Origin of the sequence: Mucilaginibacter kameinonensis (genome assembly GCF_003675385.1) — a bacterium.
In the GTDB taxonomy this organism is placed as follows: domain Bacteria; phylum Bacteroidota; class Bacteroidia; order Sphingobacteriales; family Sphingobacteriaceae; genus Mucilaginibacter; species Mucilaginibacter kameinonensis.
In genome coordinates this window covers 865073-922743 of sequence record NZ_RCWZ01000002.1, presented here as the reverse complement: position 1 = coordinate 922743, position 57671 = coordinate 865073, and the positions used below count along the sequence as shown (strand labels likewise).

36 protein-coding genes (2 of these 36 running past the window's edge) are annotated in these 57671 nt (G+C 44.0%); 7 read left to right on the top strand and 29 right to left on the bottom strand.

The features are described 5' to 3' along the window. Positions 1–3113: the 5' portion of a glycosyl hydrolase gene (locus tag EAH55_RS10725; protein ID WP_244228153.1), read on the bottom strand. It extends 169 nt beyond the left edge of the window; the window shows 3113 of its 3282 coding nt (coding positions 1–3113); it begins with the start codon at positions 3111–3113; its stop codon lies off the left edge, out of view. 242 nt (positions 3114–3355) lie between these two features. Between EAH55_RS10725 and EAH55_RS10720 the strand changes: the two genes are divergently transcribed. After that, on the top strand, positions 3356–4600 hold the full coding sequence (locus EAH55_RS10720) for a Na+/H+ antiporter (protein ID WP_121809614.1): 1245 nt from the start codon (positions 3356–3358) through the stop codon (positions 4598–4600). A gap of 65 nt (positions 4601–4665) precedes the next feature. On the opposite strand, the gene EAH55_RS10715 is transcribed toward EAH55_RS10720, so the two are convergent. The 8 genes from EAH55_RS10715 to EAH55_RS30830 all read right to left on the bottom strand — a co-directional run bounded on the left by EAH55_RS10715 (position 4666) and on the right by EAH55_RS30830 (position 13062). Then, a complete protein-coding gene (locus EAH55_RS10715; RefSeq protein ID WP_121809613.1) occupies positions 4666–5862 on the bottom strand; it encodes a sensor histidine kinase in 1197 nt (398 codons plus the stop codon). A 336-nt stretch (positions 5863–6198) separates the two neighbouring features. Further along, on the bottom strand, positions 6199–8406 hold the full coding sequence (locus tag EAH55_RS10710; RefSeq protein ID WP_208644825.1) for an ATP-binding protein: 2208 nt from the start codon (positions 8404–8406) through the stop codon (positions 6199–6201). A 97-nt stretch (positions 8407–8503) separates the two neighbouring features. After that, complete coding sequence (locus tag EAH55_RS10705; RefSeq protein WP_121809611.1) at positions 8504–9199, bottom strand: LytR/AlgR family response regulator transcription factor; 696 nt, start codon at positions 9197–9199, stop codon at positions 8504–8506. 111 nt (positions 9200–9310) lie between these two features. After that, the gene (locus EAH55_RS10700) at positions 9311–9784 is read right to left on the bottom strand and encodes a Dps family protein (protein WP_112573863.1); all 474 of its coding nucleotides are present in this window, start codon (positions 9782–9784) and stop codon (positions 9311–9313) included. Between the two features lie 43 nt (positions 9785–9827). After that, positions 9828–10220 (bottom strand): YgaP family membrane protein, encoded by a 393-nt coding sequence (locus EAH55_RS10695; protein WP_121809610.1) that lies wholly within the window; start codon positions 10218–10220, stop codon positions 9828–9830. Between the two features lie 100 nt (positions 10221–10320). Further along, on the bottom strand, positions 10321–10770 hold the full coding sequence (locus EAH55_RS10690) for a GNAT family N-acetyltransferase (protein ID WP_121809609.1): 450 nt from the start codon (positions 10768–10770) through the stop codon (positions 10321–10323). A 349-nt stretch (positions 10771–11119) separates the two neighbouring features. After that, entirely contained in the window at positions 11120–12373 is a 1254-nt protein-coding gene (locus EAH55_RS10685; protein WP_121809608.1) for a PQQ-dependent sugar dehydrogenase, read from the bottom strand. A 290-nt stretch (positions 12374–12663) separates the two neighbouring features. Continuing rightward, on the bottom strand, positions 12664–13062 hold the full coding sequence (locus EAH55_RS30830; protein WP_162996822.1) for a hypothetical protein: 399 nt from the start codon (positions 13060–13062) through the stop codon (positions 12664–12666). Positions 13063–13227: 165 nt separating this feature from the next. Between EAH55_RS30830 and EAH55_RS10675 the strand changes: the two genes are divergently transcribed. Beyond that, a complete protein-coding gene (locus tag EAH55_RS10675) occupies positions 13228–13497 on the top strand; it encodes a CHC2 zinc finger domain-containing protein (RefSeq protein ID WP_112573868.1) in 270 nt (89 codons plus the stop codon). A 253-nt stretch (positions 13498–13750) separates the two neighbouring features. On the opposite strand, the gene EAH55_RS10670 is transcribed toward EAH55_RS10675, so the two are convergent. The 19 genes from EAH55_RS10670 to EAH55_RS10580 form a co-directional block, all read right to left on the bottom strand. Next, a complete protein-coding gene (locus tag EAH55_RS10670; RefSeq protein WP_208644824.1) occupies positions 13751–14506 on the bottom strand; it encodes a GDSL-type esterase/lipase family protein in 756 nt (251 codons plus the stop codon). Then, a complete protein-coding gene (locus EAH55_RS10665; protein WP_121810043.1) occupies positions 14503–16977 on the bottom strand; it encodes a glycoside hydrolase family 95 protein in 2475 nt (824 codons plus the stop codon). Before EAH55_RS10665 ends, EAH55_RS10670 begins: the two co-directional genes overlap by 4 nt. A gap of 156 nt (positions 16978–17133) precedes the next feature. Next, positions 17134–18534: an alpha-L-fucosidase gene (locus tag EAH55_RS10660; protein ID WP_121810042.1), complete on the bottom strand. Its 1401-nt coding sequence runs from the start codon at positions 18532–18534 to the stop codon at positions 17134–17136. A 249-nt stretch (positions 18535–18783) separates the two neighbouring features. Next, positions 18784–19686 (bottom strand): glycerophosphodiester phosphodiesterase, encoded by a 903-nt coding sequence (locus tag EAH55_RS10655; protein WP_121809606.1) that lies wholly within the window; start codon positions 19684–19686, stop codon positions 18784–18786. Then, positions 19676–21091: a calcineurin-like phosphoesterase C-terminal domain-containing protein gene (locus EAH55_RS10650; protein ID WP_121809605.1), complete on the bottom strand. Its 1416-nt coding sequence runs from the start codon at positions 21089–21091 to the stop codon at positions 19676–19678. The genes EAH55_RS10655 and EAH55_RS10650 overlap by 11 nt, the downstream gene beginning before the upstream one ends. Before the next feature lie 271 nt (positions 21092–21362). Beyond that, positions 21363–22865 (bottom strand): DUF5689 domain-containing protein, encoded by a 1503-nt coding sequence (locus EAH55_RS10645; RefSeq protein ID WP_121809604.1) that lies wholly within the window; start codon positions 22863–22865, stop codon positions 21363–21365. Between the two features lie 31 nt (positions 22866–22896). Continuing rightward, positions 22897–24387: a SusD/RagB family nutrient-binding outer membrane lipoprotein gene (locus EAH55_RS10640; protein WP_121809603.1), complete on the bottom strand. Its 1491-nt coding sequence runs from the start codon at positions 24385–24387 to the stop codon at positions 22897–22899. Positions 24388–24398: 11 nt separating this feature from the next. Then, positions 24399–27851 (bottom strand): SusC/RagA family TonB-linked outer membrane protein, encoded by a 3453-nt coding sequence (locus EAH55_RS10635; protein ID WP_121809602.1) that lies wholly within the window; start codon positions 27849–27851, stop codon positions 24399–24401. Between the two features lie 110 nt (positions 27852–27961). Then, on the bottom strand, positions 27962–28978 hold the full coding sequence (locus EAH55_RS10630; RefSeq protein ID WP_121809601.1) for a FecR family protein: 1017 nt from the start codon (positions 28976–28978) through the stop codon (positions 27962–27964). 80 nt (positions 28979–29058) lie between these two features. Then, positions 29059–29625, bottom strand: coding sequence for an RNA polymerase sigma factor (locus tag EAH55_RS10625; protein WP_121809600.1), 567 nt, complete (start codon positions 29623–29625; stop codon positions 29059–29061). Between the two features lie 228 nt (positions 29626–29853). Next, positions 29854–30168: an L-rhamnose mutarotase gene (rhaM, locus tag EAH55_RS10620; RefSeq protein WP_121809599.1), complete on the bottom strand. Its 315-nt coding sequence runs from the start codon at positions 30166–30168 to the stop codon at positions 29854–29856. Positions 30169–30178: 10 nt separating this feature from the next. Beyond that, on the bottom strand, positions 30179–32008 hold the full coding sequence (locus EAH55_RS10615; protein WP_121809598.1) for a glycoside hydrolase family 35 protein: 1830 nt from the start codon (positions 32006–32008) through the stop codon (positions 30179–30181). Between the two features lie 9 nt (positions 32009–32017). Continuing rightward, the gene (locus EAH55_RS10610; RefSeq protein ID WP_121810041.1) at positions 32018–33871 is read right to left on the bottom strand and encodes a glycoside hydrolase family 2 protein; all 1854 of its coding nucleotides are present in this window, start codon (positions 33869–33871) and stop codon (positions 32018–32020) included. A 1-nt stretch (position 33872) separates the two neighbouring features. After that, entirely contained in the window at positions 33873–34979 is a 1107-nt protein-coding gene (locus EAH55_RS10605; protein WP_121809597.1) for a glycoside hydrolase family 43 protein, read from the bottom strand. Between the two features lie 15 nt (positions 34980–34994). Beyond that, positions 34995–36230 carry a DUF2264 domain-containing protein gene (locus tag EAH55_RS10600; protein ID WP_121809596.1) on the bottom strand — a complete coding sequence of 412 codons (1236 nt, stop codon included), beginning with the start codon at positions 36228–36230 and terminating at the stop codon, positions 34995–34997. 52 nt (positions 36231–36282) lie between these two features. Beyond that, positions 36283–37599, bottom strand: a complete 1317-nt coding sequence (locus tag EAH55_RS10595) for a BNR repeat-containing protein (RefSeq protein WP_121809595.1) — start codon at positions 37597–37599, stop codon at positions 36283–36285. 55 nt (positions 37600–37654) lie between these two features. Next, the gene (locus tag EAH55_RS10590; RefSeq protein WP_121809594.1) at positions 37655–39277 is read right to left on the bottom strand and encodes a RagB/SusD family nutrient uptake outer membrane protein; all 1623 of its coding nucleotides are present in this window, start codon (positions 39275–39277) and stop codon (positions 37655–37657) included. Between the two features lie 19 nt (positions 39278–39296). Then, a complete protein-coding gene (locus tag EAH55_RS10585) occupies positions 39297–42281 on the bottom strand; it encodes a SusC/RagA family TonB-linked outer membrane protein (RefSeq protein WP_121809593.1) in 2985 nt (994 codons plus the stop codon). Between the two features lie 375 nt (positions 42282–42656). After that, positions 42657–46727, bottom strand: coding sequence for a hybrid sensor histidine kinase/response regulator transcription factor (locus tag EAH55_RS10580; RefSeq protein WP_162996821.1), 4071 nt, complete (start codon positions 46725–46727; stop codon positions 42657–42659). A 355-nt stretch (positions 46728–47082) separates the two neighbouring features. Here EAH55_RS10580 and EAH55_RS10575 point away from each other — a divergent pair, with 355 nt between their 5' ends. The 5 genes from EAH55_RS10575 (at position 47083) to EAH55_RS10555 (ending at position 57299) form a co-directional block, all read left to right on the top strand. Then, positions 47083–48975: a 7TM diverse intracellular signaling domain-containing protein gene (locus tag EAH55_RS10575; RefSeq protein ID WP_208644823.1), complete on the top strand. Its 1893-nt coding sequence runs from the start codon at positions 47083–47085 to the stop codon at positions 48973–48975. A gap of 824 nt (positions 48976–49799) precedes the next feature. Next, complete coding sequence (locus EAH55_RS10570; protein ID WP_121809591.1) at positions 49800–52967, top strand: SusC/RagA family TonB-linked outer membrane protein; 3168 nt, start codon at positions 49800–49802, stop codon at positions 52965–52967. Between the two features lie 17 nt (positions 52968–52984). After that, a complete protein-coding gene (locus EAH55_RS10565) occupies positions 52985–54859 on the top strand; it encodes a RagB/SusD family nutrient uptake outer membrane protein (protein WP_121809590.1) in 1875 nt (624 codons plus the stop codon). 164 nt (positions 54860–55023) lie between these two features. After that, a complete protein-coding gene (locus tag EAH55_RS10560) occupies positions 55024–56139 on the top strand; it encodes an SPFH domain-containing protein (RefSeq protein ID WP_121809589.1) in 1116 nt (371 codons plus the stop codon). A 32-nt stretch (positions 56140–56171) separates the two neighbouring features. Further along, positions 56172–57299 carry a zinc finger domain-containing protein gene (locus EAH55_RS10555; RefSeq protein WP_121809588.1) on the top strand — a complete coding sequence of 376 codons (1128 nt, stop codon included), beginning with the start codon at positions 56172–56174 and terminating at the stop codon, positions 57297–57299. A gap of 128 nt (positions 57300–57427) precedes the next feature. Here EAH55_RS10555 and EAH55_RS10550 read toward each other — a convergent pair whose 3' ends face one another. Continuing rightward, positions 57428–57671, bottom strand: the 3' end of a protein-coding gene (locus EAH55_RS10550; RefSeq protein ID WP_121809587.1) for a PepSY-associated TM helix domain-containing protein. 1001 nt of this gene lie beyond the right edge of the window; only the last 244 of its 1245 coding nucleotides appear in the window; the start codon falls outside the window, past its right edge — the gene reads right to left on this strand; it ends in the stop codon at positions 57428–57430.

Genomic DNA, 57671 nt, shown 5'->3' with positions numbered 1-57671 from the left:
GTGTTACTGCCTTGCTTCAGTGCTCTGGTTACATCAAGCTGATATGGGGCCGTCCAAACGCCACCAACCGCTATGCCGTTCACTTTTACTTTAGCCATGGCTTTTACCTGGCCCAGATCAAGCAGCAGATGTTTACCTTTTTCTATCTGGGCTATATTAAACGTGTTATGATAAACCGCCGGACCCGAATAGTATTTAATATCATCCTCCGGTCTTAGTGTCCAGTCTATTAATTTATCAAAAGTAACAGGATTTGCCGGTCCCCATCTTTTCGGATCAAAGGTAACCTGCCATGGAGTATTTATATCAACCCAAACCTGCTGATCGGGGAAGTTTTCGCCTTTAGCTAAATTGGCGGCGGCTGGTTTTCTGAAAATTACAAATGCGCTTTGATACGCTGCCAATTTTAAAGGCACCGTAGTAATAGCCCCCTCCTGTTTATACTCGGGCAGGTTACGGCTGCTGCCTGTTGTAGAATCCCAAAGTTCAGGTGCTTTTCCCTGCACCCGGAAAGCGGCATTAATGTCAATATCCTGGCCTGTTTGGTTGGATACAAAATACACATCACCATCATTCAGTTTCCGGTGGATAAATAAAGCCTGACCAACAGTATTAAACTTACAATCAGGGGCAACTTTTAGCAGATCAAGCGCCTGCTGTGTATCCATACCGTTAATTACTATCCCCTTACCATACTGATGTGTTTTTACCGAAACGCTATCGATATTGCCCCAAAGTACGGAAGCCATTTTCTTGATTTCAGCATCGGCCGCACCGTAGTTTTGCAAACTTGGTGAGCGCTCCGGTTTAGGGCCTAATATGGCTAACCCATCGTTAACCAGCTTGGTGATAGTTTTCAGCAATTCAGGTCGCATGGTTGAGAGTTTAGGTAATACTAAAAGCTTATAGCTCATGCCTCCTGGCAATACCAGTTTGCCGTTCACAACTTTTGCACGGCCATTCAACACCTCGGCATTAATATAATCGAATGAGTAACCCTGCGGCAATTCCGGATCACGTACACCGGTCATCTTTGGTGCATCTTCACCTATAAAATAAGCCACATCGGCCACATAATTGCCCTGCCTTAGCATATAATTACAGCGCTTGATATAGCTGGTAAACATATCCATATCGTAAAACCAGGTATTGTTGCGGTTAAACTCGTTACCAAACCAGGCATTAGCTCCGGGTACCCTGTCATCAGCAGGTTGCGTTACATACACATGTAGCAGCGTGTTATTGATCCCCTCGGTAAAAAAGCGGTCGCCGCGCTGCTTCATCAAAGCTGGGTAACGCGAAAACGGGCCTCCCGCGCAGGTAAATGATTCGGCAGAAACCTTGGTTTTACCATAAATATGTGCCGACGATGAAGCCGCCCGGTTCTCGATATTACCCAGATCGCCCTCGCTCCAAAACTCACCACCTATCTCATCCGATTGGCCACCGTACTGCAAAAACTCGCCGGGAAAGCCCCAGTGTCCATAATTTTCGAGCCAGGTTGTAAGCCCCTGTTTATGACTGGCATCCCTCAACCCACCAACGTAATCATAAGCTACCCTATCAGCAACAAAACGGCGCAGGTCCCATAAAAACCTGTCACTTTGATCCTGGCTGCCTACTACACTGCCGTTAAGTACCGGCAGGTAAGGCAAGGCATCGTAGCCATATTTAGCCTTAAAGTTTTTGAGCATATCGTCCGTCCAGTTTTGGCTGCCGGTTTCGTAGCTGTCTTCAACAGCAACTTTAAAGCTTTTGCGATCGGCCGCGGGAATACGCTTTATAATTTGACCTAGGAAAGCGTCAAAATGTGATGCGATATGCTTTTTGCTCATCTTATCAATCTCAAGCCCGCGACCTTCGGGCGGTGCGGGGGCGTTGGTAACCTGCGTTGGCGTCATTCCGGTACGCATGATGATCCAGTTGCCGACTGGTACTTCCCACTTCAGGGTACCATCAGCCTGCATATATTTTGAGATATCTATAACCTTTTGTGGGTCGATGACATATTGCTGATCATTAACCACCGGTTGAGGTTTCCACTGATATTCTTTCCAGTAGGGAAGCGGTGTCTGGAACATTTTCGCCAACGTCTTTTCGGCATAATTTTCTACGTTGGGCGATGCCGAAATTTTGAGCTCGGCTATATCGCTGCCCTGAGAGCCATTGCTGAACACTATCCTGAAGCTTTGACTTGTTGTTGCCGGAATAGATACCGCGGCAGGCGAAAAAGGGCTAAAACCCACATTTAAATTGGTATTGCTCCTGTCAACCACAAAATGCTTAATGGTTTGATAGCTACCTGCAGCGTCGCGGGCCTGGATATCGCCCTCAAACCTCAACTCTTTATGCGCGGGGTAAAAAACAAAACTACGCGCCGTATAAGGCGAGGCGGCATCAATAGTCACCGTAGGCTTTGGATCATTGGGAATGGTATACACCGTGTTTTCGTTACCATCCATCAGGTTATTGGCGCGCGCATCAACCGGTAAGGAACTGATAAATGAGCTTGCCATTTGTTCACCGTAGCCCACAGGTGCAGGAAAGGCGATCACCTTTACATCCTGAAATTGTTTTTGGGGCTGATCCAGCTTTTTATCAAGGCTCACAGGCCCTTTAACCGTTATGTTTGATGAAGTCAGGTACCTCATAGACTGCTCCGGCTTAACCCATGGGCCACCAGACTGGCTCCAACCCGGACCATTGAAAACACCGATATCTATTTTGAGTTTAGTAGCCGTTTTAAGCGCCGTATGCATAATATCCCACCATTCGTCCGAAAACATTTTCACCTTACCATAAGGGATTTCATCCAGGCCAACGTTACCGATAAAAGCCCGGTTAATGCCAACCTTTTTCATCGATTCAAGGTCTTTAACCACGCCTTCCTTTGATACATTCCCGGAAATCCAATACCAGTATACACTGGTTTGCACCGAATCGGGCGTGGTTTTAAAGCCACTGTAAAGTGGATCGGTTTTAGGTGATCTGGTTTGGGCGAAGCTTTGGGCTCCAAAACCAATTGCATTGACCGCAAGTAATGTTAAGATGGCCCTTTTGTAGACATTTTGCATCAGGTAGATATTTTGTTTTATAAAGCTTTGTACTTCCATACTGTTAAGCAGAATGGTTGAGTTTGTACCCGGAAAAGCTGTTAAGTTTATAATTAAACAATACTAAAGCTTTAGATATGATTTGGCATCCTGTACTATCTTGCCTTTAAAATATATCATGTTATCAATTCAAAATTTATGGCTGCGTTTTGAAGTACTTTGAAAAAAACAATTTCCCAAACTTTTCATTTATCTTGGCTATGGTACCTGAGTTAGACAATTCAATAAAAGCGTAGCTGCTTATGGAAAACTACACCATAGTTATACTTATCCTCGCTATCATGATCGGCTTATCGGCTATTGCCAATAATATAAAACTGCCCTATCCTATTTTACTCATTGTAGCGGGAATAGCCGTTGGTTTTATTCCGTCTATCCCCAATATTGAGCTTAATCCCGAAATTGTTTTCTTGATTTTTTTACCTCCCTTATTGTATGACGCGGCTTTTAACATCTCCTATCAAACATTTAAAACCAATATCAACACTATAGGTACGCTGGCTATTTCGTTGGTATTTATTACAGCCTCAGGCATTGCAGTGGTAGCGCATTTCATGATACCCGGCATGACCTGGCCGCTGGCTTTTGTATTGGGAGCTATTCTTTCGGCTACAGATGCTGTTGCTGCCATGAGTATCACCAAAGGGCTCGGAATATCGCACAACACCAACACCATTTTGGAGGGTGAAAGCCTGGTGAATGATGCCTCGGCCCTTGTTGCTTATCGTTTTGCCGTAGCCGCCGTAACAGGCGCCGCCTTTATATTCTGGAAGGCGACCTTGCAGTTTTTTATATTGATGGCCGGCGGCTTTGTGGTTGGACTGGTCATGGGAAAAATATTGGCATTCATCATTAAGCGGGTACATAAAAATGATATGGTGACAGTTAGCTTTTTGTTGCTGATGCCATTTGTAACCTACCTGGTTGCCGAGCACTTTCACGTATCGGGAGTTATAGCGGTAGTGGTTTTGGGACTGAGCATTGCCCGTTTCAGCGCTAAGGTTTTCCCCGAAAAATTGAAACAGCAGTCCAAATCAATCTGGGATATCATCATCTTTTTACTAAATGGATTGATCTTTATTTTCATTGGGCTGCAATTCCCTTTCGTGATTAAAAACATCCCAAAGGCACAGGTATGGCCTTATGTGGGTTACTCTTTCCTGATTACTGTTGTTGCCCTGGTACTACGAATGGTACGTGTTTTTCTTCAAAAAGTAAATCTGCAAAATGCCTTCAAAAAGGGGAAGCATAAAATAACGATAGACGCGTTGCTTGATTTTAAAAGCAGTTTGATCATTAGCTGGTCGGGTATGAGGGGAATTGTATCGCTGGCTATTGCCATTGGCTTACCGGTTACTTTGGCCGATGGTAGTCCATTCCCCGAGCGCAATGCCATTATATTTATCTCGGTTGTGGTAGTGTTGTTTACCCTGATTGGCCAGGGCCTGACTTTGCCATGGATTGTAAAACGGCTTACTGATGAATAGCAGAACTCCAGATTTACGAAGTTTTGGAAACTTCGTAAATCTTCCCCTCCCACGCAGCAAATGACCTACTTAACCGGCAACTTAAAATAAAACGCTGAGCCTTTGCCATATTCACTGTTCACCCCTACTTCTCCGCCATGGCTTTCAACAATCTCACGCGAGAGGTATAAGCCTAAGCCATACCCTTTTGCACCGCCAGTTTTTTCATGATGAATACGCGAATAGCGGCAAAACAGCAACTTTTGATCGGCTTCTTTTATTCCACGGCCCTTATCCTCTACGGTTACGATAGCCTCACCGCTAACCATTTGACAGCCCAGGGTAATTACACTCTTTACCGGCGAAAACTTAACCGCGTTGTTCGCATAATTTACCAGCACCTGTACCAGTTTATCATAATCGGCAGTAACCCAAATTTCCTTTGCCTCTTTTACCTTGAATTTCCGGTCGGGATAAAGCACCATCATATTTGCCGTTACATCCTCGAGCAGTTCGCTCAAATCAAAATGGCTTTTTTGCAAACTAAGCTTCTCATCCTGTACCTGCGACAGTGTTAAAAAGTTATTGATCATCTGGGTCATGCTCACGGTTTGCTGATCTGCCTTGAGCATTTTATCTTCCAACGATTTGTTGTTTTCCATCCGCGCAACGCGGGCGGTATTCTGGATATAAAGTTTAATGGTACTCAGTGGTGTTCGCAATTCATGATTTAGGAAAGCCATCAAGTCATTCTTACGCAATTCCTCTTGTTTTGCGGCAGTAATATCTGTTAATGTGCCCATCATTTTCATGGCCAGACCATCACTGCAATAAAGCTTTCCGGTTATTTTGAGCCAACGGGTGTAGCAACTATCGGCGGTGTTGATGTGCAATTCGGCTTCAAATTCCTGCTGCATGCGGCAGGCTGTTTTAGCAGTATCTAAAACATGTTTCTGGTTCCACTGCACCAGCTTTTGCATCAGCATACCCAAACCAAAAGTACTGCTGCCTTTCATGCCTAAAAAGCCGCTGGCAACCGGGCATAAATGAAACTTTTTGTTGTATATCCCATAACTCCACATGCCTATCCCGGCGGTAGCCAATACGTTGGTAATGGCCATTTCGCGGGTGTGTACCCGTTCTGATATATCAACCAAAAAGGCATATTGGTTTAATACCTGCCCCGGAAGAACCGGCTCAATAAAATTATCAGGATTGCCAAACGCGGCAATTTGCGGATTAGCATTAATTAATTGTTGTGGGGTTGCGGTTAATGTTGCCATGAGCTTAGGGTAACAATTTTTGTTATCATAAAACTAAGGCTACTTTAAAGGCTTTGGCTTCGGGATTCGTTGAACGGGCAAAAACTGTCGGTGAAGGGTTAACAAGTAGAGACGCATTACATGCGTCTCCCGGCTTACACTGGTCGAAGTTTAGCGATAGCGTAACTTCGTCCCAAAACAAGGCAAGCTTTCAGCTTGACCCTGTAAAAAGTATTATGTAACTGCTTTGCTTTTATCTGCTAATCATTAAACGCGGAAGCAGGATGCTTCCACTATTTTAGGACGAAGTTACGCTATCGCTAAACTTCGACCAGTATTAGAATTCAATAAAAGGCTTTAAACCAGCGTACTATAAAAGCGCTTGGCATCATCAATGGCATTAAGGCACACCGCGGTGATATCGTTGATCAGCCTTAAAGTTTCGGTATCAGCTACAGTCGCCTGCTCAAGCTCATCTAAATCGGCTTCTAAAGCGGGCAGCAAGCCCATAATGGCTACCGTGGTTTTCATATTGTGCGCGGTGCTTTTCAGGCCCGCAAAATCCTCGGTACTGAACATGTTTTTGAGCGTGCTTACATCAGCTAAGGTAAGTTCAATAAATTGCGACGTTACCAGTTTTTCATAGTCGATATTCCCTTTACTGATATCTTTCATATAATTGAGATCAATAAATGGATAATCGTATTCATTTATTGCCGTAGCCTGCTCCTGCCGCGATGCGCCGGGCACAAATTTTAAGATGAGCTTAAACAGATCATCATCATTTACAGGCTTGGCAATATATTCGTTCATACCGTGGCTCAGGCATTTTTCACGTTCACCGGCCATAGCGTGGGCTGTCATCGCAATAATCGGTACATCCAGTTTCAGCTCATTGCGAATGTGATAAGTTGCAGTATATCCATCCATCTTTGGCATCTGGATATCCATGAGTACCACATTATAAGTTTCTGATTGCAGTTTGCTGATCGCTTCTTCGCCGTTTGATACCACATCAAAGGCAGCATCCCACTGGGTAAGCATATGCTTCATCAAACTTTGGTTCATAATGTTATCATCAACCACCAGAATATTTAAGTCGTGGTTTACTTTTACTTCCGAACCTAACGCTTCTTCATCAATGTGCGCGGTAACCTGGTCGTCGGCAATAATGTACGGGATATAAAAATTAAACTCGGTGCCTCTTCCGGGCTCGCTTGAAACTTCTATTTCGCCAAGCTGTAAAACAACAAGGTCTTTAACTATCGAAAGACCAAGCCCCGTACCGCCATAACTACGTGTAATGGAATCTTCGGCCTGATTAAAGCGCTCAAATATGGAGGCCAGCTTATCTTTTTGAATTCCTATGCCATCATCGGTCACACGGATACCCAGCTTTATGGTTTTACCCGCTGTTTGTTTACTATAAACCTCGACCCTGATACAACCATGCTCGCTAAATTTCAGGGCATTACCAATAAGGTTTACCAATATCTGTGTTAAACGTGTAGCATCGCCAACAAGGGTATCAGGCACATCTGAAGCAATTTTGCTGCTAAAAGTGAGACCTTTTTCCCTGATGCGTTCGTTAAACAAAGTTTCGATAGAGTCTATCAAACCGCGCACACTGAATGGCGATTGCACTATCCGCATCATCCCTGCCTCAATCTTCGACAGATCGAGAATATCATTAATAATAGCCAGCAGGTTCTCACCGGCCTTTTGGATCGAACCTACAAACTCACCTGCGTCCGGATCAATTTTACGACGTTTTAGCAGATTGGTAAAACCCAGTATTGAATTAAGCGGCGTGCGGATCTCGTGGCTCATATTTGCCAGGAAGTTCTCTTTGATCAGCAATGCCTCCCGTGCGGTTTTTTCCGATTCGTTAAGCCTGCTAATGAGCCTGTTTTGCTGCCTGAACTGATTAACAATAAACCAGCATAGAGTTCCGCCGCTCAAAAACATGAAAATCATCAGCATATTGCCGTACATCCTGGCCCGGGCACTGTTATCAATAACGTCCACACTTAGCTCATCCATCATTTTTTGACGATTGTCGTAGATCTTATGCGTTACTTCAGTGATTTCATTGGAGATACGGCGTGCGCCCGGATTAGCTATAAAACTGGTATCGTTCATATTACCAGTTTTATAGTAGTGTTTCAGCAAGTCGTTTTTAATCCTGACTTTTTCATCAGCTAAAATATTCAACCTATCAAGGTACTGCCTAACCGTAGGATTATGGTTTCCTCCACGAAGCGAGTCCAGGTAATCTTTAACCGCTTTGATCTTGGCGTCAACCCCCTCAAGGTGCGATATATCATCGGTGGCTATGGCAGCCCTAATCCGGGCTTCAACGCCGAGCAAATCGCGGTCAACTTCACGCAGGTGGTTACTGGTATGCAGCTCGCGCAACAGGCTCTCGTTGCCCTTACGCATCGATTGCATATTTTGCGAAAAATTATATTGAATAACCAGCAACAAAATTGTACCTGCTACAAATGATGCCAGTATGAGGTAAGCAAACTTTTTATTAGCCATTACTGATGACGCTGAACGCATTGGTGATAAGTAAATATGCAGGTGTTAAATTTATTTTAATTGCAAAAATCGTTCAGCAAGGCAAAACTGTCGTTAAACTGCCAGCCTCTGTCGGCGGCTAAAAAACGTTCATTCGACTATTTAACGTCTTTCGGTAGGCGTCGGCCACGGGCAAAAATTTGCCGGCAATTACCAAACCACCATCCTGCAGGGTATCAATTTTATCCAGGGCAATAATGTATGAGCGGTGCACCCTGATAAACCTCGATGATGGCAGCTTTTCTTCGGCCGATTTTAGTGTACCGTGTATGGCATATTCTTTTTTGGGGGTATAAAACTTTACATAGTCGCCCATTGCCTCGGCATACAAAATATCGTCGAGCATAAGTTTACGGGTGATGTTTGAATCGCGTACGAAAATAAATTCGTCGTTCTTCACCTGCACTTCTTCCTTTCGGCCGTCCAATATTTCGCGGGCTTTATTTACGGCCTGCAAAAAACGGCCGGGAGTAACCGGCTTAACCAGGTAATCGGCTACGTTAAGTTCAAACGCTTCAACGGCGTATTCTTTTTTTGAAGTAGTAAAAATTACAACTATATCCTTGTTTTTAAGGTTGCGGGTGAGTTCCAAACCGTCCATTCCGGGCATTTCAATATCCAGAAAAAGTAAATCAACGTTTTGGCTTTGAAGATGATTATAAGCCTCCATGGCGGTACAATACTCGCAAATAATATCCAGGTCATTAACCTGGCCGGCCAGATGGCTCAATGTTGCGCGGGCAATGGGATTATCATCAACAATTAAACTGGTCATGAGCAGGCTTGAATAATATTGCTAAGATAATCAATTTACTTTTTGCTCATGGCCTTCCGTTTGCATCCGGAAAGCCAATTGAGCCAAAAGCGGTTATTTAATAGGGGGATTTTATCTAAAGTGCGACCTTAGCATCCAGGCCATGCCTTCGTGAGTTTCCATTAAGCCAGTAATAAAATCGCTGGTGCCTGCGTCATTGTACTTGCTAACAAAGGGATCGATATTACCGCGAATAAACTCAATAATACTTTCATGATCCTCAAGCAACTCTTTCAAAAAGCCCAGACTATCGTTTTTATGGTCAAGCTTTTCGGTTAAATGGGTAAGTTGTAATAACTGGGTTAAAGTAGCAGGTGCATAATGACCAATTTTACGGATACGCTCGGCAACGCTGTCCATGATCTCGTCAAGCTCGTTGTACTGTTGTTCAAAAAACACGTGCATTGAGTGAAAATCAGGGCCTTCAATGTTCCAATGCGCGTTACGGGTTTTGGTGTACAATAAAAATTCGTCAGCCAGTAATTTTGCTAACTGGTCTGAAACGGCCTGGCGGTCTGCTTCGTTAATTCCGATGTTTGCTTTCATGATATTGTGTTTTGTTGGGTTGATATATTTTCTGTTTTATAACTTACTCATATTTTGATGGATGAGTATAGTTACTAAACAGTCTTTTCACGGGACAATATAGGGTAAATGCTGTTACCTCAAGGTAAAATATTACCGGTGCTATGATAATCATGGCATGAGTATGATAATTCCAGTCAATTGCTGACAGTGCGGGCATGGTAAACACCAGCGCCCCTCGTATCACCGCCTCCGTAGTGCTCAGGTTTTCCGGAGCATCATCCGGAAAAAAGCGCTTCAGAAAATTATCCAGAACAGGTTTTGGCTGCTTAACAGTTTGCTGTACGGTGGCTTTCTTTAAATCGAGATCTACTTTAGTTCTCTTACTTTTTGCAAAGTCTCTTGGATCTGGCGGTAACTGCAATATTTTCATGGCATAGCTTTTAAAGTATGACATAAAATTAGCAGCAGGCTATTCAACACAGGTGCCAAATTCGTTGAACAGGCAAAATCCATCGTTAAAAGGCGTTTTTAAACAAAGCGTGTTTAAACCGCTATCAAGCCCTGATCATTTCTATATGGTCGATACCATCCTCGTCGTAAATCTCTCCCTCCATTTTAAAGCCCAGTTGCTCATAAAATTTAACGGCATAGTATTGGGCTCCTATCCGGATAGGCACATCACCATAAAGGTTTTTAGCTGCATCTATAGCCGCCTGTGTCAGTATTTTACCAACGCCTTTGCCGCGTACTTTTTTACTGCTTACTATACGCCCTATTGATGTTTCGGTATATGATTTACCTGCCGGAACAATACGGGCGTAGGCTACCAGTTCCTGCTCATCATCAAATAATAACAAGTGATGACAGGCATAATCCTTATCATCGGCGTCTAAAAACACACAATTTTGCTCAACCACAAATATCTCGCTCCGGAGTTTCAACAGCTGGTATAGTTCGGTAACTGTTAAATCATTGAAGGCTTTGCAAATTTGAGTATAGTTCATGATGCTTTGGTTTTATGGCAAGTGCGCAGGGTTTTGTTTATGGGTGCTAAAGTAAATATTTCTGATAATATGGGGAGTGATGTAGCTAAATGATCCCATTCAGAGTTCTGCATCAGGTATGAAGTAATGTCATCCTGAGTGGGAGAAAATAGAGATCTACGAAGGTCAAATGACATATCCACCGCGTCATTGCGAGGCACGAAGCAATCGCACGGAAGCATAGTTACTCTGTATAGTATGCGATTGCCGCGCTTCGCTCGCAATGACATGTTTTATAAAAAGTCAGTACTCATACAAAAGCCCAACCTGCTTTAAACAAGTTGGGCTTTTTTGAAAGCGCTTTATCCTTTTATTTGTTATAAGTGATCTTATAAATAGTTCCTTTAACATCATCGCTTACATAAAGCGAACCATCGGGGCCTTGCGCAAGCCCGCATGGACGGTGTTCGGCTTTTCCCGGAGATGTTTCTTCGGCGGTACCTGCGAAACCATCGGCAAATACTTCCCATTTACCGTCGGGTTTGCCATCCTTAAATGGCTGGAAAACCACAAAGTAACCGGCCTGCGGCTCGGGCGCCCTGTTCCATGAACCATGGAAAGCGATGAAAGCCCCATTTTTATATTTTTCCGGAAATTGGTTGCCGGTATAAAACAACAAGCCATCGGGTGCAAGGTGACCGGGATATGCTGCTACCGGTTCGGCATACTTGGCGTCTGCTTCGGTTTCTCCATCGCCACCATACTCAGGGCCTTTTATTTTTTTGTGTTTAACGTCATCATAATACATATAGGGCCAGCCGGCATTGTCACCCTCTTTCAAAGCATACATACATTCAGCAGGTAACAAGGCCGATTGCTGGGTGGTATAATATTTAGGAAACAGGTCGTGCAAAGCATCACGACCGTGTTGCATCACAAAAAGCTGGTTATCCTGCTGGTTCCAGTCGAGCCCAACTACATTACGCAAGCCTGTAGCGAAGCGTACGCCATCGCGTTGTTTTTGGTTGAGCTTATCTGTTTTAAAACGCCAGATGCCGCCTGCCGAATCAAGGATAGGGCAACCTGTTTTCTGCGGATCAAATTCCGAACAGATATTTGAATAGGCGCCAATGTTCACGTATAGATTCCCGCCATTATCAAACGCGATAGCCTTGGGTTTATGTGCCCGTTTAGATACTAAGCCGCTCACAACAATTTCAGGATGCTCCGGGTCGATCACCTCCTGGCTGGCGTTCAACTTAAAGCGATAAACCGCTTTATCAGAAGATGCATACAGATATCCGTTATTGATGCGGATGCCTGTACCAGAGAAATTACCAAAACTGGTTTTAACATCGGCCTTATCGCCATTGTCATGCAAAACCACAATGCCTTTGCCATTTTTCAAACCCTCAAGGTGTACGTAAATATCATTATTGGGGGTTACCACCATGTACCTCGCGCTACCTAAATTATCGGCTATGACAGCGGCACTAAATCCATCAGGAATTTTAAGGCCTGCATTAGCAGCAGCATGCTGATCGTTTTTGGTAAGCCTGAACGAGGCAAGCCCGCCTATCGCAATTAACGATAAGCCAAGCAACAAGGTTGTTCTTTGATTCATAAAAGCAGATTTTGGTTAGGCTAATTTAACGATTCAGTTTTTCAATGCGAAAGCCTGCATCGATTTAGCAATGCTAAAATCCACTTTTGATAACACTAAGTCAGGCACTTACAAAACAAACCAGGTATACCGTCAAACACTCAAAAATCATTCTAAACCATTAAACAAGCATATTCCACGCGGTCATGTCGTCCACAACTGCTACCAAGCTACCTTTAAATCAATTGCCAAACATGTGTTGTAAAATTTGCGTTACCGCAGATTTTAACAGCCAAACTTATAAGCAGTTACTACTGCTTGCTTAGGGTGTACACATCCATCATACCGGTAGCGTAACTCTTAGAAATGATTATTTTGTTGCCTGATACAGCAATATCGTAATCACCACTCAGAATCAGCGACCAGTCGAACTCTGCTGTCCAGACCGATTCATTTTTAAAATTGATCTTGTTGCCGGTTGTACTGAATGAACCATGACTAAGCGCCGGATATTTAACAGTTTGAGATTCGCCATTCCAGGCATCGGTCGAAAAGCTAAGGGAAACATTTGATACAGCACCACTTCCTGACACTTTACGCTGAAAAGTGCCGGCGTAGGTCCCGCTAAGTTTAATTGCCTGATTATCGTTCTTTTTGCATGAGGCACCGAGGGTAACTATCAATACCAGGAAGCAGAGTAATGATTTCATAATTGTAGATTTTTATCAATTACGAAAGCAGGCGATATAATGCTACAACATTCGAAAAAAGCCTCTAAGATGAGTTTCTGCAGCCTTTTTTTTCCACAAACGACAATTGAATTCCGTTAATAATTTATTTTCGCGGCCTGATAATTAACTATTCTAATACCCAACATGTCTGCATCTCATTCCCTGTCGCCGGTACAGGCCGATCTTGTACGAATTGTTTCAAAATATGTGCTGCTTGAAGAAAGCCGGAGAAATTTAAAAGGCCGCTGCCCTTTTCATAAAGACCAGGCCACCTCACTCATGGTATCGCCCGAAAAAAATATTTTCCAATGCTTTGGCTGTGGCAAAGGTGGTGGCCCCGTTGAGTTTGTAATGGCCATTGAACACAAAACCCGTGAAGAAGCTATTCAGATGATAGCTGCAAGCCATGCGTAAAGTTTCCCGCTTTTAAGTAATAAAAATCATGTCATTGCGCAGCGTAGCAATCTCGTAGCCAGTGCATGACCGATTTGTATAGCTAAGAGATTGTCGGCTGTTCGAAGTCTATGACTTCGAATTCGATATGCCTGTAGTTTGCAACTACAGACGCAAGAATCAAAAGGCTATAATACAAGCAGTTACAAACTACAAACATAGACATCCGAAGTCAGGAGACTTCGGACAGCATTTATTTAGGGCTAAATAAGTATCAATACAGCTTTTTAACCGCCCTCATCCATTCACGGGCAATAAGCTCATGGCCGGCTGGCATAGGATGAACACCATCCCAGATCCAGTGTTCGGCTTTGGCTTTTTGCAGGGCTTTGTTAAAAACATCCTGCAAAGGCACAAAAATGGCATTAAATTTTGATGCAAGTGCTTTAACTATTACCTGCCGCTTTTGCACTTCTGACGCCCACAGTTCGGGATTTTTACTTACCATGCCTAACGGTAAAATAAAGGGTTCCAGCAAAATCAATTTAACATTGGGTAATGCGGCTTTTGTTTGGGTCAACAACCGGTCATAGGCTGTTCCAAAATCATAGGCTGTTGCTTTATCGCCTTGCATTATTACGTGATGCACGTCGTTAATACCTATCAGTATGCTCAACACATCGGGTTTAATATCAAGTGTATCCTTTTGCCAGCGTGCCGCGAGATCATTGACCGTGTTACCGCTGATTCCCCGGTTAAAAAACAGGTAATCCCGACCAGGGTAATCAAAATTGATCCGGGCGGTTATCAGATAAGCATAACCTTGTCCGTAAACGTGGTTCCAATCTTTATCAAAACTGCGGCCACCATCCGTTATCGAATCGCCCTGGAAAAGGAAAGTTTTTCCTACGCCATCATCGGGCAGATAATCATTTCCTTTTACAGATGCTGTAGCAATGCCGGGTGCAGCCATTACAGCCGCGCCAGCCAACGAGGCTCTCTTTAAAAAGTTTCTCCTGCTGTTGCTCATAACGCGCTTACTAATTGGTATGATTTACCTTTTTCGGTGTTTATAACCAACTCATATCCTTTTTTTACTTTAACAGCGGCAGCATTTGAACCTTTTACAGTAAGTTTTGATTTGGAAATGATACGGCATATACCTCCCGCTTTCGAAAACACATCAGCAGATGTAACCCTTCCCCCTGTCCATTTCATACCCACAACAAACGCGCCTCTTGCTACCAAACCTTTTATTTCGCCATTGGCCCAGGCATCAGGTAATGCAGGCAGTAAATGGATGTTACCATCCTGGCTTTGCAGCAACATTTCGGCCAGACCGGATGTGCCACCAAAGTTTCCATCAATCTGAAATGGTGGATGCGCGTCAAACATATTTGGATATAGTCCCCCACCCTCGCTGTAATTATAGCCGCTTTCGCCGGTTAAGCGCAACAGGTCGCGGTATAATTTGTAAGCGTGGTTGCCATCCCTCAGGCGCGCCCAAAGGTTTACCTTCCAGGCCAGGCTCCAGCCGGTGCTTTCATCGCCACGTAATTCTAACGTACGTTTTGCAGCCGCGGCCAGTTCAGGGTTTGTTGCTATTGAAATTTCATTTGCCGGGTATACGGAATACAGGTGCGATACATGGCGGTGATGCGGATCCGGCGACTCCTGGTCTTTATACCATTCCTGTAACTGGCCCTTACTACCTATTTGATATGGAATAAGTTTTGCTTTTTTAGCGATAAGCGAATCCCGGAAAGCCGCGTCAATGTCCAATACTTTTGTTGCTACTATCAGGTTATCAAACAAATCGCGGATGATGCCCATATCCATAGTGGTGGACACAGAAACGTCCGACTTTTTACCCTCGGCATAAATAAACTCATTTTCGGGCGACATGGACGGCGCGGTTACCAAATGCCCCTGACCATCGGGTACCAGCCAATCAAATGTAAATTCGGCTGCACCTTTCATTAAGGGGTAGGCTGTATTTTTCAGAAACTCTTTATCACCGGTGTATAAATAATGCTCCCACAGATGGCGAGTAAGCCAGTCGCCCCCCATTGGCCAATTGGCCCATGCCGGGTCACCATGACCAAGATCACCTACTGGATTGGCCAATGCCCAGATATCGGTATTGTGGTGCGTTACCCAACCTTTGGCATGGTAAAAATCTTTAGCTACCTCTGTACCCGTTTCGGACAGACCTTTGATCAACTGAAATAAAGGCTGGTGCATTTCAGACAGGTTACAATCCTCGGCCATCCAGTAGTTCATCTGCACATTGATGTTGCTGGTATAATTAGAACTCCATGGCGCGCGTAATTCTTTGTTCCAGATGCCCTGCAGGTTGGCAGGTACAGCCGGTGTTCTTGAACTGCTTATCAACAGGTAACGGCCGTACTGAAAATACAAGGCTTCAATACCGGGATCGGCACCCTGATTTTTATTATAAAGTGCAAGCCTTTCATCTGTAGGCAATTCGGCATGGCTGCCTTTATTATCATTAAGTTTAAGGTTTACACGGTTAAAAAAGTGATGATAGTCGGCAAGGTGGGCTGCAAGCAATTGCGCGTAAGGCTTAGCAGCGGCTTTGTCGAGATTTTTCTCAGCAACTTTTTCGTCGCCATCCGGGCATTGGTTGTAGGCCTTAAAACTTGTAGCCGCGGTGACATAAAGTGTTACTGTTGATGCCCCTTTTACCGTGATACCACTGGTATCGGCAGTTATTTTACCGTCATTACTTACAGCTTTTACCAGCACCTCATAGCGCATACCCCTGCATTTATCGTCATCGGCATAAACTATCGGATTTTTTGAGTCGACATAGCTTGGCTCGACATGGGCGGGAGCCTTGCCGCTCAGTTCCAATACTGTTTTATTCAGCACATCTTTTTGAAAACGAAGCTGGCTGCTGGTATTTATGCCGAGGTTGATCTGTTTGGGTTTATCGGCAGTGATACGGATCACGATCACCTTATCGGGTGCTGAAGCAAAAATCTCACGTTTATAGTTTACGCCATTAACCGCATATTTTGTTGTTGCCACGGCATTGCCGATATTCAGGTCGCGGTAATAGTTGCCAGCTTTACCTCCGTTATATGATTGCTTGATATGCAGATCTGCCATAGGCAGGAAACTTTCTGAATATATACCCTGCATCTTTTTGGTAAGGTCGCGGGCGGTTTGGTAATCACCTTTAAACAACGCCTCCCTTACCTGTGCCAGATATTGAAAAGCTTCGGGATTTACATTTTGCTTCACCGGGCCGCCCGACCATAGGGTAGCTTCGTTGAGTTGCAGCAATTCGTCATTAACGCCTCCAAAAATCATCGCCCCTAAACGACCATTACCTATGGGCAAGGCCTCCGTCCATGTTTTGGCGGGTTGTTTGTACCATAACGTATTATTTTGCGCGTTTGCGTTAAGCGTAATTAATTGCGTGCATAGCGGTAAAACTACAGACAGGAGTGTTGCTTTCAGACCTTGGTTCATAAAGTAGGATACAATTGTTTTTACAAGTATAACAATGCGGCGGCTATAAAAAATAATGCTTATTGGCATTTTTATATCCAAAACGGTTAATTGTAAATGAAAAACCCGCCTTGCGGGCGGGTCTTCATTAGTAAGTAGTAGGTCAGTTATAGTGTATTATCTTCTTTCGTTATAAACCTGGAATTCGGCTATCGAAACCTGGTGATCGGCCTTATCTACAGAGATCCGAACTTTACCGGCCCATACCCTGTCAAAACGGTGAACCTTGATCTTGTTGGCGTTTTCACCATCAAACAACGGTTTCCAGCTTCCGTTCAGGTAATACTCCAGGCGGTAATGTGAAATGTTTGGTTTTTCCTCGGCGATTACGATGGTATTCAGCGCCTGATCTTTCTTAAAATCGATCTCATACCATGGATTTTTAACCGTTGGGTTTGACACCCATGAGCTATGAAAATCATCATCGTTAGCAAAATCCATAATGGCCGAATCATCACTCCAGCTTGAGCTTGCAGGCTGATTTTTAGCAATGTTTGATGAAATGATCGGCGCATCCAGTTTAGAAAGTTTAGCAACAGGGCCTTCGTTTTTCCAAAGCTTACCAATTTCTTTAAGTGCGGCAAGCGCGTTGTCGTCAAACAAACCATCGCGGTTTGGCGCTACGTTCAGGATAAAATTACAATCAACATTATTTAATGGTTTCAGGATATCATTAACCAGTTTAGCGGGTTCTTTAACCGGGGTTGTAGGGTGGCTTGTTTCCCAAAACCAGTTGGCCTGCAACGGCAAACAGGCAATGGCCGGCATGCGGTTATCTTTGGTTGATACGCGCTGTCCCGCTCCCATTTCATAGGTTTTAATATCGGTATAGTACATACCCTCAGCCGGATATTTGGCACCGTTAAGGTCCATTACCAAACAGTTAGGCTGCAATGATTTTACTAAGGTATAGATCTCTTCAAACGGCACATCATCATACGAAATTCTTGACCATGGGGCATCCCATCCGTCGATGATCAATGCCGAGATCTCGCCGTACTTGGTCATCAGCTCGGTGATCTGCGCTTTAACCATATCAATATGCTTTGGCGTGATCATGTTTGGCCTTAACCTGTGGTGGGTATCCAGTATAGAATAATACAGGAACACTTTCAGACCGTTAGCCCTGAACGCATCCGTATATTCTTTAACCACATCCTTTTTCAGGGGACTGTTCATCACGTTATAATCGGTTGTTTTGGTATCCCAGATACAAAAACCGCTGTGGTGCTTGGTGGTAATACAACCGTAGGTCATGTTTGCCGATTTGGCCGCTTTTGCCCACTGATCGCAATTCAGTTTTTTTGGATTGAAGATGGTTGGCAGCGCATCCGGATCTGCCCAGTCCTGATCCATATAGGTTGGAATGTTAAAGTGGATGAACATACCAAAACGCAGGTCGACAAATTCCTGCTGAAGCTGGGCAAGCGGTTTTACAGGCTGTTGGGCCATTTGTGCTTTTAATGAGAGTGAAGCCGCACAAAGTGCCATGAAGCATAAAGCTCGTAATTTAAACATGATTGGGTTGTTGGTTAAATTGATAAAACGTTTTAACAACCGCAATATCACATTTAAATTTAATGTTTAGATTATCGGAAATTGACATTACATTCAGCTTATTTGGCGTGAGCGCGAAAATTAAAATATGTCTTGCGAGGAGCAAAACGGGTATGAGCATCGGCGCGACGCGGCAATCGCATACTATACAGAGCGGCTATGCTTCCGTGCGATTGCCGCGCTGCGCTCGCAATGACATATTTTTTTCCCTCAATACAAATCCGGGTAATCGGAAATTACGCCATCTACACCCAAAGCTTTAAGCTGTTCAATTTCATCTTTGGTGTTCACCGTCCATGGCAATACTTTTATCTTAGCATCGTGGCATTTCTTTACCAGATCGGCATTAACCAGTTTATAGGCCGGGCTTAGGATGAAAGGTGTAAAACCCAGATCGGTCATGTTATCTTCAAACGATTTTTTATTTTCGATAAGATAGGATGTACGTACATCCGGATATTGCTTGTGAATGATCTGCAGCGTGCGTTTATCAAACGACTGGATCACCACATAAGGCAGGATCTTCTTTTTGATCAGTACCGCCATCAGCTTATCTACAAACTCTTGCGGACCAGGATTATAAATCCCATCACCTGCGGGAGAACACTTGGTTTCGATATTATAAAAAACCGGCTTCTTATGATTTATCTTAATATAGTTCTGTACCGAATCGATCAATTCGGATAACAGCGGCATATAGGTTTTGAGCTTTTTTTGGCGGGGAAACTTGCTGTAGAATTTAGAACCGACATCATATTTCTTCAGATCCTCATACTTCATTTTGTACAAGATCAGGTTTTTCCCTTCCTCGTTGCTGATCTCTTTGCCATCAGGCGTGAGCGAGAACAGCGGATTGATGTATTCATCGTGCGATAATACCACCTCTCCATCGGCCGTGATGTGGGTATCCATCTCCAACGTGGTAACGCCAAGATCAATACCATTCTTCATGGCCGGAATGGTATTTTCAGGCATCAGTCCTCTGCCGCCGCGGTGTGCTTCGGCACTGAACGAAGGATAATCGGCATTTTTAAATTCCATGTTTTTAACAACCGTAAAGCCTGATAACAAGATAAGGCTTATTCCGGCAACAATGTTTAATTTATTTTGCATCTAATTCGCTTGTATATTTATTCCCAAAACGATCTGTAGCTTCTACCCTAACCTTTTTAACCGATGGGTCAAAGTGTGCCACAAACAGGTGCCCGGTTTCATGCGGCTCCACAAAATGACGACCTGCCGGTAACTGATCGCCCTTGTACAAACTTACCGATAAAGGATCATATCCCTGCTCTTTTGATAAAGCCCCTATCGGTTTGTCATCTAAATAATACACTACCTTCCATTGCGGGTCATAGTTCCAAACATTAGCGATAAGGCGCATCTGATCCGTCAGTTTTTCGGCATAAACGCTTATCTGATTTTCGGCAGGCAAACCGGTAGATTTATAGTACCACTTTAATTCTGTACCATTAACAGAATAAACACCATAACCGCGCGGCGTACCATCCACACAGATGGGGCCTGTCCACCAGCCACCGCATACAGTACCGTGGTTATGCTCAAAAATGCCGTTGGTGATATTGTTATCATGGTAATGGGTATGGCCCGACATGATGTGTACATTACTGAAACCATCAAGCACCTTATAAAAATCCTGATTGTTTTTTACCTGGTTATAAACCGGGATATGCAGGTTGATGATCAGCAATTGGTCTTTATTAACATGTTGCAGGTCTTTTGCCAGCCAGCTTAACTGATCTTCGGTAATATATCCATCATACTCCCGTTCAACGCCGAGATAACGTACATTATCCAATACCACATAATGCGCCTTGCCCCTGTTAAACGAGTAATAAGTTGGCCCATAGATCTGCTTAAAAGTAACATCCGAGGTTTCATCGCCGCCCTGGCGGTAATCCATATCATGATTACCAATCGCCTGAAAAAACGGGATCCCCATTTGGGCAACAGCCTCATTATAGTCCGGGAAAAGTTCGTGATTATCCCAAACGATATCGCCTACGCAAATGCCGTGTACCAGCGCGTTTTTACCTAATGATTTAATGGTAGCAATGGTATCCGGAACCGAGGTATCCATCATTTGCTTAACATCCTTTTTGTTTTTAACCTGCGGATCGGCCCAGATGATGAAATGATGGTTATTGTCATCAACTTTTAGCGGCTCCAGTTTAAAATCAAAATACGAGCTGGTTCCGATTTTTTCGTAATGTTTGGCAATATTATAATCGGTTTTAAACTCGTAACCCGATGGAGTGCTCATGAAAATGCTTTTGGCCTTTTCGTTGGGTGTAAGTTCGTAATTGCCCTTATCATCGGTAAGCACTACGGAAAAACCATCGGATATCACTACTCCTTTAATTCCTTTTTTTCCGGCTGTAACCCGGCCTTTTACCGTATCGCCTGTTAATATTTGAGTAAGTGCGTTGGCACGCAGCGAGATGAATGCGCCACCGGTTATAAGGCCTACGCCCTGTAAAAATGATCTTCTGTTCATTGGGTTATGTTTTCAAAGTTCAAACGGGTGTTGAGCTTTGGTAAATGTGGATGAAAAAAAGGCTCGATAATAAATTGCAGGTGGTCACAAGCTTTCAATTCCCTCCCTCGGGAGGGGCGCGACGGAAACGTGTGACGGCAGGGAGGGGTTATCCGCCTTACCGATCAAATGATCTTGCGGATGAAACCCCTCCCTACACCCTCCCAGGGGAGGTAATCGCACATTCCCTGGCTTTTACACCTATAAATTCATCACTGGCCCTTTATTGTGTTTAATTTTGAATTGTTGTTACACCTGTAGCTGTTTCAATAGCAGTAATCGGCGATGTCAATGTCAGCGGAACGCTGGTCACTGTCCTGCCGGTTGTCCACCTGCCGGTAAGCGCATCGTACACACCGCCCAACTGGCTAAATAAACCATCCGTCGGTAATGGCAGCTTTGATGTATTTGAGCCGCCACCATAAAAACCCTGCTCTGTACGTGTTACCGGGTTAATGGTGCTATAATAATCGGTATTGGTGATACGGTAACCTACCTCCGGTGGGCCAGCTGAATAAACGGTACCACCTCCACCGTACATGATCACATCAAGCGGAACACTTGAAGCATTAACCGTTATACCGGCAAACACAGCCACACCCGCAACGTTACCGCTGTTGGCCAGCAGGTTTGTAGTTACGTTACCAAAATCGGCACCCGGAACTTCGGCGTACATGGTGCTGTTGATCCAGTTTGAAGTGCTGATATCTGTTGAGCCTTTGCCCCAGATATTTTTATTACCACCTACATAAAAGAACTGGCCTTTTTTAACCGAACCCGATGTAAGGTTGAACTTATAGGTTTTTGCCAAACCTTGTGCCCAGCCATTTACCGGTGCCGGGTTTGTCCCAGCGTTATTACAGGTTACTACGGCATAGTTGGTTACCGAGAAATCAATATCCTTAGTGGCCTTAAACTGGATGTATTCATAATCAGCATCGCTGCCCGAAGGATTTGTTAAATAGCCCGTTATGATAATTGGCGATGGCTTGGTTGCTGCAAGCGTAAACACATCATCAATAGTGCGTGGCCAAAGTTGCATTTTGGTATCGGTACCTGATGTTACCGCGAACGGGATCCCGCTAAAATTAGCGCTGAATGGCAATTCAGTTGTCGCAAAACTGGCATTAGCCTCGGTGTGCATGGTGATCTTGCCAAAACCATCATTAATAGTTTTATCACCGGCATAGGTTTCACCCTGTTGCGGCTCCGGATCGGTTACTGCCTTGGCTATGGTAACCAGTGTTTCTTCATAAACATCCGGCGAAGCAAGCAGCGTAGCCGATGGAACCGATTGTACCTTGATAGTCTTATTATCGGCAACTTTACTTACCGATGCTTCAGTAAGGCCTTTAACGCGCATACTGCCGTTTACTTTGGTTAGTGTAGCGCCATTAACCTGTACCACAACAGAATCGCCGGGAACATAGTTGGCAGCGGCATTACCTATTTCAAGGGCTATACCCCTAATCGCATTACGGCGATTATTTTGTACCACCAATACACCGGCCGGGCAGTTACCAGCAGCAGCGTTTGAGATCACCACCCCTACTATTTCCTTAGCACCGCCCATGTTGTTGCTGTTAAGCACAACATCCGAACCTTTGTAAATACCGCGAAGGTCAACAACAGCTATGATGGGGCTCAACGTCCCTTCGGCATAGTTATTCTTTTTACATGAATTCATACTGACAGCAGCCGTAGCCAGCACCAGTAATAAATATATCTTTTTCATTTTATTGATATCTTAGTTTAAAACCGGTTCATTATTGTTTCTGCCACCATACCTGTGTACTGATCTCGTCGGCGCCTTGCGCGGCTACCGCAGCTTTATAACTATCAGGGTTGGCCGATTGTACGTAAACCGGGTATTGCAGCCTTGCAGGCATAATACCATTGTTCCTTAAACCGGCACCTTTTGGCAATACTGGGTGACCGGTACGGCGATACTCAAACCACTGCTCAAAATCGGTATAGAACATGGAATAATATTTTTGTACATGGATCATTTCCATCTTCTCATCAAGCGGACCAGCATTATCCCAAACTATATCGGCAGCGGCTAAATAAGCGTCTATTGATGTGGTATCCGTCGGGATCCAGAATGTAATACCAGCTTTGATGCCATTTTTATAGTAAGTAGCAGCATCACCGGCTATCCAGCCTTTTGCCGCGGCTTCGGCAAGGATAAACTGCAGCTCCGAATAATTCATTATATTACCCATCAATGGGTCATTCATTAATGTGGTAGTTGAGGTAGTTGACTGGAAGTATGATTTGATACCTATATTTTGCCCCGGAGCGTAACCGCTGGGAATCCCCTGAATACCTCCCTGGTAACTTGATATCGACCAACGATTATTAACCAGTCTCGGATCGGCCCATTTGGCCAGGTTATTTACAAAAAACTCGCAAACACCGGGTTGTCTCCAATCCTGCTCACGCACCCCGCCTATAAATGGCGATGTCAACGCACCAGAGCCAGTCCACCTTAAAACTGCCGAATCATCATTACTGCCCATGATAGGGTAAGCATCCGGATTAGTATCAACAATCTGTTTGATTTTGGCTATCACATCGGCAGAAACATCGGCCTTGCCGGATACCCTTAACAATAACCTTAAATAAAGTGAGTTACCAAACTTACGCCATTTTAAAGCATTGCCATTAAATACAGGGTCGCTACCGGCAACAACGTTTGCAGATGCGTTAAGCAGGGTGTCTGCCGCTTCCAGGTTTTTGAAAATATCCAGGTAGATATCTTTTTGTTTATCAAACTTAGGCGTAAAGTTTCCGTCCTTCCCTTTGTTCGAATCGAAGTAAGGCACATCGCCATACGTATCGGTCAGCAAAGAATATAACCAGGCCTGACATATCAACGAAATACCCATATAGCTTTTGCTGTAAGTTACTTCCTTGCTGGCAATGGTATAAATATCTTTAAAGTTGGTTAACTGCGTATACCAGGCGTTCCAGGTAACATCGGCCCAGGTACGTTTAATATCATACCTGAATACTTTACCTTCCGAATCGCCCGGATCAACGGTAACCTGCATCAGCTCGTTATTAAAATTACGGGCGCGAAGCATATTGGTACCCAAAGTATTTACCAATGCCGGGGCAAGCAATTGCTGCGGCAGGGCGTTAGGCGTACCATTGGGGTCGGTATTAAGTTCAATAAAATCTTTTTTACATGACGACATTATGCTAACGAACAACATCATCATTGATATAAGTATATATCCGTTCCTTTTCATATTGTTAATTATTAAATGCCAATAACTATGTTAAAACCAAATGTGCGGGTTGAGGGGAACTGGGCAATCTCAAAGCCCTGTACAATGTCGCTGCCCGAAAGGGTACCAAATTCAGGGTCGAAGATTGGCCACTTAGTCCAGATGTACAGGTCACGGCCATATACACCTACAGTAGCACGCTGTAAGCCAAGGCGTTTAACCAAACGCGGGCTCAATGAATAATCAAACCTTGCTTCGCGGAATTTCAGGAAGTTGGTTGAAAACGTATTGCCTTCGGCATTGTCAATACCATAGTGAGAGCGGTAATAACCGTCAATATCTGTGGCTATAACATCGTTTGGCCTGTAGCTTCCGTCAGGGTTTTGGATCACACCTTTACCTATGATGCCGTTGTAACGGCCCGGTAAGGTAAGCGTAGTTTTACCCTGCTCGGCCAGTTTGTAGTTTGATAGCGAGTATGATACGCCGCCAACCTGCGCATCAAACAACAGGTGCAGGTTAAATTGCTTATACCTGAAATCGTGCCCCATGCTTGCCTTCCATTTAGGAATGGTATTGCCTAAATAAACCAGGTTATCTGATAGTTTGGCAAAACCTGTAGTCGCGTCGTATACAATTTGACCATCAGGTGAGCGTAAATAACCGCGACCATACATATCGCCCATGCTACCGCCTACGCGTGCCACAATCTGGCCACCGCCCGTAGGGCCGTTACGCAATACTACAGCGCTATCGGCAAGCTGTTCAATGGTGTTTTTATTGGCACTGAATGTAGCTGTAACATTCCAGCTAAATACGTTGGCTTTGCGTACAGGCGTACCGTTTAATGAAATCTCGATACCTTTATTGTTTACCCTCCCAACGTTAATAACCGCCTGGCTATAACCCGATGATTGATCGACAGTACGGCTCAGGATCTGGTTTTTAGTATTGCCTGTGTATAAAGCGATATCAAAACCTAAGCGATTGCTAAACATTCTCATTTCGGCGCCAACCTCAAGTGTTGTTGTGCGTAGTGGTTTCAGATCAGGGTTTGACAGTGTACGTGGATTTTGCAGACCGCCGGCATAGGTGCTACCTGCAGTTACATAATTAAATGTTGTTTGATAAGGGTTTGTTGTACCACTGCCCACACCGGCAAGTGAGGCCCTTACTTTTGCATAATCAATAAATTTAGGCAGCTTAAATGCTTCAGACGGCAAAAAACTCATACTTGCCGACGGATAAAAGAACCCAACCTGATCGGTACGATTTGCGGTAGCCAATGTACTGATCCAGTCCTGGCGGGCTGTTAAATCCACATACAAATAATCTTTAAAAGATGTAGATAACAAGCCGTAAAAGCTGTTGATAGCATATTTTGATTTATATGGCAGCGTAACCAGCGGACCAGCGTTGTTAGCCATTGAATATACACCAGGATATACCAGCGAGTCGGCACGTACCTCATCGCGGTTATAATTATTACGGAGCATACTACCACCCGCTGTTGCTGTGATGTTAACATCATGGGTTATTTTCTTGTTGTATTTCAACAAGAAATCGGCCCCTTGTTCTTCCGAATAAATATTTTGAGTGCGGAATGAGCCTTTAGGGTATTTGGTACCCGCGTCATATGGGCGCTGTTGTGCGCGCTGCTCATAACCCATATCTAAAGTAGCACGTACCTGTACACTAAATTCTTTCGTAACATTGTAAAGCGCCTCAACGTTACCGGTAACCGAGTTACGGTTTGATTTGTTGATAAACTCGTACGATACGGCGTAAGGGTTTTCAGGGAACGAGCTGAAAGGATAAAATATGGTTTTACCTTCCTGGCCGTTTCTCCAGTAGTTTTTTAACCAGTTTAAATCGGCATTGGGTTGCCAGAAAATAAACCAGTACATGAGCGATTGGTTACCATAGCCCGCGCCGGGTAAGTTATCGCTGTTTTTATTATTGTAATTTACTTTTGCGCTGATGGTTAACTTATCATTGATTTTTGAGTTAACCGATAAAGCGATGCTGTTACGGGTATAACCTGTATTTGGGGTTATCCAGTGATTGGTAACGTTGGTTGCCGAGAAACGGGCTGTTGTTTTATCGCTACCGCCATCAACACTTACCGAGTTGGTAAAAGTTTGCCCTACATCAAAAAAATCGCGGATCTGATTTTTGTATGGTACCCATGGCGTACGTGTTGTGCCTTGCTTTTGGGTAACCGGATCAAGCTGATAAAAAAGCTGACCATCAAATTTGGGGCCGTAAGCAGAGCTTGTTGCGCTGGTGCTGGCACCATCAGGACCTGCACCGAATGAATAATAACGCGAACCGGCTGTACCTTGTCCATATTCATACTGAAGATCAGGCCAGCGGTTTACGCTTTCAAGGCTTGCGTTTGAGTTAAAGGTAATACCTAAACCACTATGCTTTTTACCCGATTTGGTGGTGATGATAATGGCACCGTTAGCGCCACGCTGACCATAAAGTGCAGCAGCACCCGGGCCTTTCAACACGGTTACTGTTTCAATGTCTTCCGGGTTGATATCATTCAGGTTACTGCCGTAATCTGCCGGCATGTTATCGCTGCTGGTACCATAGGCCGATTCGCCGGAGTTACTTGTACGCCTGCCGCTGCCCTGGTTAATTACCACACCGTCAACCACTATCAGGGCTTCGTTATCGCCTGTAAGGTTGCTTTCACCACGAAGAATTATTTTGTTTGATCCCGCCGGGCCGCTGTTTGAACGGATCAGGTTTAAACCCGCTACCTTACCCGATAAAGCGTCTGTCCAGTTGCCAGAAAGCGCATTGGTTAGCTGATCACCTTTAATAACCGGTGCAGAATAGCCCAAACTTTTATCTTCCCTTTTTATACCGAGCGCTGTTACTACAACCTCATTAAGTTTGTTATCGGCCGGGTTAAGCGTAATACTTAAAGCAGTATTAGCATTTGAGCTGACGCTAACATTCTGAATCCTTTTGGTTTCGTATGAGATAAAGCTTGCTTCAACCGTATAGGTGCCCTGCATAACATTTAATGTATATGAGCCATCAATTCCACTAATAGTGGTGGCTCCTGCTCCGGGTATTTTTACAGTAGCACCGGGAAGTGGCTGCCCTTTTTCATCAACCACTTTCCCTTTAATGCTACCCCTATCCTGTGTTTTTGCAATGATGAGGATATTACGTTCGCCTGCTGCCCTGTAGGTGCAGGTAGTTCCTTTTAAAAGCAGGTCAAGAGTTTCGCCTAAAGAGCGGTCTGCTTTTGTTATGTTTACTTTGCGTTTATCATCAAGCAGGCTATTGTTGTAGCTGATAGAGATATCGCTTAATTTTTCAATTTGCTGAAAGGCATCCCTGAGCATAGTGCCGTCGGCACCAAAGGTGATCCTTTTGTTTGTTACTGTTTGAGCTTCAGCGTTTATGTCGCCAAAAAACAATTGTAAAAAGAACAGCATGGTTAATAACCATAACTTTTTCATATATTTACTTTAATTTATACTTGTCTAACCGTGAGTTTAAATTGTCAAAATTCTGAAGCCTGGGGTTGTTACCAGCAACGTCCAGGCTTTTACCAATAGCCGGGTAAATACTATTTCATTATACTCCCTCCTTTTTGATTATTGTTTGAAATAAATAGCTGATCGCCTTTTTGCGTATAGCCCAATCCCGATAGCGCGCTTAAGGTTTCCATGGCATCAACCAATGTCATTCCTCTTAACTTTGCCGTAAGCCTCACATTGCCAAGGTCCTGTTCTGTAAACCTGATCTTAACGCCATAATGATGCTCAAGCGACGCAGCTATCTCCCTGTAAGTTGTATTGTAAAAAACAAATTCGTTATTGATCCACGCGCTTACCGCGGATGCATCGGTATTGTTAAAAGTGTAGATCCCGTTTTGGGTATTGATGCTGATCGCCTCATCCTTCACCAGGTATTTAACCAGTTGAGGTTTTCCATGTACGCTGGCCATTACGCCAACTTTACCGCTTTGTACAGTTACTGCTACCTTATGCTCGGCTAAATAGGCCCTGACATTAAATGATGTGCCTAATACCACGGTAATGATATCACCGCTTTTTACTACAAAGGGGTTGGCTTTATGAACAACATCAAAAAAAGCTTCGCCATCAAGCGTTACATCGCGCTTTTCGCCATCGAAGTTTTTGGCGTATTTAAATTTACTGCCGCCACCGAGATAAACTACAGAACCATCGGGTAGTACTATTTTTGAATGTTTGCCATCTGCATTACTGATCTCTTCATAAACTAAAGCCGGTGACTGGTTAAAATACCTGTATCCAAACCAACCGGTAGCACAAATTAGCAGACAGGCAGCAGCATAAGCTATCCAGTTGAATTTGGGAGTTTGTTTTTTTGCAGATATTTGAGGTTGCGTTATATGCGCGTTGATCTTAGCCCAGCTGCTTTCGATATGCTCGGGCTGTTTAAAGTATGCTTTAGATGCCTCCAGGATCTGGATGGTTTCACTGAACTGGGCAAGATTTTCCGGGCTTTCCTCAATCCACTCCTGTAACTGCGTTAAGCCATCATCACTGATGGTCTTTTCAAAATATTCAACTATTAAGCGATAGCTATTATCTTCCATTAAATCTGTCTCTGAACTTAAAGACCGATTTTACGTAGCCGATACGTAGCGAAATGAGTTAAGTTTACATTAAGAAATCATTAACCCTCAGAAGTGAAATTATGCTGTCCTTTTAACAGCTGACGAAGTTTTTTAATAGACTGGTAAAGCGTGGTTTCAACCGTGCGCACAGAAATACCCAGCACTTTGGCTATTTCGTTTTTGTCGAGGTTATCTATCCGGCTCATGAGCAGCACCTGCCTTTGGCTGGCTGGCAGGGTATCAATCAGGCTCAAAATTTTATTGTACGATTCGCGGCCCGAAAGAATCTTGAACGGGTTATCCCTGTCTTTTAATACATAGGCTTGCAGGTCGAGATCTTCGATGGAATGTACCGGGTCTTTCTTTTTTTGAATATGATTTAGGGACAGGTTTTTGGCGGCAACAAAAAGGTAACTCTTTACATTAAGAATGGCGGTATCGCGGTTATCCCAAAGTTTAATGAAAAGGTTGGCGGTGATCTCTTCGGCAATGGTATAATCTTTAGTGTATACCGTGCAAAGCTGGCATAAAGTTTTGTAATAACGATTAAAAAGTGTTTCAAGGGCAACGGGATCGCTTTGTTGCAAAAGCCCCATCAACGCTTCATCAGTAAGTGCAGGATACATGCCAAAGTGTTGTTTTGGCTCAAATGTAAGACTGCCATGTTAGGATAATGTTAAGAGAAGACAAAACAGCAGAAATGGCTGGCAAAAGATATAAAAGCGTCATTGCGAGGCACGAAGCAATCCCCGATCTACAGAGCGACTCTGTATAGTTTGGGATTGCTTCGTGCCTCGCAATGACGCTTTTTTTGCTTTTGAAGTATTTGAATTAGAATTATTCCGGCAGCAACATTACAACAAGAAAAACACTTCTTTTAAAGGCATACTAACCGGCGAATGATCAGGATTGGTATCCATAATATCGGCCATATACAACCACCATTTTTTCATGATCGGACTATCCGGTAAATGGTCAAGGGCTTGCTCATCTTCAACGTCCATCACCCCAAAAAGCAGGTGCGTATCCTCATCTAAAAAAATAGAATAATTGCTTACTCCAACATCCTTAAGCAAGCTACTTAACTCCGGCCAGATGGCATCGTGCCGGGCTTTATATTCAGCCGCTTTACCTTCGTGAAGTTTCATTTTGAACGCTACTCTCGCCATGGTAATGATATTATGGGTTTAATTTATCTAATATCGGTTTATCTAATCCTGCTAACTGATTTACTTCGGGTTTTAACAACTCAAGTACCTCAATATCATTATATCCTTTCTTCAGCCACTCAACCGGCAGATATAAAGTTTGCTGCGGACCAATGCCCCAGTACCTACCAAGATTATGACCATTTACCCATACCACACCCTTACCCCAATTGCTCATATCAAGATAAGTATCGCCTACTTTATCCAGCGTAAATCCGCCTTTCCTGACAACCGGCGATTGCGCATTTTGCTTCGCGGCGGAAAATTTAACCGCGCTTAAATCATGAAACGGCAATGAGTACATTTTCCAATGCTGCAATTCGATTCCATTTAAAAGCACTTTTTCTGTGATCCCTTTTTTATTTTGCAAAAGATACTTACCAAAATTGATGCGGCCCAGATTTTCTACCAAAATATCGAGCGTTACTTTGCCAGCAGGTAATTTTAAATCTAGGCTATCCTGGTTAAGCCTGCGGTCGAGCGTGCCCACTTTTTTGCCGTTTATCATAATCACCGCATAGTCCCTAAGCTCTTTAAGTTTAAGTTGCCCGCTTTTGCTTCCGTTTAAAACAGTCCGGTACAGCACAAAACCGTAGTCCTGGTGCAGATCTTCAAAAGTGAGGGGACTATTATATTCTTTAGCCGCCGGTAAGGTGTTTAATAAACTTACAGATTGTGTTAATTTAAAGGCAGGTATTACGATGGTCGGTTTAGCAACAGGGACCTCGGGCAGTTGCGTGCCAGCAGGTAAATGCTTTTGAATTGCCTGCCTAAACTGCATGAACTTTGGCGTGGCGTTCCCGGCCTCATCCAACGGCGCATCATAATCATAACTGCTTGTCTGCGGTTCATACGGTGAAGTGTCCTTAAAATTGGCTCCATTCATAAACGCGCGGGTTGTGCCCCCGTGAAACATATACATGTTAATGGAGATTCCCGCCGCCAGTACAGAATCAAGCCTGCCTGCATAGCGCTCGGCAGGAACGGTGTGATGGGCAGTTCCCCACCAATCAAACCAGGCCGGATACCATTCGGCAATATAATATGGCCCTTTACCATTATGATTTTCATTAATGATCTTTTTCACTTTAGAAGGATCGTCCAGACCGTTAACGGCAGGCAGTAATCCAGGCAAATGCCCGTTTACCAAATCCGGAGCAGGATCGCAGGTGTACAGCAGCCCGTCAAAACCAGCTTCTTTAAAGAACTTTTGGTTGATAGCGAGGTATTCCTTATCGCTGCCGTAAGAGCCGTACTCATTTTCGATTTGCACCATCAGAATGTTACCGCCATGATTTATCTGCAGCGGGGCCAATTGCTTGCCGACCTCTTTAATATAGCTTTGATACTCCTTAAGATATTGCGCTTCCTTGCTACGCACCTCAAGGCCTTTTTCGTTCTGAAGCCAGTAAGGATATCCCCCAAACTCCCATTCCGCGCACACATACGGACTTGGGCGAAGTATTACCCAGAGGCCTTCCTGTTGGGCTATGCGCACAAATTCGGCCACATCATTATTACCGGTAAAGTCAAACTTCCCTTTTTGCGGCTCGTGCAGGTTCCAGAACACGTAAGTGCCGATGGTATTTAAGCCCATGGCCTTAGCCATTTTCATGCGTGCGCGCCAGGCCTCGCGCGGTACCCTGGGATAATGCATTTCGCCCGAGATCATCTGGAATGGTTTCCCGTCCAGCAGAAAAGCCTCATCGCCAAGCGCGAATGTATGTTTAGGTGCCTGGCAAAAACCGGTTATGCCCAGGCTTAAAAAAAGTGTTAAAAATGATAAAATAGTTTTTTTCATCGCGGTTGGCTATCTGTTGAGCGCTTCCGCGCTTTTTTGTTTGTAATAGTTTTGAAGAATATAAAATGCTTTCTTTTTGTTGCCTTTATCATCATATAGCCCTTTACGGTTCCAGCCTTCCTGGTAAAGCGGGTTATTACGTTTTGGCGACCGGAAATCGGCCATTACCCATGGCGATAAGCCTACAAAATTTGCAGGCATCCGTTTAAACATGGCCACCTGTTCTTTAAAATACCATTCCTGATACTCCTCGCTAAAGCGGGTCAATGAATCTGCATGAAAACCGGTTTTAGCCTCTGCTCCGGTTTCGCTGATAAACAGCGGTTTGTTATACGGTGTGCTCCAGTTGGTAGTACGGCATTTATCAGGCGAACCGCCATACCAGCCAAGGTATTCGTTAAAGGCAACAAGGTCAACAAACTCGCCCAGCGGATCATCTACCACATTCACATCCTTACCCGAACTGTAGTTTACCTCGAGCGCTGCCGATACCAGGCGCGTACCATCCAGTTGTTTGGCCCTGATAATCAAATTATGCATAAAATTGGTGCGCGTTGGGCTAACAGGCGTTTCGTTCCCTACCGACCAGATAATGATACTGGCGCGGTTATGATCGCGGGTGATCATTTCATTTAGCTGAGCCTTTGCCTTTTCAAGTACCGCTGTATTGCCAAAGTCGATAGTCCAGTAAACCGGAATCTCCGACCAAACCATAATCCCCAGTGAATCGGCCAGGCGGGTTATTTTTTCATCGTGCGGATAATGTGCCAGCCTGACCATATTGCAGCCCAGTTCATGCGCCTGATTTAACAATTGTTCGGCATCCTGCTGGCTATAAGCTCTTCTCACTTCCTGCGGTATTTCTCCGTGGATGCAAATCCCGCGCAAAAACACAGGCTTACCGTTTAACAACAGCTGTGGCCCACGGGCCTCAATAGTCCGGAAGCCGATCTTATCCTCCGTTTTATCGGCACCGGCACTTACAATAACCTTATACAGCTTAGGCGTTTCGGGCGACCATAACTGAACCTTAGGTAATTTAAAGCTCAGCTGGGTAAGTGCGCCAGTAGTAGCAAATTGCTTACTAAACTTAAGCTCGGGTATTTGTACAGTAATATTTTGAGCAGATGCCGGGATATCGTTTAATTTAACCCATCCGCTAACTTCTGGTTGTTTACCGAGTGCCTGGCCATTAACGGGCTTTTTAAGCTGGATCACAAAATCGCGGATATAAGTTGCCGGCACTTCAACCAGTTTTACATCGCGGGTAATGCCGCCATAATTCCACCAGTCGGTATTAAGGGTAGGCACTTCATCAGCGTAGCGTTTATTATCAACCTTAACTACCAGCAAATTATCTTTGTCCTTAAGCAGCCCGGCCGGAACCTCGAAGTTAAATGGCGTAAATCCACCTTTATGCATCCCAAGTTTTTTGCCGTTCAGGTACACATCAGCACGATAATTTACAGCTCCAAAATAGATGTATTGCCTGCTATTATCGGCAGACTTTACGTAGTCAAATGATTTTTTGTACCAGATGGTGCCCTCGTAGTAAGTAAATTCGGGCTTTTGATGGTTCCAGTCGCCGGGCACATCAATACTATATTTGTCAATATAACCGTGCTCCTTTTTCTCGGATTTGTTGGCTGGGATTCCGCTGTTCCAGTAGGCATCGCCGTTCTTCTCGTTAAGTTCCTTGTAACGGTAATCATAAAAACCGGTTTCGTACGGATCGACAATGTATTGCCATATACCATTCAAATCAAGCGATTTACGACTTTGAATATTGGTGATTAGGCTGTCCTGTGCGGCTACCTTACCGGTAATGACCAGCAGGCAGCATAAGCTTATGAAATTTCGCATGTTATTTCTTAAATACATCCAAGTTCCAGTTGTCTGTCCAGTTTATTTCAATATCGTTGCCTTTAAAGTTGATAGGCAGCCACAGGTAACGGCCGTCAATAGCATCTTTAGGCGTCCATTTGTCGGCTATAAATATGAAAGCATCTTTTTTACCTGCCACAGGCAGCACATGGGTGCTTTGCCCACCATAAGTAATTTGACTATCCGGTCCCTGGCATGGGTTTCCGTGGTAAGTCCATGGCCCCCAGATTGATTTGGCACTGAACCAGCGGGCAGCATTAGGTGCCCATCCTGTACAACCCGAACCAATCATGTAATAAATTCCGTTGCGTTTAAACAAGGCTGGCGCTTCGGTTTGATGGCCAATGTAGATGCGGATAAACTTACCGGTATGACCAGTATAATCAGGTGTTAACTCAGCAAGGTCAAGCGTAAAATTTTCTTCTGATGAGAACACATGGTAAGCTTTGCCATCGTCATCAACAAAAACGGTCATATCGCGGGCCATTTGGCCGTCCGGCAAATCGCGGCAAAAGAAGCCATCGCTTTTATTAGCCGGATTAACACAGTTCACTTTATCGGCCTCAGGAGTAAGCGCCGGGTAAAACGGCATCTGTCCCGGATTTGGGCGATAGCTTTTAATAAATTTATAGGGGCCGGTCACCTTGTCGCTTATTGCCACTCCTGCACGGGCAGCACTATAACCCTTACCTAACAGCTCCAGGTGAAACCACATTACATATTTCTTAGTCTTTTTATTATAAACAACTTTCGGCCGTTCCAAAATGCAGCCTTTGGCAATATCATTAGTGGTATCTGGTGAAACACTCAGGGAAATCCCTTCATCCTTCCAGTTGTACAGATCTTTTGACGAATAGCAGTGAACCCCAACCATTGCGCGGTTACCGGCATCGCCGGCAATCTTGTGTTCGCCAAACCAATAATAAACCCCATTATTATATAGTATGCCGCCACCATGGGCATTAATGTGTACCCCTTTATCATCTGGCCAGATAGCGCCCGGACTAAAACTGCTTAGTTTGGTTTGCGCGCGGCCAATGATGCTAAGCAGCAAAAAGGCCGGTAATAAAAAGCGATAGTATTTCATATAAAGATGTTTGTGTTATTTTCTGATATCAAGTGCATGATCGGCAGGTGCATCCTGTCCGCTCCAGATTTTTACAGCTGTCCATGGTTCATCGGCGTCGGCCCAGAACGGGTCTGTTTCAGGCAAGCCCAATGGAACAAAAGCGTTAGCGCAGAAATACAGACTGCCGGTTGTGATATAAAAATCGGCCAGACCGGGCTGTTTGCCATATAACCCCATATTAAGCCAGCCATCGGCAGTAAAAGTTTGCGGCGCACCTAATGTTTTTTTGATCATGGCCGTCAGCGCGCACCTTACCTGCGCAGGTTTAAGGCTTTCAGGCAATTGTTTTTTGTAGGCGATATTGGCTAAATGATGAAAAGCGCCGCCACGATAAACTATTGAGCGACCAATGGCAGGGTAACTGCCATCAGCATTAATAAGGCGCTCCAACACTTCTGCATATCGCTGCCCTATGGCCAATTCGCGCTGCAATTCACGTGTATAATTTTTCTTTTTAGCGTTAACTTCTTCCAGTATGGTGCTCAGGTTTGGATGAATTACAATACTGTTATAGTAATCAAGATGAAAGCTCATACCATCCGAATACATGCCATCGCCAACATACCAGTGTTCAGTAAATTCGCGGATACCAAATTCAACCCTCACCGGATCGTATCCCAGGTCATATTTACAAAAAAATGCTTCAATCATTCCCGAAAACAAGATCCAGTTTGAGTAAACCGGAACAGTTTCGCGGGTAGCTTTCATTACCTCGACAACTTGTTTCTTGGTGGCTTCATCAAGATGTTCCCATAACCAGGGGCTCCTTACCAGTGCAAAAGCTACAAATGAGGCGTCCACCAACGGCTGCCCCCCCTTCCATTCCAGGTAATCTTTCGCCTGCGGATTAACCGCGTTAGCGATTGCCTTTAACGACCATTCCCTGTATTGCTCACGAAGTTTCACTTCGGCAGCATCCCCGCTTTCTAATTGTAACCAGGGGGCTATGCCACTTAATGTGCGGCCAAAAGCTTCCAGATACCCCACTTTTGCCCGGCTTTCTTTATTGTCGATCTTATCGGATAACTGCATAGGCATTTTTTCCTTAAGCTGATCGGCAGCAAGGTTGCTGATCACCGGGCGGGCTACCTTATCCATGTAGCTTAGCCACAATTTTCTGTCAGATATCTGAGAGGTTTTTTTATTGCTTTGAGCCGATGCACAAAACGGGATGCTTAGTAGTAAAAAGTAAATTATGAGCTTTTTCATCCGGGCTATTTTTCAGTTGCGTTTTATCAATATTGAGCTTAGTAATTAATCTTCAAGGCTTCCATTCCAATACCTGCACATTAGTGGGCTGTATGCTGGCCTTCCCTTCACCATCAACCTGGGTCACCTTTTGTACAAACAGGCTCAGCACTTTCTTATCTTTCCATAGTTCGGTGTCATAAGTGGGCTCCCACTCTCCCACCGATTCAGAACTTAAATCGCTAATCTGCCAGTTTCCACTTTGCAAATCGTTATTTACAGCTACAGAAACGTTATCGCCACGTTCGGTATCTCTGAAAATAATGGCGGCTAACTGCCTCCCTCCTTTATTCCAGGCAATAATTTGTGGGCGGGATATCGGGATCCGTTTAGTACCTGTTCCACCAAGACTGAATGCCGTTTTCCTGAAACCAAGACTGGCTGATTTCCAGCTATCGCCTATTTTATAAACCATATGATACTGAGGTATGGTGGTACTGCTATCGCGCCAGTAAGTAGCAATGAAAGGATTACCCTGATCATCGGCAAACATAGATGTTTGATTGATGAGCTCGCTATGCTGTGGTATTCTGCAGGCATATTCTGCATTGGCCGCATTAATTGGCAATGTATATTTTTCGCCGGTAGATTTCTCCCAGGTTAAGCCGCCATCGTTTGAGCGGGCATAGCACATGTCATGATTGCTTGCCACATCCGGTGTTTCGCGCCACACCCAAGAAATATGGATAGTTCCTTTTTTATCGATACACATTTGCCAGTAGGCATTGCGTTTACCTTCGCCATCTATAAGGTTTTGCTGTATGTTAACCCATTTTTTTGAAGCTACGCTATACCTGTTCATCACCAGGTTACCATTCCCCGAACCACCATCGCGGTAAACAAACAACAGATCGCCTCCGGGCAGGCGATAAAACTCGGGATAACTCACCTTGTTTTCGGCAATGCCTGTCATGTTTTGTTTTGCCGATAAAATAAGGCTGCCGGGCTTAATGCTTTTAGCATAATTCAAAGCCTGATTATGATGGCCCCAGGCAACATGTAAATAACCGGCACCATCAACCATAATGCTAATATCCTTATGGGCATCGGCTGCATCGGCTTTATATTGTGTTGTAACGGTTTGCCAGTTAGCCGAACCGGTCTTCCTTTTAGCCAATACCAATACCTGATCGTTATTGTAATAGGCCGCGTACTGTTCACCCTTAAAACTAACCAGTGAGTTTTTGCGGAATACAACCGTATTAACCGAGTTATTTGCCCATGCCGGGCCGATGGTAGTAGTAACCTTTTCTGTTTGAGCAGATACCATGACAGTACCTCCAAACAGGATACAGATAAAAAGCAGCGATTTAAAAAGGTATGGCTTCATAAATAGTAAAAGTAAGGGCAATAACTACTGCCCTTACTTTTTATTTGTGTTTTAATTAATAACCCGGATTTTGCTCCAGTACTGCATCTTTATTTAGCTGTATTTCTGATAGAGGAATAGGCAGCAACATATTTTTATCGGCCAAGCCGGTTGTAGGATGTTGTGCATCGCCAGAGTTAAGGCGCAATGAGCGCTCAACCAGGGTTCCGGTACGCATCAGGGTTTGGCGGCGATTTTCTTCACCGATAAGCTCCCTTGCACGTTCATCTAACACAAAATTAAGCGTCATCTGATCTGCAGTTACCTGTGGTGCATTAGCCCGCGTTCTCAATACATTGATCGATGCAGCGGCATCTGCAGTTTTGCCTTGTTTAACCTGTGCTTCGGCAAGCAGCAGGTAAGTTTCGCCTAAACGCATCATGATAAAATCTTTGATCATAGCATAACCAAATGTATCGTTAGGATCAAAGGCGCCCCATTTAGTAGTGCTTGGACAGATCTTATATAAAGTATCCGGACCACTGAACGGCACCATTTTTCCGTAATTGGCGTTTGCCGGGTCGTTATAGTAATAGCGTCTTTTGATGCTGTATTGCGAGTTACGCATGTCGCCGTTAGGATATAAGCCATACAAAACCCAGTTACTCAACCTGAGCCTGGCAATACTACGGCCACCCAATGAGTCACAAAGTACCATACCATTAATATTATAGTAAGCAGCACCCCACACACGGCGTTGCTGGGCATTATCGGTATTACCACCAACTACAGAGCTTGGGTTTTCCTGCTCCAATACCCAGATGGCTTCAGAGTTGCCCTGCGCGCGTCTTTCGTTGCCATACACAAACATATCTGAATAATAATCGCCTGTACCGCCTGCCCTTACACCGTAACGCGCTTTGATCAAGCTGAATTTGCCGCTGCTTATCACAGCCTGTGCCTGTTGTTCGGCCAGGTCATTTTTGCCCATGCGTAAGTAAACCTCTGATAAAAGCTGCATAGCCATATATTTATTGGCCCTGCCAACAGGTTTACCCTGAACATTTAATTTTGAGGTACCTGCATTCAGATCGGATAGATTGGCGCTTGCATACGTAAGGTCGCTAACTATCAGACTATTTACATCATCAAGCGATGCGCGTGTGAAATTGGTTTTGGGAGCCGTAAGTGGCGCTGTAACCAACGGAACCTTACCAAATAAAGTTACCAGGTTGTTATAAGCATATGCCCTGAAAAACTTAGCCTCGGCATCAATAGCACTTTTACCTTTTGCACCAAGCTTAGTATTTGAAGGATCTTCAACCGAAGCAATAATGATGTTAGCATTATTGATGAGCGAATAATATTTACCCCAGATGTATGACGCTGCCCCATCGTTTGAAGTAAGCTGGGCGTAATTATAATAAGGAACTTCAATACCCTGCTGGTTGGCGGTAGCGTTGGCCACATCGGTACCTACCTGCCAAACGCTTGGCCAGCCTTGCGCACTTGAGTAGGTTAAAATGGTGCTTTCGTAGTTGTAAAGACCTACAGCCGCTGCCTCAAAACCCAATGAATCATTAAGGGTTAGCGGGGTATATGATGAATATGGCTTTTCGTCCAGATATGATTTTTTGCAGGAAGCAAACGCGGTAATAAGCACTGATATGGAAACCAATATGATTGAATACTTTTTCATGTGTTTATGTTTTATCAGTTTATTTTAATGAAATATTAGCGCCAAAAACAAAAGTGCGCGTTACAGGATAGTTGTTGGTCCAATCGCCTGAACCCCTGGTTGAGTAACTATTTTCAGGATCCCAGCCAATCCACTTGGTGAAAGTGTGCAGGTTACGACCGCTTGCATAAAAGGTTAAGCCATTTAAGTGCAGCTTATCCAACAGGTTTTGTCCTACTACATAACTAAAGGTCACATCCTTGATGCGGGTATAGCTTGCATCGCGCGGGTATCCGTAACCACGGGTATTGGTATAAGCCAGCGATTGGAATGAATTATTGTTGTTGGTTGGTGTCCAGTAACCAATTTCGGCAGGGGTATTCCTTCTGCCTGATTCATCAGCATAGTTTAAATCGGCATTATTACGCATCATACCTTGCGCTGTTTGAATAAATATGCTCAGATTAAATTGCTTGTAGTGGAACGTATTGGTGATACCGCCTGTCCATTTTGGAGTAGTTTGGCCTTGTATCACGCGGTCATCGGCAGTAATTTTACCATCACCATTTGTGTCAGCAAATTTAAGATCGCCTGGCTTTGCTCCCGGATCTTGTTTGGAAGCATCTTCGCCTGTTTGCCAAACACCGGTCATTTTGTAATCATAAATTACGCCGATGGGTTTACCAATGAACCAGCGGTTACCCAAATCATCTTTGCCATCGCCGTACAGACTAACAATCTTATTACGGTTAAGCGCATAAACGATGTTTGATTCCCAGCGGAAGTTTTTACCATCAATATTGCGGGTATTCAGGTTAACCTCTAAACCCTTGTTGGCTACTTTACCAATGTTGTCCCAAACCTTTGAATAACCAGTTATTAGCGGAAGGCTTCGTTGTAGCAAGAGGCCAGAAGTACGGGTATTATAAGCATCAACCGAACCACTGATACGGCTACCCAGCAAAGCAAAATCAACACCAACGTTTGCACCAGTAGTGGTTTCCCAGTGCAGGTTAGCATTACCTAAATTATTGGCCTGCACACCGATTGTACTTACACCGTTAAAAGGGGAACGTACCGTTCCGTCAAGCGTGATGGTTTGATAAACGCTGATCGCTTCGTTACCTGTTTTACCGTAAGAGCCACGAAGTTTTAAGCTGTTAACGATCTTTGAGTTTTTCAGGAAGCTTTCCTGGTCGATATTCCAGCCCAAAGCAGCTGAAGGGAATACGCCATACTTGGTGGTATTTGCACCAAACACCGATGAACCATCGCGGCGGGCAGTAACAGTAACCAGGTATTTGCCTGCATACGAGTAATTAACACGGCCCATTTGCGAGTTTAATGCGTACCTGTCTGAATATGATGACGCGGTTTGTGTGGCACCTGCACCCAGGTTATTGAATGAAAGCTCATCGTTAACAAAGCCAGTTGCGGCCGCTGTTGATGTAAAATACCTGCGGCGTTGTGCACTGTATAAGCCCGTGAAATCTAAGTGATGCTTACCAAAATCACGGTTGTAGTACAACAGGTTTTCGATAGTATAAGTATTAGTTTCAGAGCTTGCCGCGCTTGCGCTGCCGAGCGGAGTATTGGCCAAACGGCCGCTGTAGCTATCAACCCTTGTAGGCAGGTAGGTGTAGCCCGCATTTAAACGATATTTTAATCCTTTTAAAACACCACCAAATTTCACTTCAGCATAGCCATTACCGTTAAGGTTTACACTGCGGTTTATCTGATCGGTGGTTAAGCCTAATAAAGGGTTAACATATAATTGCTCAGGTGCCATCGGGTAAATAGTATAAGTGCCATCGGCATTATATTCGTTACCATAAGGGCTCATCGCGGTAGCGTTTAACAGGTTAGCGCGGCCACCATCATAGTTATTGTTAGCGAAGTAAGATGACATACCCACCGTTAAAAAGTTGGTTACGTTGATATCCAGGTTTGAACGGATACTTACCCTGTTGTATTGGTAGCCTTTTACCACACCCTTTTGTTTCAGATAATCACCTGATACATAGTATTTAGTATCGGGGCTGCCGCCTGATATGCTCAGGTTGTGATCCTGGATGACGCCAGTTTGTGTAACTTCCTTTACCCAATCAATAGTTTTGCCTGCGGTATAGTTTGGTAATTCGGTATAGTTAGGTACCGGGCTTGTTTGTTTTTGGCCGGTTTGCGACATGTAGTCGGCATATTTTTGGATATATGCGGCAGGGTCACGCGGTTCGAGCATATGCGCTATGTTTTCTACACCGGCATATGCGTTATAACGGATAACCGGTTTGCCACCATTACCTCTTTTTGTAGTGATAAGGATCACACCGTTTGAACCGTTGGTACCATAAATGGCCACAGCCGATGCATCTTTAAGCACCTCCATCGACGCGATATCATTTGGGTTGATATCATTTAACGAGCCACCACTTTTGCTAAGTGGGATACCATCAACAACAATGTACGGACCAGTACCCGCGTTGATTGAGTTTTGCCCCCTCACGATAGATGAAGGCTGAGCTCCAGGTACCGAAGATGTAGTTGTGATATTTACACCTGCTACGGCACCTTCTAAAGCCTGCAATACGTTGGTTACCGGTAACTGCGATAAACGTGCCTTAGGTACAGACACTACAGCGCCAGTAACATCCGAACGTTTTTGCGTGCCGTAACCTACCACCACTACCTCGTTAAGTTGCTTGTTGCTATCCTCAAGTACGATGCTCAACGTGGTTGTATTTTTAGTAACCACAATGGTTTTGGCAACCATGCTAACAAATGAGATCTTTAATGTGGATCCTTCGGCAACTTCAATTTTAAAGGCACCGTTAACATCTGTTGTGGTTGACTGGCTTGTACCCTGAATGTTTACTGTTGCACCCGGGAGTACGTTGCCGGTAGCGTCTTTTACAACGCCTTTTACATTAATTTTTGTTTGCGCCTTGGTCGGTAGGGTAATGCCCATCAGCATTATTATCGCAAGCAATACGGAAAAACTGTTTAAGAGAGTAAATCTATATTTCATAATTTAATTGGTTTATTGGGTTCATTTTTCATGTGTTTTTTAATCATAATCCAGACTTATCCCGGGCGGTTTAATACCACAGCAGGAGCCATCCCCTTGCGCGTTTTTGAAATTTCCATAGCATTGGTTATCGTTTATAATTTGCAGGCAATAAAATATCAGTGCTGATTATTCCCTGTTGGTTGAGACGAAATAAGCGGAATTTGGGATTGCGAGAGAGGGGTAAAACTATAAATTGACGGGGTCAAAATATATAAAAATGCCCCTTTTTGAGAGAATTTGTAGAAAACACGATAAAATAAGTGTTAAAATAACCTTTATTTTATTTTCGATGTTTTTTATAACGAGGACATGCCGATTGATTGAAGAAGGATTTTATTTAGCTGAGCTTTTTTCAAACTCGTTCATCCGGTAGGAGATTTGAAAACTGGCGCGGTGTTTTTTGATGAAATCGGAAGGGTTAGATCCGTACTGTTTGAAGAACTGCTCGCGGAAGTATTTTACATCGCTAAAGCCCACCTGGAACGCGGCCTCATTAACGTTGCAATTGGTTTGGATGAGTAACTCGGCAGCTTTACGCAGGCGCACAAAGCGGATAAAATTATTTACAGACTGCCCGGTGATACTTTTCAGGCGTTTAAATAATGTTGGATAACTGATGCCTATCTCTTTAGCCAGTACATATACATCAAACTTATCATCGGTAAAATAATGTTCGATCACCGAAATACAGTTATTCAGGAAGTCCTTATTTTCCTGTGAGATACTGCGGCCGGCGCTCTTTTTCGTAACCTCTTTATAGAAGTAATTTTGAAGTTCAATCTTATTACGCAATACACTTTTTACCCTGGCAATAAGCAATTCCTTATCAAAAGGCTTACGCAGAAAGTCGATAGCACCTTCTTCCATGCTTTTTAGCATGATATCGGGCGTTGTATCGCCGGTTAGCAGGATAACCGGGATATGACTTATAGCCTGGTCCTCTTTTATGATCCGGCAAAGATCGAGCCCGCTCAGGCCATCCATCACAATATCGCTTACAACCACATCGGGCATGTGTTTCTTAATCAGTTCGAGGCCGATACTGCCATTTTGAGCTTCAATTACATTATACCCCGGCGTGAAGATCTTTTTGATGTATGCACGGATCTGGTCGTTGTCGTCAATCACCATAAGCGTATGCCTGGCAGAACTGAAGAGTTCTAAAGCGCTTAACTCACCCTCCTCCGGTACAACTTCCTTATTATCGCCATCAATAAGCTCGTTTACGTAAGTATAATCAGGCACAACATCATCCACAATCGTGTCGCCTGCAAAATGGGCTTTACCTTTTGGTAGGGCAAGTACAAAGGTAGTGCCGCCATCAAGGTTATTGGAGTAACTGATATTGCCTTTATGGTTCTCAATAAAAACCTTAACCAGGTATAGACCTATACCAAACCCTTTTCGGAAATAGTTTTTGTCCTTTGCCTGGTAAAATTTATCAAACAGCCTGTCGCCTACCTCTGCGTTTATACCTATGCCGTTATCAATTATTTTAAAATACACCTTATTATCGTCCTGCTCAATAATGATATGGATGGTACCATGATCAGGAGTAAATTTTATAGCATTTGAAATGAGGTTAAACAGGGCAATTTCTATTTTCTCCAGGTCGCCGTATACTTCTATACTTTCCCCTGCCCCCTCAATACTGTAGTTAATATGCTTGATTTTAGCCTGCTGGATAAAGCAGGAATAAACTTCATTACTCAGGCTCACAAAATTCAGTTTACTCACTTTCAATGATGCGTTTTCACTTTCAGTTTTCCTGAACAGCAATAAATGATCAACCAAACCAAGCAGGCGGCGGGCATTCCGGTAAATGGTGCTTAACTCTTCTGTGTTGCCTTTACTTTGATTCAGAAGGTCTTTTATCGGGTTAATGATCAGCGTTAGCGGCGTCCTGAATTCGTGCGATACATTGGTAAAGAACGTCAGTTTCTTTTCGTTAAGCTCTTTTTCCTTTTCAACCTGCAGGTTTGCCAGTTTCACTTTAAACCGAAGCCTTGCCTGATTTACCCTGTAATTATAAAAGATGTAACCTACAGCAAACAGGATTGTTCCGTAAATGATATAAGCCCACCACGTGCGGTACCATGGCGGTAATACGATGATTTTTATGGCGATAGGTGGCGCAGCCCAGCGGCCTTCTGTATTGGTGGCCTTAATCCGGAGGGTGTACGTACCTTCATTAAGTCGTGAAAAATACGCCGACTTTAATTTACCTACATAGTTCCACCCATGATCCCAGCCTTCCAGGTAATAGGCATATGATATTTTATCAGGAAATGAGTATTCAAGCGCCGTATAGCTGATATTCAAGGTAGCCTCACTAAAGGGAATGGTTATTTTTTTAAGCTCATTTAGTGGCTGCTTTTGTGCGTACGCACAATCCTGCTCAATGGATACATTGTTTATTTTAAAATCTGACAGCATCAGGCGCGGCTGGTGCGCGTAGGGAGCAATGCTATCCGGCGAAAAAAGGTTAAACCCTTTTATACCGCCAAAAAGCATTTTACCTGATGACAATTTAAGGGCCGCATTGTAATTGAACTGGTTGCTTTGCAAGCCGTCAGAAGCATTGTAATTGGTGATCTTTTTAGTAGTGACATTAAAATTAGAAAGCCCGTTGTAGGTACTGCACCATAAGTTGCCGCTGTTATCTACCAGTATATTCAATACCGTATTGCTCGGTAGGCCTGCCGATTCTGTGTATCGTTTATACTGTTGGGCATTAGTATCATACTGAAGTAACCCGCCGCCTTCTGTACCAACCCAAAAGTTATTCTTGTTATCTTCGATAATTGCCCTTATAGCCTGACCTATAAAATAAACCTGGTGCTTTTTATGCTCAACATCAATTTTAATGAGGCTGGTGTAATTTCCGGCCCATAAGTTACCGGCATGATCTTCAAAAAGCGCGTGGATGTTTACCAGGCTGTTATCAAAAAGTTCAAACTGATCTTTAGCCCTATTATACAAAAACAAAGCTCCTCCCCAGGTACTGCCGGCCCAAAGGCGGTGCTGCGAATCCTCGTACAGTTTCCAGAAATTCCGCTCTTCCTTTTTTTCTATTGGGTTGTAGCAACTGTAATGCTTAAACCGCTTTGTAGCATTATCAAAAGCATCAATACCGCCGTTAAAGGTTGCTACCCATATTTTGTTGGTATAATCATTTAATATACTAACCACAAAATTACTGCTGATGCTTCCGCCACCGTTTTGATGCTCGTAGGCCGTAAAGGTGTTGGTTTTGGTATCCCAATAATTTAAGCCGCCGCCATCAGTACCAACCCAAACATTATGGAGTTTATCTTCACAAAACGACAAAATGAAATTATTGATGACACTGTTTTTATTAAACACATCATGCGCAAACAAATGGAATGATGTTGGTTTGCGGTCGATAATGTTTACCCCGCCCCTCAATGTCGCTATCCAGATGCGGGATTCATCATCTTCATAAACGGCATCCACCGCGCCGCTGCGCAAGCTATTGGGCGTTTCACCTGCCGTAATATAGGTGATCTGATTTTTGGCCGGATCCCATACTTTGATGCCACCACCGTTTGTGGTAACCCAGATATCGCCATTTTTTGTTGTGGCGAGGCTGAAGATATTGTTATTAGTTAATTTATTAAGCCCTATATCAAGTTTGGCTGCTTTTTGGGCGACAGGATCGTACATAAATAATTCGTTGCCCCAGCCTGCTATTACTTTACCTTTTCCGTCAATGGTCATGCAACCCGAGTTAGCAAGTTCAGGCGCCACTATTTTTATCCTTTCAGTTGCTACGTCATATTTACCCAGCCCTGCACCACTCACCAGCACCCAAATGGTGCCCTGTTTATCCATCCGGGCAGCGAGCGTATTAAACCGCTGCTTATTAACATCGTACAGGATCTCTTTACCAATAGTATCAGTTTTTCCGAATTTTAAAAACCCGTAAGTTCCGTTGGTTACAAAGATATTGCCCTGCCTGTCGGCTACTATTTCATTGATATTAAACCCAATCTTAACCGGCTCATGTTTTTCATTGTAACAATACATGGGATGAAAGCGCGAATCGGCATAATCAAAATACATCAGACCTTTTTCTGTCCCCACATATATTCTTGCACCGCAGGCATTTATGGATTTAATGTGGTTGTTAACCAACGAACTTTTATCGCCCCATATATTCCTGAAAACTTTAAACGAGTAGCCATCATAGCGGTTGAGGCCATCATAGGTCCCCATCCACATAAAACCGTATTGATCCTGCGTTATACAGGTTACCGCGTTATTTGAAAGACCATCTTCAATGCCTAAATATCTAACCGGAAAACCAGGGCCTTTTGCTAAGGCTACCCAAGAAGAGCATAAAAAACAAATAAGCAAAAAGGCCTTTAATCGCTGAAACATTCGCCGCAAAATCAATAACTGGTTACCTCCAAAGATATCAAAATGCATCTGGCTTTAATTAGCGAATTTTATCCTGTTTGAACGCTGGAGAGGATACAATATAACAAAAGCATAAAAACAAAATTCCTGTTCGGCAAACAATCAAAACGTGTGGAGAAAATACCCGTTCAATAACGACATATAATTAACAAATAATTATATTTGGGCATATTATAAACCGGTTCTTAATAAACATTTATTGCACCATGGCCCGCCATTAAAAGGTAGCGAAGGATTTAAATTATACAATGACACCTGTATATTTAAAGTGCGCCATACTATTTATTAAAAGCTTTTGATTAAACGTTTACCAAAGTTGACTAAGTATTTATTCGTTTTTTATTTGTGCCTGTGGGCGCCTAACCTGCGTGCGCAAAACATACTCAGGGTTGATAAAAATGTTCAGCAACATAAGTTTACCCTTAACGAGGTAAAATACCTTCAGGATAGTTCGGGCAAGTTAAGCTTCCAGGATATCCAGGAAATGGGAGCATCCTTTACCGAAAACAGCTCCTATTATCCCAGCAATCACCATAAAAATTCAACCTACTGGTTCCGGGTGCGTATGTACTTTACCGAACCTATAAGCAGTAACAGCATTATTGAGCTTTTTGACCAAACAACCGACGAAGTAACCGCTTACATGCCCGATAAATCAGGCAGCTATACTAAAAGTGAGTCGGGGGCTAACCTTGATTTCAGCAGCAGGCTTTTTCACCATAAAAACTTCGAGTTTTTAATTGGCGATACACAGCCCGGTTATCATACCTATTATTTCAGGGTAAAATCGCATAACGCGGTAAATGTGATCATAGTTTACCGTACCATCAATTACTTTATTCATTACGCGCTTAATGAGTATTTAACCTATGGGCTGTTTTATGGGATGATCCTTATTTTCTGTTTCCATAACCTGCTCATGTTCCTGGCGGTAAAAAAGAAACAGTACTTATACTACGTATTTTACATTTTAAGTGTAGGCCTGTACGAAATGAGTGCCGATGGCATTGCCTTCCAATATTTATGGCCCGAAACACCAGGTTTAAACCATTACGGCAACGGCATCTCGTTATATTTTATCAGTATTTGCGCTCTGATATTCAGTAAAGAATTATTACAGGTTAAAACAAAGGCACCTCAGTTTAATAGGACCATCAATTATGTAATCCTGCTGCGCTCTGTTTACTTCTTGTACTGCCTGTTTTTCAACAAATCATTGTTTGTATACAAGTTTGTTGAGGTGATCCCGCTATCGCTGGCCTTTGCTACCGGCGTTTATATTTACAAAAACGGCTACAAACCGGCACGTTTTTTTGTGCTGGCCTATCTGGTATTATTTATAGGCTTTATTGTTAAAGCCCTTAGCGCCCTTGGTTATGCCTACTTTTTACCGGCCCCGATAAGCTATTACAGCCTCAGTTTCTGTTTTATTATTGAGATGGTGCTGTTGTCATTTGCCATTGGCGATCAGGTACGTATTCTCCGGAAAGAAAAGGATGCCGCCCATGAAGAAACCATAAGACAAATGCACCTGAACAGCCAGTTACAGGATTCGATTAACGAAGAACTGGAAAAACAGGTCCGGGCCCGCACACATGAACTGGTTGCCAAATCAGACGAAGTAAGACAGCAAAGCCTGATTATCGAAAACCAGAATAAAGAACTACTGGACGCTAACCTGCAACTGGAAAAACAGGCCGGCGAGATACTGCGCATGAACGTTTTACTTGAAAAGGACAACGTTCAGCTTAAAACAAACATTGAAAAGGTTACTGAATCGCGGGCATTATCTACCGAACTGGACTATGAAGAATTTAGCGCCAAATACCCCGACCAGGAAACCTGTTTTAAATTCCTATCTGCTTTAAAATGGAAAGATGGTTTTGTTTGTACCCGCTGCTCAAACACTACCTATTGTGCGGGAAGATTGCCGCACAGTCGCCGGTGTACGAAGTGCAGCTATGAAGAATCGGCCCTGCATAATACTATATTTCAAAACAGCAGGATTCCCATTAACAAAGCTTTTTATCTTACTTATCTTATCTACAGCACTAACGGCACCATCTCATCGCATCAATTATCCGAAAAGCTTGATATCCGCCAAAGCACTTGCTGGACTTATGCCATCCGCATAAAAAAAGTACTACAGGAAAAGAAAAAATCACGAAAGAAGAATGACCAGCAAGGCTGGACAATGTTGGTGATGTGATAGGTTGGCCTTCATCTGTGGAAATTCGCTGTCCGTAGAGTCTTACTTCGGACAACGACACAGAATCTACGGGCAGCTTTATAAAACTATGTCATTGCGAGCGCAGCGTGGCAATCTCGTAGCCAATGCATGTTCGCCTTGTAGAGCTACGAGATTGCTTCGTCGTTCCTCCTCGCAATGACATATTTGTTTACCGTTGCTTGCGTTCTTCGCTGTCCGTAGACTCTGTCTACGGACTTTTTATGCCTGTAGTCTCTGACTACAGGATCAGGTATCGCCAGAAACCCATTCATTCATCTTGCCTGTAGTTGCAAACTACAGGCATAGTGCATTCGTAGACAGAGTCTACTGACAGCGGTAAACGAGATAATTGCAATACCCTCTTTCCCTACCAAAACCCCATTTCCGGCATAAAAAAGCAGATTACAACCGTCTACCACTCCCCTCAATTGTCATTTTTTAAAATATTTTTACTTTTTTTTCTTGTTCACAAAGCGTATCAGCTACAAAACCGAAGCAGGTGTAACCCGCTGTAAATACGCCACTTCAACGTTTGAGTTCCTCGTTATCAAAACGTATCAAAATTGATTTAATTATCTTAAAATCAATAACTTACATAAGTTCACCCTGTTGCATTATTGGTTTATTCCACTTTAAATTTACCCCACCAATTACCAATTAGTAATACGCTTAACCAACAAATCACCTATATGAAGTAAAGATCGCGCTACGGCATTTACCTGCATCGCTATTGTGTAAACCAGGTTTCCCTTTAGCTCATTCTGGCAGCAATGGCTGCTTAACCAACTAAACAGCAATAAATTATGAAGAAAAAAATTACGCTAATTTTTGTTTTACTTATTACAATACTAACACGGACGTTTGCACAGGACGTTACCGTGAAAGGTATTGTTAAAGACAGCCAGGGTCTGCCAATACCTGGCGCCACTGTAAAAAACAAATCAACAGGTGCCGTAACAGTTACGGATGTAAAAGGTGGCTATTCAATTACCGCAAACAGCAACGCGACGCTGGTATTTAGCTTCGTGGGTTCGGCTACACAGGAGCAACAAATTAAAGGCCGCACAACAATTGATGTAACACTGGCCGATGCCAATAAACAACTGGAAGAGGTTGTAGTGATAGGCTACGGCACACGGGCCGTTAAAGACGTTACCGGTGCCATAAGCAGTGTTAAGGCTGAAAAATTAGAGAATGAACACCCGGCCAGCACTACCGACATTATCAGGGGTAACATTCCTGGTATTTCGGTTGGCTTGAATACAAGCGCCAAAGGCGGTGGTACAGGCGATCTGCAGATAAGGGGTAAAGCTTCCCTTTCGGGCAACGTTCAGCCTGTTATCGTATTGGATGGTGTTATTTATCCTGGTCAGCTGGCTGATATCAACCCTAACGATATCGACCGTGTGGACGTACTCCGCGACCCAAGCGCGCTTGCCGTATACGGTGCGCAATCTGCCGGTGGCGTTGTAGCTATTACTACAAAAAAAGGTAAAAAAGGCGGCACGCAAATCACCTTAAATGCCAACTTCGGTATTGCGCAACTATTGCAAAATCAAAAATACTACACCGGCGACGGCTTCCTGAACTGGCGTGCCGATGGGGCCCGCAGTTCCAACACTTCAAACCCCTATTACTACTATAGCAATCCTAACAAGCTGCCGGATGGTGTAACGCTTGCCCAATTCCTTAACGGAGCTACAGGCGACCCAACTACCATCTGGCTGCAACGTTTAGGTTTATTCCCTAACGAAATTACCAATTACCAGGCTGGTAAAATGACTGATTGGTCGAAACTGATATTCCGCAATGGCTTCCGCCAGGATTATACCGGTAGCTTCTCCGGTAGTTCAGAAACAGTTAAGTACTACGTATCGGGCAATTATACCAAAAACCAAAACCTGATACAGGGCGGACAGTATACCGACGGCCGTTTCCGTGTAAACCTGGAAGGTAAAGCCGCCAAATTTTTGACGCTTGGTGTAAACGCCCAATTCGCAAGCCGCGATGAAGGCGCAGCCAGCACGCCACTTAGCGGACAAGCCATAGACGCCACTGAAGCAGACTGGACGCAGATCATCAACTCATCACCTTATGGCGATATGTACAATGCTGATGGCTCTTTGCGTCGTATTGATACTGATGACAGTGGTTTGAACCAGCGTAACCCTTTCCTGGGCAATCGCTACAATCAAAACGTGGCTGTGCAAAACACATTATTCTCGGTACTTTTTGCCCGTTTGGATCTTCCATTTGGTATCAAGTATACGGTGAACTATGCACCAACTATCGAGTCGTACAGGAATTTCTTCTTCCGCCCCGTAGCTAACCCTAACGAGCTTTCAGGTGGTACTGCCATCCGCACGCAGGAAAACCGGTACAGGTACAACCTGGATAACATTTTAAGCTGGAATAAATCTTTTGGTATCCACAGCTTTGATGCAACCTTCCTGCTTAACAAAGAAAAATACCAAACCTGGTATACCAATGCTTCAAACACTCAATTAACCCCTACCGATATTTTGGGTTACCACAACATTGGTGCAGGCACCTTACCTGTTGAAAGCAGCGACGACCGTATTTATAACGCCGACGCGATCATGGGCAGGATTAACTACACCCTGTTAGGCCGGTATATCCTTACTGCAACTGTACGTCGTGACGGTTTCTCTGCATTCGGTTTAGAACACCCACGCGAGGTTTATCCTTCAGCAGCCGTGGCATGGGTATTTAGTGATGAAAGCTTTATGAAAGGCGACGCCTTTAAATGGCTTGATTATGGTAAATTACGTTTCAGCTACGGTGCCAACGGTAACCGTACATCTACCACCACTGCCGATCCTTCTATCTCATTAGCGGTATTAGGCGGTATTAAATATCCAACCGCAAACAACTCCGGTACAGTTACCAATAACAGTGGTATTTATGTAAGCACCCTGCAAAACGCGCAGCTGAAATGGGAACGTACTGTAGGACCAAACATCGGTCTTGACTTCACCATACTACACAACAGGCTTAGCGGTTCGATAGATGTTTACGACCGTAAAACTACCGACCTGCTTGTTAAACGCAGTATTCTTGACGTTCAGGGCTATAACTCGTCTGGTGATTTGCCGGGTGGTGCCAACAACTCCAACCCGTATACCAACATCGGCCAGGTTAATAACAAAGGTTTTGAGATCTCATTGGATGGCAAGATCATGAAAAGTGAAAACTTTAACTGGAATGCCAGCGGAACTTTCTTCCTTAATCGCAACAAAATTGTTCACCTGTATGGCGCATTCCCGGTTACTGATGCTAACGGCGTTACTACCAATGTAGAAAAAGATGATATCGGTAACGGCTGGTTCATTGGCCATGATATCAACGCTGTATGGGATTACAAGATCCAGGGCGTTTGGAAAACAACCGAAGCTGATCAGGCCGCTAAATACGGCGCAAAACCGGGTGATTTTAAACTTCAAGATGTTAACGGCGACTTTAAGTTTACCAACGATGACAAACAATTCTTAGGCTCACAAAATCCAAGCTTTAGCTGGTCGTTACGTAATGATTTCAACATATTCAAACATTTTGATGTATCGTTCCTGCTGGTATCAAGCATTGGCGCATTAAAACAGTATAATCAAGCCTTAAACAATCCGGGGAGCGTAGGCTTTGCACGTATGAACTCATATGTATTGCCGTATTGGACACCAGATAACCAGATTGATGATTACGCCCGCTTAAACTCAGGTTCATCTGGCACTACCATCAACGTTTGGCGCAAAGCTTCATTTGTAAGGCTGCAAACAGCTTCTATCGGCTATACTTTCAGCCCGCAATTAATCAAACGCCTGGGTATCTCAAGCGCCAAATTATTTGTGAACGCAAGCAACGCCGCCGTGTTTTCAAGCTGGCCGCTTTGGGACCCGCAAAACGGCGGTCCTACGCCAAGATATTTATCAGCCGGGTTTAACGTAGTTTTTTAAAGAAGGGATTTTAATACATGAACAAGATAAACAAAAACATCATGGCGGCGGCTTTAACAGCGGCAACCATATTTATAACCGGAGGCTGTACCAAGCGAGCTGATCTGTATCCGCAGGCACCTTCAAAATTCACACCCGACGTAACTTATACCTCGCCTGCCGCATTTAAAGCTGCTTTGGCTACGCTGAACGTAAGCGTTAGGTTTGAATATTTCGGCGATTCTGCCCCGTTGCTTACCGAGTCGATTTTTACAGATGCCGCGGTTGAAGGCACCACAGATAAAACCACACCGGCGCAGGATTTGAACGCCCGTATCACCCCTACCGCCAACCTAAACAGCGACGACTATAACAAAATAGGCCGCTATTGGAGCGCCTGGTACCAGGGCATACATGACTGTAACGTAATTTTATCAAGGATAGATAACATCAAATGGCCATCAGATGCCGATAAAAACCTGGTAAAAGCTACCGCCTTATTTCACAGGGCTTACCGTTACTATCGTTTAGTGCATGAGTTTGGCGATGTGCCTCTGTTGCTTAAAGAAGAAACAGCGGTAAACACAGGCTACTTCAGCACACAGCGTATCGTTATCCTGAAGCAAATGAAAACCGACCTGGAATTTGCCGTAGCTAACCTTACCGACGCGAACGCAAAAGGTGATATTTCAAAAGGCGGTGCCGCCCACCTTTTAGCTAAGGTTGACCTTGCCCTTGGTTTATTTGATGATGCTATCGCGGCATGTAACGTTGCTATCAATGGGCCGTATCACCTCATGACCAATCGTTTTGGTATAGTTGCGGGCGATGCCTCTAAAAACATCATCTGGGACCTTCACAGGCCCGAAAACAAAGCATTGGGAACCAATGCCGAGGCTTTGTACGTAGTGCTTGACCGCGAAACCCTTGACGGTGCAACACCAAACGGGTCGCAGGTGATGAGGAACTGTGTGCCGATGTGGCATAACGGTACCATCCTTACCCCAGGAGCGCTTAAGCCAGGTATCTCAGATAAAGTAACCGAAGAATTTCCGCTTACCTTATGGTATGGCCGTGGTATTGGCCGTTTACGCGGTACGCCTTATGCTACCAAATACATCTGGACAGATAATACCGACTTAAGGCACGCGCCGGGAAACTGGATGAACATGACCGATTTGGTTTATAACAGCCCGGCGATCAAAACCTCCGACCCTACCTGGTATGGCAAACATCTGGAACAATATACCGATGCCAACGTAAGCAAACGCTTTTTGAATGGTGCAAAAGATACCATCCGTGCATGGTTTAGCTGGCCGCATTACAAAGTGTTCATCGGCTCAGGACCTATCGCACTTGACAAATGGTGGAGCCCGCCACGCGGTACCAATACCGACTGGTACGTTTTCCGTTTAGCTGAAACTTACCTGTTACGTGCCGAAGCTTACGTATGGAAAGGACAAACAGGTCTTGCTATGGATGACATCAATAAGGTAAGGGCACGTGCCAATGCGCAGCTGTTAACGGATGCAGGCAGTGTTAACATAGGTACAATTCTTGATGAACGCCAGAGAGAACTGTACTGGGAAGAGCCACGTAAAACCGAACTTACACGCATGGCTTATATATTCGCGCAAACAGGTATCCCTGCTTATAATGGCAAAACCTACAATGTGGCTAATTTTTCAACAAGCAATTTTTTCTACGACAGGATCATGGAGAAGAACGACTTTTATAAAAACCCTAACGTTGTAACCAACTCAGGTAACCACTTCACTATTTCACCATACCACGTGCTATGGCCTATCCCGCAGAGCGAGATCGACCTGAACGTAAATGGTCATATTAACCAAAGCAAAGGTTACGCAGGTGCCGAAACCAACATACCAGCACTTGATAAGATAGTTCCATAATTTAGTTGATTGTGTAACATTTGGGCCGGGCATTAGTCAATTGATTAGTGTCCGGTTTTTTGTTTTATGTAGATTTTAAAGAATAAAATAATTAACCGCTGGCGCATTCATGTATTTGTTTTTTTCACATATTTAATCATTATTTAAACCTGACATCAAAAAACATGGGCCTGTTCAATATCCTTCGTAACGAATTTATAGATGTAATAGAGTGGGTTGATACCACTCAGAATACGCTTGTATGGAAATTCCCTCGCCATGACAACGCCATTAAAATGGGAGCAAAACTCATTGTACGCGAGTCGCAGGCCGCTGTTTTCATGAACGAGGGACGCATTGCTGATGTATATACGCCGGGTACCTATGAGCTTCAGACTCAGAACATGCCCCTGTTAACTACCTTAATGAGCTGGAAATATGGTTTTGAAAGCCCGTTTAAGGTTGATATATTTTTTGTGAGCCTGCGCCAGTTCACCAACCAAAAATGGGGAACAAAAAATCCGGTAATGATCCGTGATGCAGAGTTTGGCCCTGTGAGACTAAGGGCATTCGGTTCTTTTAACTTTAAAGTTCAGGACCCGAAGAAATTCATCGCGGAAATCTCTGCCACCAATCCGGATTTTGTTATTGAAGATATTAATGAGCAGTTGCGTAATACCGTTGTATCACGCGGCATGGATGCCGTAGCCGAATCGAAAATAAACGTACTCGACCTGGCAGCCAACTACAACGAAATGGGCAAATTCATCACAGAATCTATCCAGCCCGATTTTGCCGAACTTGGCCTTAACCTGACCAAGCTACTGGTTGAAAATATCTCCCTGCCACCCGAAGTGGAGCAGATACTTGACAAACGCAGCGAAATGGGCATATTGGGCAATCTTGGTGCCTACGCGCAATTCCAGGCTGCCAATGCTATCGAAAAATCTGCAGAGAACACTATAGGTGGCAACCTGGGCGCTGCCGGTATGGGTTTGGGTGTTGGCGCAGCCATGATGGGCCAGGTTGGCAACATCTTTCAGCAAAACCAGGTTACCCCTAATAACACCGGTGACAATGTGCCCCCACCTCCCCCTGCGCCTGCTGTTCAATATCACATTGTAAAAGACGGCAAATCTGACGGGCCACACTCATTCAACGACATCAACGCAATGATTTCCGGCGGAGCGTTAAGCAGGGAGAGTATGATCTGGAAAAAAGGTATGGCTGCATGGGCCGCCGCATCGTCTGTTGAAGAGATTGCAGAACTGTTTAGTAATGTACCTCCGCCGATAGCTTAACCTTCATCCGTTCCTAAATCTATATCTCTGAAATGAACAACGAGGTTAACCCATCGGCCATAAACAATTCATTAAACTGTTCGGGCTGCGGCGCATTGCTTCACTTTAATCCCGGCACCCATAATTTACTGTGCGATTATTGCGGCGTGAGCAATGCTATTGAAGCTGCTCCCGATAGTCGCGACATTTTACCTTACGACTATGAAGAGTTTATTGCCGGTATCGATAGCAATAAACAAGGTGCCGATCTTAAAGTAGTTAATTGCAAAAACTGTGGTTCACAAACTATTCTTGATCAGTTTGTAACTTCAGATAAATGTCCGTTTTGTACAGCTCCACTGGTGCTTGACCTTGAAAGCGGGCAGCAATATGTACTTCCGCATTATATTTTACCCTTTGCCATAACGCAGCAACAGGGTATCGAATTTTTCAAAAAATGGTTGAAAAGCCTTTGGTGGGCGCCTAATGACCTGGCTAAAAAAGTAAGCGATGCTTCATCGGCATTAAAAGGCGTTTACCTCCCCCACTGGACATACGATACCTACACCGTAACCGATTACAGCGGAGAACGGGGAGATTATTATTACACAACAGAAACCTATACCGAAACCGTTAACGGACGCGAAGAAACCAGAACCAGACAGGTACGCCATACCGATTGGTCGTACGCTTCGGGAAGAGTGGAATGCGATTTTAGGGATTTAATGGTACCTGCCAGTAAATCGCTACCCGAAAAAACGCTAAATAAGCTTGGCCCCTGGAATTTTAACATGCTGGTTAAGTTTGATGAACGGTATATGAGCGGTTTCCGTTCCGAGACCTACCAGCTAAACCCAGAACAAGGCTTTGTAAAAGCAGCTAAACAAACCGTTGGAGCCATAGATTCGGCCATAAGGGATGATATCGGTGGCGATGAGCAAAGGATAGATAATACAGATACGCAATACCTCAATAAAGCTATCAAATACCTGATGCTACCGGTTTGGGTAAGTGCTTATAACTACAATAACAAGATCTATCAATTTACGGTTAATGCCAGCACAGGCGAAGTTATTGGTCAGCGGCCGATAAGTGCTATCAAGATCATACTCGCGGTGTTGTTTGTAATAGCGCTGATAATAATTGGTGTGGTATTATATCAGAATGCGCATTCAGCGTAAAAGAACGTTATTGTACTACGCTTAAAGACTTACGAAGTTTTGAAAACTTCGTAAGTCTGGGCTTCATTAAAAAAAGCGTCATTGCGAAGTACGAAGCAATGACGCTTTATGGTCTATCTCGATCCCTTTTATTGAATAACTAATTCAGACCGCACCTTTTTAAGCCGCTGTGGCTTTACAACTGGCTTTTTATTACGCTTTCCCCACCATATATAAAAACCTGTGATAGGTAAGCTGGCAGACACCATCGCCAGGAAAAACGCTACCACCTTACCCGGAATACCCAATATAGCACCCACATGGATATCGTAATTCATACGGCGCAACTTATCGGCAGCACCGGCATCAGCATAGCGGCCTGAATATGGCCCC

Coding starts and splice junctions, on each gene's coding strand:
- EAH55_RS10720 (WP_121809614.1), top strand. CDS start 3,356: ATGGAAAACTACACCATAGTTATACTTATCCTCGCTATCATGATCGGC.
- EAH55_RS10715 (WP_121809613.1), bottom strand. CDS start 5,862: ATGGCAACATTAACCGCAACCCCACAACAATTAATTAATGCTAATCCG.
- EAH55_RS10710 (WP_208644825.1), bottom strand. CDS start 8,406: ATGCGTTCAGCGTCATCAGTAATGGCTAATAAAAAGTTTGCTTACCTC.
- EAH55_RS10705 (WP_121809611.1), bottom strand. CDS start 9,199: ATGACCAGTTTAATTGTTGATGATAATCCCATTGCCCGCGCAACATTG.
- EAH55_RS10700 (WP_112573863.1), bottom strand. CDS start 9,784: ATGAAAGCAAACATCGGAATTAACGAAGCAGACCGCCAGGCCGTTTCA.
- EAH55_RS10695 (WP_121809610.1), bottom strand. CDS start 10,220: ATGTCATACTTTAAAAGCTATGCCATGAAAATATTGCAGTTACCGCCA.
- EAH55_RS10690 (WP_121809609.1), bottom strand. CDS start 10,770: ATGAACTATACTCAAATTTGCAAAGCCTTCAATGATTTAACAGTTACC.
- EAH55_RS10685 (WP_121809608.1), bottom strand. CDS start 12,373: ATGAATCAAAGAACAACCTTGTTGCTTGGCTTATCGTTAATTGCGATA.
- EAH55_RS30830 (WP_162996822.1), bottom strand. CDS start 13,062: ATGAAATCATTACTCTGCTTCCTGGTATTGATAGTTACCCTCGGTGCC.
- EAH55_RS10675 (WP_112573868.1), top strand. CDS start 13,228: ATGTCTGCATCTCATTCCCTGTCGCCGGTACAGGCCGATCTTGTACGA.
- EAH55_RS10670 (WP_208644824.1), bottom strand. CDS start 14,506: ATGAGCAACAGCAGGAGAAACTTTTTAAAGAGAGCCTCGTTGGCTGGC.
- EAH55_RS10665 (WP_121810043.1), bottom strand. CDS start 16,977: ATGAACCAAGGTCTGAAAGCAACACTCCTGTCTGTAGTTTTACCGCTA.
- EAH55_RS10660 (WP_121810042.1), bottom strand. CDS start 18,534: ATGTTTAAATTACGAGCTTTATGCTTCATGGCACTTTGTGCGGCTTCA.
- EAH55_RS10655 (WP_121809606.1), bottom strand. CDS start 19,686: ATGCAAAATAAATTAAACATTGTTGCCGGAATAAGCCTTATCTTGTTA.
- EAH55_RS10650 (WP_121809605.1), bottom strand. CDS start 21,091: ATGAACAGAAGATCATTTTTACAGGGCGTAGGCCTTATAACCGGTGGC.
- EAH55_RS10645 (WP_121809604.1), bottom strand. CDS start 22,865: ATGAAAAAGATATATTTATTACTGGTGCTGGCTACGGCTGCTGTCAGT.
- EAH55_RS10640 (WP_121809603.1), bottom strand. CDS start 24,387: ATGAAAAGGAACGGATATATACTTATATCAATGATGATGTTGTTCGTT.
- EAH55_RS10635 (WP_121809602.1), bottom strand. CDS start 27,851: ATGAAAAAGTTATGGTTATTAACCATGCTGTTCTTTTTACAATTGTTT.
- EAH55_RS10630 (WP_121809601.1), bottom strand. CDS start 28,978: ATGGAAGATAATAGCTATCGCTTAATAGTTGAATATTTTGAAAAGACC.
- EAH55_RS10625 (WP_121809600.1), bottom strand. CDS start 29,625: ATGTATCCTGCACTTACTGATGAAGCGTTGATGGGGCTTTTGCAACAA.
- rhaM (WP_121809599.1), bottom strand. CDS start 30,168: ATGGCGAGAGTAGCGTTCAAAATGAAACTTCACGAAGGTAAAGCGGCT.
- EAH55_RS10615 (WP_121809598.1), bottom strand. CDS start 32,008: ATGAAAAAAACTATTTTATCATTTTTAACACTTTTTTTAAGCCTGGGC.
- EAH55_RS10610 (WP_121810041.1), bottom strand. CDS start 33,871: ATGCGAAATTTCATAAGCTTATGCTGCCTGCTGGTCATTACCGGTAAG.
- EAH55_RS10605 (WP_121809597.1), bottom strand. CDS start 34,979: ATGAAATACTATCGCTTTTTATTACCGGCCTTTTTGCTGCTTAGCATC.
- EAH55_RS10600 (WP_121809596.1), bottom strand. CDS start 36,230: ATGAAAAAGCTCATAATTTACTTTTTACTACTAAGCATCCCGTTTTGT.
- EAH55_RS10595 (WP_121809595.1), bottom strand. CDS start 37,599: ATGAAGCCATACCTTTTTAAATCGCTGCTTTTTATCTGTATCCTGTTT.
- EAH55_RS10590 (WP_121809594.1), bottom strand. CDS start 39,277: ATGAAAAAGTATTCAATCATATTGGTTTCCATATCAGTGCTTATTACC.
- EAH55_RS10585 (WP_121809593.1), bottom strand. CDS start 42,281: ATGAAATATAGATTTACTCTCTTAAACAGTTTTTCCGTATTGCTTGCG.
- EAH55_RS10580 (WP_162996821.1), bottom strand. CDS start 46,727: ATGTTTCAGCGATTAAAGGCCTTTTTGCTTATTTGTTTTTTATGCTCT.
- EAH55_RS10570 (WP_121809591.1), top strand. CDS start 49,800: ATGAAGAAAAAAATTACGCTAATTTTTGTTTTACTTATTACAATACTA.
- EAH55_RS10565 (WP_121809590.1), top strand. CDS start 52,985: ATGAACAAGATAAACAAAAACATCATGGCGGCGGCTTTAACAGCGGCA.
- EAH55_RS10560 (WP_121809589.1), top strand. CDS start 55,024: ATGGGCCTGTTCAATATCCTTCGTAACGAATTTATAGATGTAATAGAG.
- EAH55_RS10555 (WP_121809588.1), top strand. CDS start 56,172: ATGAACAACGAGGTTAACCCATCGGCCATAAACAATTCATTAAACTGT.